Source organism: Streptomyces sp. NPDC002680, from assembly GCF_042889145.1.
Classification (GTDB): domain Bacteria; phylum Actinomycetota; class Actinomycetes; order Streptomycetales; family Streptomycetaceae; genus Streptomyces; species Streptomyces adonidis.
Window position 1 is genome coordinate 170,429 of record NZ_JBIAQP010000005.1, and the last position, 56,993, is coordinate 227,421.

Annotated in this window: 53 protein-coding genes (1 of these 53 cut by a window edge); 16 read left to right on the plus strand and 37 right to left on the minus strand. The window is 70.9% G+C overall.

From position 1 onward, the window contains the following. The 6 genes from ACFYXF_RS15515 to ACFYXF_RS15540 all read right to left on the minus strand — a co-directional run. Window positions 1-803, minus strand: partial view of a lysine N(6)-hydroxylase/L-ornithine N(5)-oxygenase family protein gene (locus ACFYXF_RS15515; RefSeq protein WP_389350078.1) — the 5' portion only. Its footprint begins 679 nt before the window's first position; only the first 803 of its 1,482 coding nucleotides appear in the window; the start codon lies at window positions 801-803; the stop codon falls past the left edge of the window. Then, window positions 800-2,299, minus strand: a complete 1,500-nt coding sequence (locus ACFYXF_RS15520) for a pyridoxal phosphate-dependent decarboxylase family protein (protein WP_389350079.1) — start codon at window positions 2,297-2,299, stop codon at window positions 800-802. Before ACFYXF_RS15520 ends, ACFYXF_RS15515 begins: the two co-directional genes overlap by 4 nt. A gap of 168 nt (window positions 2,300-2,467) precedes the next feature. Beyond that, a complete protein-coding gene (pepN, locus tag ACFYXF_RS15525) occupies window positions 2,468-4,996 on the minus strand; it encodes an aminopeptidase N (RefSeq protein ID WP_389350080.1) in 2,529 nt (842 codons plus the stop codon). Window positions 4,997-5,112: 116 nt separating this feature from the next. Beyond that, complete coding sequence (locus ACFYXF_RS15530; protein WP_389350081.1) at window positions 5,113-5,592, minus strand: two-component system response regulator; 480 nt, start codon at window positions 5,590-5,592, stop codon at window positions 5,113-5,115. A 139-nt stretch (window positions 5,593-5,731) separates the two neighbouring features. Next, window positions 5,732-6,076 (minus strand): chorismate mutase, encoded by a 345-nt coding sequence (locus tag ACFYXF_RS15535; protein WP_389350082.1) that lies wholly within the window; start codon window positions 6,074-6,076, stop codon window positions 5,732-5,734. 78 nt (window positions 6,077-6,154) lie between these two features. Further along, window positions 6,155-7,045: an AraC family transcriptional regulator gene (locus ACFYXF_RS15540; protein ID WP_389350083.1), complete on the minus strand. Its 891-nt coding sequence runs from the start codon at window positions 7,043-7,045 to the stop codon at window positions 6,155-6,157. Window positions 7,046-7,167: 122 nt separating this feature from the next. Between ACFYXF_RS15540 and ACFYXF_RS15545 the strand changes: the two genes are divergently transcribed. Further along, window positions 7,168-8,952, plus strand: coding sequence for a beta-galactosidase family protein (locus ACFYXF_RS15545; RefSeq protein WP_389350084.1), 1,785 nt, complete (start codon window positions 7,168-7,170; stop codon window positions 8,950-8,952). Window positions 8,953-9,702: 750 nt separating this feature from the next. Here the strand turns inward: ACFYXF_RS15545 and ACFYXF_RS15550 are convergent. Next, window positions 9,703-10,497, minus strand: a complete 795-nt coding sequence (locus ACFYXF_RS15550; RefSeq protein ID WP_389350085.1) for a S1 family peptidase — start codon at window positions 10,495-10,497, stop codon at window positions 9,703-9,705. A 192-nt stretch (window positions 10,498-10,689) separates the two neighbouring features. Between ACFYXF_RS15550 and ACFYXF_RS15555 the strand changes: the two genes are divergently transcribed. Next, the gene (locus tag ACFYXF_RS15555; protein WP_389350086.1) at window positions 10,690-11,619 is read left to right on the plus strand and encodes a hypothetical protein; all 930 of its coding nucleotides are present in this window, start codon (window positions 10,690-10,692) and stop codon (window positions 11,617-11,619) included. 75 nt (window positions 11,620-11,694) lie between these two features. Then, a complete protein-coding gene (locus ACFYXF_RS15560) occupies window positions 11,695-12,432 on the plus strand; it encodes an ankyrin repeat domain-containing protein (protein ID WP_389350087.1) in 738 nt (245 codons plus the stop codon). A gap of 294 nt (window positions 12,433-12,726) precedes the next feature. Here the strand turns inward: ACFYXF_RS15560 and ACFYXF_RS15565 are convergent, their stop codons facing one another. From ACFYXF_RS15565 to ACFYXF_RS15590, 6 genes are all read right to left on the minus strand, one after another. After that, complete coding sequence (locus ACFYXF_RS15565) at window positions 12,727-13,527, minus strand: SDR family oxidoreductase (protein WP_389350088.1); 801 nt, start codon at window positions 13,525-13,527, stop codon at window positions 12,727-12,729. Continuing rightward, window positions 13,524-14,681: an acetyl-CoA C-acetyltransferase gene (locus ACFYXF_RS15570; RefSeq protein ID WP_389350090.1), complete on the minus strand. Its 1,158-nt coding sequence runs from the start codon at window positions 14,679-14,681 to the stop codon at window positions 13,524-13,526. Before ACFYXF_RS15570 ends, ACFYXF_RS15565 begins: the two co-directional genes overlap by 4 nt. A 27-nt stretch (window positions 14,682-14,708) precedes the next feature. Continuing rightward, a complete protein-coding gene (locus ACFYXF_RS15575; protein ID WP_389350091.1) occupies window positions 14,709-15,368 on the minus strand; it encodes a TetR/AcrR family transcriptional regulator in 660 nt (219 codons plus the stop codon). A gap of 31 nt (window positions 15,369-15,399) precedes the next feature. Further along, a complete protein-coding gene (locus ACFYXF_RS15580; RefSeq protein WP_389350092.1) occupies window positions 15,400-16,188 on the minus strand; it encodes an SDR family oxidoreductase in 789 nt (262 codons plus the stop codon). 54 nt (window positions 16,189-16,242) lie between these two features. Next, the gene (locus ACFYXF_RS15585; RefSeq protein ID WP_389350093.1) at window positions 16,243-17,883 is read right to left on the minus strand and encodes a cytochrome bc complex cytochrome b subunit; all 1,641 of its coding nucleotides are present in this window, start codon (window positions 17,881-17,883) and stop codon (window positions 16,243-16,245) included. 75 nt (window positions 17,884-17,958) lie between these two features. Further along, window positions 17,959-18,678, minus strand: coding sequence for a VWA domain-containing protein (locus ACFYXF_RS15590; protein WP_389350094.1), 720 nt, complete (start codon window positions 18,676-18,678; stop codon window positions 17,959-17,961). Between the two features lie 90 nt (window positions 18,679-18,768). Between ACFYXF_RS15590 and ACFYXF_RS15595 the strand changes: the two genes are divergently transcribed. Next, window positions 18,769-19,608: a chitosanase gene (locus ACFYXF_RS15595; protein WP_389350095.1), complete on the plus strand. Its 840-nt coding sequence runs from the start codon at window positions 18,769-18,771 to the stop codon at window positions 19,606-19,608. Window positions 19,609-19,720: 112 nt separating this feature from the next. Here ACFYXF_RS15595 and ACFYXF_RS15600 read toward each other — a convergent pair whose 3' ends face one another. The 3 genes from ACFYXF_RS15600 to ACFYXF_RS15610 form a co-directional block, all read right to left on the minus strand. After that, window positions 19,721-21,181 carry a glutamate synthase subunit beta gene (locus tag ACFYXF_RS15600; RefSeq protein WP_389350096.1) on the minus strand — a complete coding sequence of 487 codons (1,461 nt, stop codon included), beginning with the start codon at window positions 21,179-21,181 and terminating at the stop codon, window positions 19,721-19,723. Beyond that, on the minus strand, window positions 21,174-25,814 hold the full coding sequence (gene gltB / locus ACFYXF_RS15605; RefSeq protein WP_389350097.1) for a glutamate synthase large subunit: 4,641 nt from the start codon (window positions 25,812-25,814) through the stop codon (window positions 21,174-21,176). The genes ACFYXF_RS15600 and gltB overlap by 8 nt, the downstream gene beginning before the upstream one ends. Before the next feature lie 363 nt (window positions 25,815-26,177). Continuing rightward, on the minus strand, window positions 26,178-26,909 hold the full coding sequence (locus ACFYXF_RS15610; RefSeq protein WP_389350358.1) for a VIT1/CCC1 transporter family protein: 732 nt from the start codon (window positions 26,907-26,909) through the stop codon (window positions 26,178-26,180). Between the two features lie 286 nt (window positions 26,910-27,195). On the opposite strand from ACFYXF_RS15610, the gene ACFYXF_RS15615 reads away from it, so the two are divergent. From ACFYXF_RS15615 to ACFYXF_RS15645, 7 genes are all read left to right on the plus strand, one after another. Continuing rightward, window positions 27,196-28,308 carry an ADP-ribosylglycohydrolase family protein gene (locus ACFYXF_RS15615; protein WP_389350098.1) on the plus strand — a complete coding sequence of 371 codons (1,113 nt, stop codon included), beginning with the start codon at window positions 27,196-27,198 and terminating at the stop codon, window positions 28,306-28,308. 115 nt (window positions 28,309-28,423) lie between these two features. After that, window positions 28,424-29,629, plus strand: coding sequence for an ADP-ribosylglycohydrolase family protein (locus ACFYXF_RS15620; RefSeq protein ID WP_389350359.1), 1,206 nt, complete (start codon window positions 28,424-28,426; stop codon window positions 29,627-29,629). A gap of 8 nt (window positions 29,630-29,637) precedes the next feature. Further along, window positions 29,638-30,825 (plus strand): ADP-ribosylglycohydrolase family protein, encoded by a 1,188-nt coding sequence (locus ACFYXF_RS15625; protein ID WP_389350099.1) that lies wholly within the window; start codon window positions 29,638-29,640, stop codon window positions 30,823-30,825. Further along, window positions 30,813-32,267: an ADP-ribosylglycohydrolase family protein gene (locus ACFYXF_RS15630; protein ID WP_389350100.1), complete on the plus strand. Its 1,455-nt coding sequence runs from the start codon at window positions 30,813-30,815 to the stop codon at window positions 32,265-32,267. The genes ACFYXF_RS15625 and ACFYXF_RS15630 overlap by 13 nt, the downstream gene beginning before the upstream one ends. Next, window positions 32,264-33,106: a ribokinase gene (locus tag ACFYXF_RS15635; RefSeq protein ID WP_389350101.1), complete on the plus strand. Its 843-nt coding sequence runs from the start codon at window positions 32,264-32,266 to the stop codon at window positions 33,104-33,106. Before ACFYXF_RS15630 ends, ACFYXF_RS15635 begins: the two co-directional genes overlap by 4 nt. Beyond that, window positions 33,103-34,341 (plus strand): CaiB/BaiF CoA transferase family protein, encoded by a 1,239-nt coding sequence (locus tag ACFYXF_RS15640; protein ID WP_389350102.1) that lies wholly within the window; start codon window positions 33,103-33,105, stop codon window positions 34,339-34,341. Before ACFYXF_RS15635 ends, ACFYXF_RS15640 begins: the two co-directional genes overlap by 4 nt. Next, window positions 34,338-35,165 (plus strand): HpcH/HpaI aldolase/citrate lyase family protein, encoded by an 828-nt coding sequence (locus ACFYXF_RS15645; protein WP_389350103.1) that lies wholly within the window; start codon window positions 34,338-34,340, stop codon window positions 35,163-35,165. Before ACFYXF_RS15640 ends, ACFYXF_RS15645 begins: the two co-directional genes overlap by 4 nt. Before the next feature lie 64 nt (window positions 35,166-35,229). Here ACFYXF_RS15645 and lgt read toward each other — a convergent pair whose 3' ends face one another. The 11 genes from lgt to hisI all read right to left on the minus strand — a co-directional run bounded on the left by lgt (window position 35,230) and on the right by hisI (window position 44,247). Beyond that, window positions 35,230-36,261 carry a prolipoprotein diacylglyceryl transferase gene (gene lgt, locus ACFYXF_RS15650; RefSeq protein ID WP_389350104.1) on the minus strand — a complete coding sequence of 344 codons (1,032 nt, stop codon included), beginning with the start codon at window positions 36,259-36,261 and terminating at the stop codon, window positions 35,230-35,232. Between the two features lie 136 nt (window positions 36,262-36,397). Continuing rightward, window positions 36,398-37,174 carry a DsbA family protein gene (locus ACFYXF_RS15655; RefSeq protein WP_389350105.1) on the minus strand — a complete coding sequence of 259 codons (777 nt, stop codon included), beginning with the start codon at window positions 37,172-37,174 and terminating at the stop codon, window positions 36,398-36,400. Window positions 37,175-37,263: 89 nt separating this feature from the next. Next, window positions 37,264-38,082 carry a tryptophan synthase subunit alpha gene (trpA, locus tag ACFYXF_RS15660; RefSeq protein WP_389350106.1) on the minus strand — a complete coding sequence of 273 codons (819 nt, stop codon included), beginning with the start codon at window positions 38,080-38,082 and terminating at the stop codon, window positions 37,264-37,266. Further along, window positions 38,079-39,362 (minus strand): tryptophan synthase subunit beta, encoded by a 1,284-nt coding sequence (gene trpB / locus ACFYXF_RS15665; RefSeq protein WP_389350107.1) that lies wholly within the window; start codon window positions 39,360-39,362, stop codon window positions 38,079-38,081. Before trpB ends, trpA begins: the two co-directional genes overlap by 4 nt. Window positions 39,363-39,419: 57 nt before the next feature. Further along, entirely contained in the window at window positions 39,420-39,635 is a 216-nt protein-coding gene (gene trpM / locus ACFYXF_RS15670) for a tryptophan biosynthesis modulator TrpM (RefSeq protein WP_389350108.1), read from the minus strand. Window positions 39,636-39,657: 22 nt separating this feature from the next. After that, on the minus strand, window positions 39,658-40,467 hold the full coding sequence (gene trpC, locus ACFYXF_RS15675; protein WP_369035105.1) for an indole-3-glycerol phosphate synthase TrpC: 810 nt from the start codon (window positions 40,465-40,467) through the stop codon (window positions 39,658-39,660). Between the two features lie 165 nt (window positions 40,468-40,632). Continuing rightward, a complete protein-coding gene (locus ACFYXF_RS15680; RefSeq protein WP_389350109.1) occupies window positions 40,633-41,082 on the minus strand; it encodes a DUF2752 domain-containing protein in 450 nt (149 codons plus the stop codon). A gap of 84 nt (window positions 41,083-41,166) precedes the next feature. Further along, window positions 41,167-41,409 carry an HGxxPAAW family protein gene (locus ACFYXF_RS15685; protein ID WP_389350110.1) on the minus strand — a complete coding sequence of 81 codons (243 nt, stop codon included), beginning with the start codon at window positions 41,407-41,409 and terminating at the stop codon, window positions 41,167-41,169. A 212-nt stretch (window positions 41,410-41,621) separates the two neighbouring features. Beyond that, window positions 41,622-42,269, minus strand: coding sequence for a TIGR02234 family membrane protein (locus ACFYXF_RS15690; RefSeq protein ID WP_389350111.1), 648 nt, complete (start codon window positions 42,267-42,269; stop codon window positions 41,622-41,624). An 83-nt stretch (window positions 42,270-42,352) separates the two neighbouring features. Next, on the minus strand, window positions 42,353-43,831 hold the full coding sequence (locus ACFYXF_RS15695; RefSeq protein ID WP_389350112.1) for an anthranilate synthase component I: 1,479 nt from the start codon (window positions 43,829-43,831) through the stop codon (window positions 42,353-42,355). 11 nt (window positions 43,832-43,842) lie between these two features. Next, on the minus strand, window positions 43,843-44,247 hold the full coding sequence (gene hisI / locus ACFYXF_RS15700) for a phosphoribosyl-AMP cyclohydrolase (RefSeq protein ID WP_389350113.1): 405 nt from the start codon (window positions 44,245-44,247) through the stop codon (window positions 43,843-43,845). Window positions 44,248-44,330: 83 nt separating this feature from the next. Between hisI and ACFYXF_RS15705 the strand changes: the two genes are divergently transcribed. After that, on the plus strand, window positions 44,331-44,966 hold the full coding sequence (locus tag ACFYXF_RS15705; protein WP_389350114.1) for a TIGR03085 family metal-binding protein: 636 nt from the start codon (window positions 44,331-44,333) through the stop codon (window positions 44,964-44,966). A gap of 75 nt (window positions 44,967-45,041) precedes the next feature. Here the strand turns inward: ACFYXF_RS15705 and hisF are convergent, their stop codons facing one another. From hisF to hisD, 8 genes are read right to left on the minus strand one after another with little or no spacing between them, the layout of a single operon-like run. Next, complete coding sequence (hisF, locus tag ACFYXF_RS15710) at window positions 45,042-45,797, minus strand: imidazole glycerol phosphate synthase subunit HisF (protein WP_369035098.1); 756 nt, start codon at window positions 45,795-45,797, stop codon at window positions 45,042-45,044. Beyond that, window positions 45,794-46,192 carry a RidA family protein gene (locus ACFYXF_RS15715; RefSeq protein ID WP_389350115.1) on the minus strand — a complete coding sequence of 133 codons (399 nt, stop codon included), beginning with the start codon at window positions 46,190-46,192 and terminating at the stop codon, window positions 45,794-45,796. The genes hisF and ACFYXF_RS15715 overlap by 4 nt, the downstream gene beginning before the upstream one ends. Then, entirely contained in the window at window positions 46,189-46,917 is a 729-nt protein-coding gene (priA, locus tag ACFYXF_RS15720; protein ID WP_389350116.1) for a bifunctional 1-(5-phosphoribosyl)-5-((5-phosphoribosylamino)methylideneamino)imidazole-4-carboxamide isomerase/phosphoribosylanthranilate isomerase PriA, read from the minus strand. The genes ACFYXF_RS15715 and priA overlap by 4 nt, the downstream gene beginning before the upstream one ends. Beyond that, window positions 46,917-47,576, minus strand: coding sequence for an imidazole glycerol phosphate synthase subunit HisH (gene hisH, locus ACFYXF_RS15725; RefSeq protein ID WP_389350360.1), 660 nt, complete (start codon window positions 47,574-47,576; stop codon window positions 46,917-46,919). The genes priA and hisH overlap by 1 nt, the downstream gene beginning before the upstream one ends. Continuing rightward, window positions 47,567-47,731, minus strand: coding sequence for a hypothetical protein (locus ACFYXF_RS15730; RefSeq protein WP_198655592.1), 165 nt, complete (start codon window positions 47,729-47,731; stop codon window positions 47,567-47,569). The genes hisH and ACFYXF_RS15730 overlap by 10 nt, the downstream gene beginning before the upstream one ends. A gap of 3 nt (window positions 47,732-47,734) precedes the next feature. Beyond that, complete coding sequence (hisB, locus tag ACFYXF_RS15735) at window positions 47,735-48,328, minus strand: imidazoleglycerol-phosphate dehydratase HisB (protein ID WP_105975738.1); 594 nt, start codon at window positions 48,326-48,328, stop codon at window positions 47,735-47,737. After that, entirely contained in the window at window positions 48,325-49,434 is a 1,110-nt protein-coding gene (locus ACFYXF_RS15740; protein ID WP_389350117.1) for a histidinol-phosphate transaminase, read from the minus strand. Before ACFYXF_RS15740 ends, hisB begins: the two co-directional genes overlap by 4 nt. Continuing rightward, entirely contained in the window at window positions 49,431-50,756 is a 1,326-nt protein-coding gene (gene hisD, locus ACFYXF_RS15745; protein ID WP_389350118.1) for a histidinol dehydrogenase, read from the minus strand. Before hisD ends, ACFYXF_RS15740 begins: the two co-directional genes overlap by 4 nt. Window positions 50,757-50,974: 218 nt before the next feature. On the opposite strand from hisD, the gene ACFYXF_RS15750 reads away from it, so the two are divergent. The 4 genes from ACFYXF_RS15750 to ybaK all read left to right on the plus strand — a co-directional run bounded on the left by ACFYXF_RS15750 (window position 50,975) and on the right by ybaK (window position 55,063). Continuing rightward, complete coding sequence (locus tag ACFYXF_RS15750) at window positions 50,975-52,573, plus strand: oxidoreductase (RefSeq protein WP_389350119.1); 1,599 nt, start codon at window positions 50,975-50,977, stop codon at window positions 52,571-52,573. 144 nt (window positions 52,574-52,717) lie between these two features. Beyond that, window positions 52,718-53,794, plus strand: a complete 1,077-nt coding sequence (locus ACFYXF_RS15755; protein WP_389350120.1) for a hypothetical protein — start codon at window positions 52,718-52,720, stop codon at window positions 53,792-53,794. Between the two features lie 11 nt (window positions 53,795-53,805). After that, window positions 53,806-54,546 carry an LON peptidase substrate-binding domain-containing protein gene (locus ACFYXF_RS15760; RefSeq protein WP_389350121.1) on the plus strand — a complete coding sequence of 247 codons (741 nt, stop codon included), beginning with the start codon at window positions 53,806-53,808 and terminating at the stop codon, window positions 54,544-54,546. Between the two features lie 19 nt (window positions 54,547-54,565). After that, window positions 54,566-55,063: a Cys-tRNA(Pro) deacylase gene (gene ybaK / locus ACFYXF_RS15765; RefSeq protein ID WP_389350122.1), complete on the plus strand. Its 498-nt coding sequence runs from the start codon at window positions 54,566-54,568 to the stop codon at window positions 55,061-55,063. A 321-nt stretch (window positions 55,064-55,384) separates the two neighbouring features. On the opposite strand, the gene ACFYXF_RS15770 is transcribed toward ybaK, so the two are convergent. Both ACFYXF_RS15770 and ACFYXF_RS15775 read right to left on the minus strand, forming a co-directional pair. Further along, a complete protein-coding gene (locus ACFYXF_RS15770) occupies window positions 55,385-56,116 on the minus strand; it encodes a hypothetical protein (protein ID WP_389350123.1) in 732 nt (243 codons plus the stop codon). Between the two features lie 34 nt (window positions 56,117-56,150). Next, window positions 56,151-56,978, minus strand: coding sequence for an ABC transporter permease (locus ACFYXF_RS15775; protein WP_389350124.1), 828 nt, complete (start codon window positions 56,976-56,978; stop codon window positions 56,151-56,153). Window positions 56,979-56,993: the final 15 nt, after the last annotated feature.

The following is a 56,993-nucleotide window of genomic DNA, read 5'->3' on the forward strand; positions in this document are numbered from 1 at the left end:
AAGTGTTCGAGGCCGAGCTTCGAGTACTCCATGGGGGCGAAGGCCTCGGTGCGGCCGAGCCAGTGGATCTTTTCGCGTCCTGGGGGGCGGTGGCGGAGGAGGTCGAGGAAGATCTCGGCGCCGGTCTGTCCCGATCCGATGACGGTGACGTGTTCGGCGGTGAGGAGCCGGTCGCGGTGGGCGAGGTAGTCGGCCGCGTGGAGGACGGGCACGGTGGGGGCTTCGACGAGGGGTTTGAGGGGTTCGGGGATGTGGGGTTCGCTGCCGATGCCGAGGACGACGTTCTTGGTGTAGGTGCGGCCGAGGGCTTCGGCTTCGCCTTCGGCGTCGACCTGGGTGTAGTCGACTTCGAAGACGTCTCGTTCGGGGTTCCAGCGGACGGCGTCGACCTGGTGGCCGAAGTGGAGCCGGGGGAGGTTCTGGCTGACCCAGCGGCAGTAGGCGTCGTATTCGGCGCGTTGGATGTGGAAGCGCTCGGCGAAGTAGAACGGGAAGAGCCGTTCGCGGGTCTTGAGGTAGCTGAGGAAGGACCAGGGGCTCGCGGGGTCGGCGAGGGTGACGAGGTCGGCGAGGAAGGGGACTTGGACGGTGGAGCCGTCGATGAGGAGTCCGGGGTGCCAGTCGAAGCGGGGGTGTTGTTCGTAGAAGACGGCGTCGAGTTCGGGGAGGGGGTGGGCGAGGGCGGCGAGGGAGAGGTTGCAGGGGCCGATGCCGATGCCGACGAGGTCGTGGGGCGTTTCGGGATCGGGGGCGGGGGCGGACGCCGGGTTGTCGGCGGGCGTGGGGGGTGGCAGTGGCGTCATCGGGAGGTGTTTCCTTCCACCAGCTTCAGGAGTGCGGCCAGGTCGTCCGGCCGGGTGTGGGGGTTGAGGAGGGTGACCTTGAGCCAGAGGCGGCCGTCGAGGTGGGCGCGGCCGAGGACGGCGCGTCCTTCGTGGAGGAGTTTTCGGCGTACGGCGGCGACGGCGTCGTCGGTGGCTTCGGCGGGCCGGAAGAGGACGGTGCTGATGGTGGGCGGGTCGTGGAGTTCGAAGCCGGGGTGGGCCCGGACCTGGCGGGCGAACTCGTGGGCGTGGGCGCAGACCTGGTCGACGAGGGTGCCGAGTCCTTCGCGGCCGAGGGTTTTGAGGGTGACGGCGATCTTGAGGATGTCGGGGCGTCGGGTGGTGCGCAGGGAGCGGCCGAGGAGGTCGGGCAGGCCGGCTTCGGTGTCGTCGTCGGCGTTGAGGTAGTCGGCCTGGTGGGCGAGTGCGGTGAGGTCGTCCGGGTTCTTGACGGCGAGGAGGCCTGCGGCGACGGGTTGCCAGCCGAGTTTGTGCAGGTCGAGGGTGACGGTGTCGGCGTGTTCGAGGCCGGCGAGTTGGGGGCGGTGGCGTTCGCTGAAGAGGAGTCCGCCGCCGTATGCGGCGTCGATGTGGAGGCGGGCGCCGTGGGCCGCGCAGAGGGCGGCGATCTGGGGCAGTGGGTCGATGAGTCCGGCGTCGGTGGTGCCGGCGGTGGCGGCGACGAGGAGTGAGCCTCGGGGGCCGGGCAGTTCGGTCAGGGCCTCGTCGAGGGCGGCGGGGTCGAGGGTGCCGGCGGGGGCGGGCACCACGACCGGTTCGGGGAGTCCGAGGAGCCAGGCGGCGCGGGGCAGGGAGTGGTGGGCGTTGGCGCCGCAGACGAGGCGGACGCCCGGGTGTGCCTCGCGGGCGAGGAGCAGGGCGAGTTGGTTGGACTCGGTGCCGCCGGTGGTGACGAGGGCGTCACCTTTCTTCGGAGGCTCGGTTCGCCTCCGGGGCGCTCCAGCCTGTGTCGAGACCGCGACCGTGCTCGACCCTTCGGGCCTCCGCGCGCTCACGCCCTCGACACAGGCGCGCCCCTTCGGCTCACTCGCCTCTGCGCCCCCGTAGATCTCGGCGGCGAGGGTCCTTGTGACCAGCGCTTCGAGTGCGGAGGCGGCCGGGGCCTGGTCCCAGGAGTCGAGGGACGGGTTGAGGGCGCTGGCGGCGAGGTCGGCGGCGGTGGCGACGGCGAGGGGTGGGCTGTGCAGGTGGGCGGCGCAGTGGGGGTGGGCGGGGTCGGCGGCGCCTTCGGCGAGGGCGCGTACGAGGTCGTGGAGGGCGTTGGGGTCGCCCTTGTCGGGCAGTACGTCTCCGGTGGCGTCGCGGACCCGCTGGGCGACGGTTTCGGGGCCGCCGGCCGGGAGGGGGCCGCCGCGCGCGTGTGCGCCGTCCGTGAGGGCTTCGAGGACCGTGTCGAGCAACGGCCGCAGGGCGTCGGGGCCTTCGGCGCCTGAGGCGAGGGGCGGTGTGCTCATGGTGGTCCTCCCGGGGCGCGTGGCTGGGGAGTTCCAGCTTGTACGGGGCGGGGGCGACGCGCCCGGGAAGACCAACGATCGGAACCCGAAAGGGGGTACGGGGGTTGCCGTGGGGAGGTGTGTGGGGCATGGGGTGGCCCCATGCCCCACAGCGTGCCCGTGTTCGCCTTACGCCTGTTCCCGCGCCCCTTCCGTGCCCCCTTCGCGTACGCGCAGTGCGCGTGCCAGGTCGTCGAGTTGGTCGACGAGTTTGCGGCGCAGGGACGGTATCGGGTCGGCGTCGCGCAGGCATTTCTCGCCGAGGCGGAGGGTTTCGGGGGCGGCGGTGTGGGCGGGGAAGGCCCAGCGGCCGGCGGCGTCGGCGATGGCGGGGCCCCGGCGGGCGGCGACGGCGACGGCGTCGGTCCAGTAGCGCTTGACGTACTCGTCGGTGAGGTCGGCCTGTTCGGGCTGCCAGAAGCCCTGGGCGGTGGCGACGAAGAGGTAGTTGGAGAGGTCGTCGGAGGTGAACATCTGTTCCCAGGCCCGGAGTTTGGACTCGGGGTCGGGCAGGGCGGCGCGGCAGCGGGCGGCGCCTTCCTGGCCGGAGGCGCTGGGGTCGCGGGCGAGTTCGGCGTCGATCTCGGTCTCGTCGGTGGCGCCGAGGACGGCGAGCCGGGCCAGGACGCGCCAGCGCAGTTCGGGGTCGAGTTCGGGGCCGCCGGGGACGGTGCCTTCGGCGAGCCAGGCGGCGATGGTGTCGGGGTGGGCGGCGGCGTCGATGAAGTGGCGTACGGCGATGAGGCGCAGGCCGGGGTGGTCGCCGTCCTCGGTGCGGCGGATGAGGTCGCGGCACAGGGAGGCGAGGGTGGCGAGGGCGGCGGGGCGTTCCTGCGGGGGCAGGTAGCGGTCGGCGACGACGGTGGAGGCGAAGGTGAGGACGCCCTGGACGAGGGCGAGGTCCGTTTCGCGCGGGAGGTGGGCGCGGACGGTCTCCAGGTAGTCGGCGGGCGACAGCTGGCCGTCGCGCAGGGCGTCTCGCAGGGCGTTCCAGACGACCGCGCGGGTGAGCGGGTCGGGGAGGCCGGAGAGGGCGCTGCGGACGGTCTTGAAGGACTCCGGGTCGAAGCGGACCTTGGCGTAGGTGAGGTCGCCGTCGTTGACGAGGAGGAGGGCGGGGCGCTTGCCGATGGGCTGGGGGGCGTCCTGGGGGATGTCGAGGTCGACGCGCTCGCGGAGGGCGAGGGTGCCGTCTCCGGCGCTGTCGTGGTCGTACAGGCCTATGGCGACCCGGTGGGGGCGGCTGCCGTCGTGGCGGACGGTGAGGGTGCAGGAGCCGTTGTCGCCGTTGGTGACGCGGGGGGTGAGGGTGTCGACGCCGGTGGTGCGCAGCCAGGTGTCGGCCCAGGCGTGGACGTCGCGTTCGGTGGCGGCGGCGAGGGAGTCGATGAAGTCGGCGAGGGTGGCGTTGCCGAACCTGTGCCGGGCGAAGTGGGTGTTGATGCCGGTGAGGAAGTCCTTCTCGCCGAGCCAGGCGACGAGTTGGCGCAGGGCGGAGGCGCCCTTGGCGTAGGAGATGCCGTCGAAGTTGACGAGGGCGGCGGCGGTGTCGTCGACGGCTTCGGGGGCGACGGGGTGGGTGGAGGGGCGCTGGTCGGCGTCGTAGCCCCAGGCCTTGCGGGAGACCCCGAAGTCGGTCCAGGTGTCGGTGAAGCGGGTGGCTTCGGTGAGGGTCTGGTAGCCCATGTACTCGGCGAAGGACTCGTTGAGCCAGATGTCGTCCCACCATTGGAGGGTGACGAGGTCGCCGAACCACATGTGGGCCATTTCGTGGGCGATGACCATGGCGCGGGTCTGGCGTTCGGTGTCGGTGACGGCGGAGCGGTAGACGAACTCGTCGCGGAAGGTGACGAGTCCGGGGTTCTCCATGGCGCCGAAGTTGAACTCGGGGACGAACGCCTGGTCGTAGGAGTCGAAGGGGTAGGGCTCCTCGAACTTCTCGTGGTAGCGGTCGTAGCACGCGCGCGTGATGTCGAGGAGTTCGTCGGCGTCGGTGTCGAGGTGGGGGGCGAGGGAGCGGCGGCAGTGGAGGCCGAAGGGGAGGCCGCGGTGTTCGCTGCGGACGGAGTGCCAGGGGCCCGCGGCGACGGCGACGAGGTAGGTGGAGATGCGGGGGGTGGGGGCGGCCTGCCAGAGGCCGTCCGCGGTTTCGGTGGTGATGCCGTTGGCGAGGACGGTCCAGCCCTCGGGGGCGCGCACGGTGAACTCGAAGACGGCCTTGAGGTCGGGCTGGTTGAAGTTGGCGAAGACGGCTGCCGCGTCCTCCAGGGACATCTGGGTGTAGAGGTAGGTCTCGTCGTCGGCGGGGTCGGTGAAGCGGTGCATGCCCTCGCCGGTGCGGGAGTAGCGCATCGCGGCGTCCACGCGCAGTTCGTGCTCGCCCTCGGCGAGGTTCCTGAGGGGCAGCCGGCCGTCGGTGAGGGTCGCGGTGTCCAGGGGGTGGCCGTCGAGGGTGGCGGAGCGCAGCTCGGCGGGCCTGACCTCGACGAACGTGTCCGCGCCGGTGTGGCCCGCCGTCACCGCGAAGCGGATCACGGTACGGGAGTCGAAGGTGTCGTCCCCGGTGGTGAGGTCGAGTTCGACCGTGTACCGGTGGACGTCCAGGAGGCTGGCACGGGCTTGCGCTTCGTCGCGCGTCAGTACGGACATGGAGGACATGCTGCCTGATGCCGCTGACAGGGCACAGGGGCGGATCGGTACACGGCCTTTGTCCGGACGCGCGCCCCCGCCCCCGACGCGGGCTCCGGGGCGCCTCCGGGATCACCCTGAGGGGCTCAGGTGCGGTCGTCCTCCAGAGCGCGTCCGGCGAGGACGTCGTGATCCTTCACCCGGGCGCGGAGTTCCCGCACCTCCTGTTCGAGGGCGAGATGGCGGCGGTGGGCGTCGTACAGGTAGCGGACCTTGGTGCGCAGGGTCCAGGGGTCGATGGGTTTCATGACGAGGTCGGCGACGCCGAGGCCGAAGGCGGTGGAGGTGAGTTCGGCGTCGGGGCCGAAGCCGGTGAGCAGGACGACGGGGATGTGCTGGGTCTGTTCGAGGCGGCGCATGTAGCGCACCACGTCGAGGCCGCTGACGCCGGGCATGCGGACGTCGAGCAGGAGGAGGCCGACCTGGCCGCGCAGTACCTGTTTGAGGGCCTCGTCGCCGCTGGTGGCGCGGGCGAGCCGGTAGCCGAGCGGGGCGAGGGCGCTCTCCAGGGCGTACAGGGTGTCCTCGTGGTCGTCGACGATGAGGATCTTGGCATCCGACGGCATGGCCCGACGTCCCTCCCGCGTGGACAACCCGACGGCACCCGTGGTGCTGACGCGCAGTGCTCGTCGGCTGACTACGAGTGCGCGGTGAGTGCACAGGGCAGCATGCGCCCGCGGGTGCCCGGCTGTCACTCCCCGGGGGTCAACTCACCGGTGGTTTCCCGCCGTTCACGGCGTCGTCGGCGATGCGCTCGTGGTGTCTGATCACTTCGGCGATGATGAACGTGAGGAGTTTCTCGGCGAACGCGGGGTCGAGGTTGGCGCTTTCGGCGAGTCGGCGCAGGCGGGCGATCTGCTGGGCCTCGCGGCCGGGGTCGGCGGGCGGCAGTTGGTGTGCGGCCTTGAGGAGGCCGACCTGCTGGGTGCACTTGAAGCGCTCGGCGAGCATGTGGACGACGGCGGCGTCGATGTTGTCGATGCTCTCGCGCAGCCGGCCGAGTTCCGCGCGGATCTCGGGCTCGACCTCACGGTTGTTGCTGGTGGTCATGGGCGTCCACCCTACGTGGCACGAGGTGGGCGGGCTCTTGGGGTGCCGGGGAGGCGTGAGGTGGGCGGGAAATGAGCGCTACGTGGCGTGCGGGTGTTCGATCATCGGTGGGTCGGCGGGGTCGGGGACCCGGTCGCTCCAGCCACCGGGAACCGTGCGTCCCTGTTGTGCCCGGAAATGGACGGGGGCCATGCCGACGCGGCGGGTGAAGAGGCGGGAGAAGTAGGCGGGGTCGTCGTAGCCGACGCGGCGGGCGACGGCGGCGACGGGCAGTTCGGTGGCGGCGAGGAGTTCCTTGGCGCGGCTCAGCCGGATGCCGAGGAGGTAGTCCTTGGGGCTGCAGCCGGCGCCGCGTCGTACCGCGGTGCGCAGTTCGGCGGGGGTCATGCCGTGCCGGGCCGCGTGTTCGGCGACGGTCAGGGGCCGGCAGGCGTCGCGGGCGAGGGCGGCGAGGACCTGGTCGCCGTCGGGTGCCAGATCGGCGCGGGTGCGGCGCAGGGCGACGAGGAGTTCGTGGACGGCTGCGGCCGTCTCGACCTCCAGGACGGGGTTGTCGCGGCGTGCGGCGCGGGCCATGCGTCCGATCACGGCCCGGGCGGGGCCCGCGTCGGTGAGGGGTACGAGGGGCCGCTCGGGTTCGATGTAGCCGAGTTCGGCGTACGTGGCGGTGGCGGGCCCGGTGAAGTCGACGAACGCCTCGTCCCAGCCGGTGTCGGGGTCGGGCCCGTAGTGGTGGGCGGTGCCGGGGGTGAGCCAGATCAGGGTGGGCGCGGTGACGGTCCTGCGGTGGCCGTCGGTGCCCTGGAACCAGCCCCGGCCGCCGCTGACGACGACGGCCACGTGGTGGTCGAGGACGCGCGGGCCGACGGTGGGCAGGGCGCCGTGCTGGAGGCCGACGCCGAGGCAGACGAGGCCGAGGCGGTGGTGGGCGGGCGCGGGGCTGAAGAAGCGCATCCAGGTGCGGTACATCCGCGGTCCTCCCGCCTGTGTGGTGCTCGTCTCCGCCCATTGGAGGGGCGGAGACCTCGGTCCAACTGGCGCTGATCTTTGTCCATGGACGCTGTCGGCCGCCAGAGGTGAGGGTGGGGCACATGAGCGAGTTCACGGTGGGCGACACGGACTTCCTGCTGGACGGCCGTCCGGTGCGGCTGCTGTCGGGGGCGCTGCACTACTTCCGGGTGCACGAGGAGCAGTGGGCGCACCGACTGGCGATGCTGCGGGCGATGGGCCTCAACTGCGTGGAGACGTACGTCCCGTGGAACCTGCACGAGCCGCGTCCCGGTGACTTCAGGGACGTCGGACAGCTGGGCCGGTTCCTGGACGCGGCCCTGGAGGCGGGGCTGTGGGCGATTGTGCGCCCTGGCCCGTACATCTGCGCGGAATGGGAGAACGGCGGCCTCCCCCATTGGCTGACGGGACACGCACGCACGCGTGACGCCCGTTTTCTGGGTCCGGTGGAGCGCTGGTTCGGGCGTCTCCTCCCGGAGATCGTGGAGCGGCAGATCGACCGGGGCGGCCCGGTGCTGATGGTGCAGGTGGAGAACGAGTACGGCAGCTACGGCTCCGACGGGGACTACCTGGGCCGGCTGACGGCCCTGCTGCGTGCCGGGGGCGTGAGTGTCCCGCTGTTCACGTCGGACGGTCCGGAGGACCACATGCTGACGGGCGGTTCGGTGCCGGGCGTCCTGGCGACGGTGAATTTCGGGTCCCACGCGCGCGGGGCCTTCGAAACGCTGCGCAGGCACCGCCCGACGGGCCCCCTGATGTGCATGGAGTTCTGGTGCGGCTGGTTCGACCACTGGGGCGCCGAACACGTCGTACGGGATCCCGAGGACGCCGCGCAGGCCCTGCGCGAGATCCTGGAGTGCGGGGCGTCGGTCAACGTCTATGTGGCGCACGGCGGTACGAGCTTCGCGGGCTGGTCGGGCGCGAACCGGGCGGCCGGTAACGGAGCCCTCGGGGAGGCCCACGAGGGCGCTCTGGAGCCGGACGTGACGTCGTACGACTACGACGCGCCGATCGACGAACACGGGCGCCCCACGGAGAAGTTCTGGCGCTTCAGGGAGGTGCTGACCGAGTACGCGGACACCCCACCACCGGAACCACCGCCCGCCCCGGCTCCGTTGGGCGCCCAGGCCGCCGTGCACCTCACCGGATGGACCCCCCTGGCCACCGTGCTCGACACGCTCGGCGGCCCCGAGACGGAGCACGCCGTACCGCCCACGTTCGAGGAACTGAACGTGGACCGCGGTCTCGTGCGCTACGCGGTGACCGTTCCGGGTCCGCGGCGGCCGTATCCGCTGTCCGCGCGCGGGCTGCGGGATCTCGCGGTGGTGTACGTCGACGGGGTGCGGGCCGGGGTGCTCGGCGAGGGGGATGTACGGCTCGCGGAGCCGGTCGCGGGGCACGCGCGCGTGGAGCTGTGGGTGGAGTCCCTGGGGAGGGTCAACTACGGGCCGCGCATCGGCGAGCCGAAGGGCATCACCGGGGGCGTGCTGCACGAACGGCAGTTCCTGCACGGGGTGCGGGCGCGCGGGCTGCGGCTGGACGCGTTCGAGGAGGGCGCGGTGAGAAGGCTGCCCTTCGGGTCGCTGCCGTCACCGTCGCCGGACCAGGACTCCCGGGGGCTGTACCGGGGGACGGTGACGGTACACGGGGCCGGGGACGCGCTGCTGGAACTGCCGGGGTGGACACGGGGGTTCGCGTGGGTCAACGGCTTCGGCCTGGGCCGGTACTGGTCCGTGGGCCCGCAACGCTCGCTGTACGTGCCTGGGCCGACGCTGCGGGAGGGCGTGAACGAGGTGTGGGTGCTGGAGCTGGAGGGGGCGGGGCGGGCGGGGCCGGTGCTGGTTCCGGTGGGCCTGGGCGGGGGCTGAGACGACGTACCCGTCTTCCGGGGCCCGCCTCTCGGGTCGGGGCTCCCGGGGCCTGTCCCCGGATCCCACCTCCCCGGTCCCGCGCTCGCTCGCTGTACGTGCCGGGGCCGCTGCTGCTCCGGCGGGCCCGGGCAGGGCCCGAGACGACGTACCCGTCTTCCCGGGGCCCGCCTCCCGGGTCGCAGCTCCCGGGACCTCTCCCCGGATCCCCCTCCCCAGTCCCGCGACGCTCGCCGTACGTGCCGGGGCCAGTGGGCCCGGGCAGGGACTGAGACGACGTACCCGTCTTCCCGGGTCGCAGCTCCCGGGACCTGTCCCGCATCCCACCTCCCCGGTCCCGCGCTCGCTCGCCGTACGTGCCAGAGCCGGTGGGCCCGGGCAGGAACCGAGACGACGTACCCGTCTTCCCGGGCCCGCCTCCCGGGTCGCAGCTCCCGGGACCTCTCCCCGGATCCCGCTTCCCCGGATCCGCAACACTCGCCGTACGTGCCGGAGCCCCTCCTGCCCCGGTGGGCCCGGGCAGGGACCGAGGCTGCCTACCCGTCTCCCCGGGCCTGCCTCCCTGGTCGGGACTTCCGAGGCGGCTCCCAGGGCTCGGTCCCGGATCCCGCCTTCCGGGGCTCGCCTCTCGGGGCCAGGCTCCCCGATCTCGACCCGCGGGGCCCACCTTCGGTCCCCCTCGGATCCGGCTTCCCGGAGCTCGTCCCCCGGGGCCGGCGGAGCCACGTGCCCCGCCGGACCCGGGTCGTCCTACAGCGTGGACGCCGCCCGGGCTATGGCCTTCGCGAAGGTGGACACCTGGGAGTAGACGCCGGGTACGCCCGGGCGGGCGCAGCCGTCGCCCCAGCTGACGATGCCTACCTGGATCCAGGCGCCGGAGTCGTCCTTGCGGAACATGGGGCCGCCGGAGTCGCCCTGGCAGGTGTCGACGCCGCCCGCGAGGTAGCCGGCGCACAGTTCGTCGCCGGGGACGAGCCGCTTGCCGTAGTGCAGCTTGCAGCCCGCGTCACTGACGTAGGGGACGGTGGCCTTCTGGAGCTTGGTCGTGCCGGTGCCGCCGTTCTCCTTGGTGTCGCCCCAGCCCGCGATGGTGAACGTCCCGCGGTTGTACTGGGTCGTCGTGGCGATCTTCAGCGTGGGCTTGTTGATCGGCCGGGCGAGCTTCACGAGCGCCCAGTCCTTGCCGGCGCCGTTGTAGCCCGGGGCCTGCAGCACCTTGGTCGACTTGACCTTGATCGCCCCCGAGGCGTTCAGGTCGGCGACGCCGGCGGTGACGGTGATGCCCGTGGTGGGCCCGGAGCCGTCCACACAGTGGGCGGCGGTGAGGACGACGTCCTTCTTGTAGAGCGCGCCGCCGCAGCCCATCGAGAGGTGCACCAGCCACGGGAACTCGTTCTGCGCGGCGGGCGTTCCTCCTACGACGGGCGCGGGCGCGGCCTGTGCGGCGAGCGGCTGGAGGCTCGCGATCGCGAGGGCCGCGGCACCGACCGCCGCGGCCCGCTTGACCAGGGAGAGACCTCTTCCGACCGACGAGGTGTGGGTCAACGTACGTCCTTTCGTGGGGGGGTGGTGGTGACGTGGTGACAAAGAACGCAAGTATGAAGATCGAGGCGGGTGCGGAACAAGGGCGGATATCACGTGCCCGCGGCGGAACCCGACGGTAGGAAATCCGCTCTTACCGACAACTCCCCTGCACGTAGAGTGGAGGAGAGTTCAGGGCGTCTTGGGGGTACGGACGTGGCGAACGACGGACCGGTCGAGCACGGCTACCCACACCTGGAGACGGTGCGGGCCGCGATCAACGCGCTCTACAAAAGGCTGTCGTACGACACCGTCCAGACCTTCGCGACAAGTGTGGCCCCGGTCGACGTGGCGTTCTGCGACACCGACGACCTGCATCTGGGCGCACAGCGCGTGGCCCGCGAGATGGTGCGGCACTACAGGCTCCCGGACGCGCGCATGATCGTCGGCTTCCGCGAGATGACCCACGCGGCGAATGTCGAACTGGCGGCGGGGCCCGAGTACTTCATCGAGCTGAACGACCGTTTCCGCACCCACCGCAGGGACATCGGCGCGGCCCTCGCGCACGAGGTGATGCATGTCTATCTGCACCGCCTGGATCTGTCCTTCCCGGGAACACGCGACAACGAGATCCTCACGGACACGGCGGCGGCGTATCTGGGCGCGGGCTGGCTGCTCCTGGACGCCTACCGCGAGGACGCGGACTCCTCGCAGAAGCTCGGCTATCTGACGCCGGAGGAGTTCGGGTACGTCCTGGCCAAGCGGGCCCTGCTCTTCGACGAGGACCCCGGGATCTGGTTCACCAGCCCGCAGGCGTACACGGCGTACGCGGCGGGCATGGAGCTGGCCCGCCGCGACTCGCGTCAGCCCCCGCTGACGGCGGCGGGCTGGGCGGGCCGCCGCCGGTACGCACGCGACCGCCGTCATGCCCAGGACCACCACGGGCCGGGTGCGCCGCAGCCGGGCGTCGTCCCGTACAGCTTCACCCCCGATGGGTCCGATGCCTCCGGTGGCTCTGACGGTCATGGTCCGCTGCGGGTCTCGTTTCCCTGTCCGACGTGTCATCAGCGCATCCGGGTACCCGTGCGGGGTCGGGTGCGGGCGCGGTGCGGGGTCTGCCGGACGGTGCTGGAGTGCGACACGTGATGTAGGGGAAGCGTGGGGCACTTCACCCCGAAAGCCTTTGCCTCACCGGCCCTTCGCGAGCGAAGGTCGGAAGGTATGAACGGGCAAGAACCGCCACAAGGCAGTGATCGCGATCTTTTCACCGCGGTGTACGAGGGTGACGAGGACGCGGTCGTACGGCTGCTGCGGCTCGGTGTGAGCCCGGAGGCACTCGACGAGGACGGCCAGACCGCCCTGTACGTGGCGGCGGTGAGCGACGCGCCCGGCATCGTACGGCTGCTGCTGTCCGCCGGTGCCGCGCCCGATCGGCTGAGCGCGGGCTCGGACCTCCCCCTGTGCGGGGCGGCCTGCGGCGGTCACACGGACGTCGTCCGCGCGCTGCTGGCCTCGGGGGCCGTTCCCGACGCGGTCGAGGCGTTCGGGTTCACGGCTCTGGCGTGGGCGTTGCGCTGCGGGCACGTGGCGGTTGCGGAGGCCCTGCTGGCAGCGGGCGCGGACCCGAACCGTCCCGGCCCGACCGGCGAGCCCCCGTTGGTCACGGCCGCCCGCCGGGGCTCTGCCGCCTGCGTACGGGCCCTGCTGGCGCGGGGTGCGCGGGCGAGGGGGGAGGCGTTGGTGGAGGCGCGGCGGTGGGCGGGGGTGGATGTGGCGACGGAGTTGCGGGCGGGGTTGGCGCGGGCGCATGGGTTCGGTGGGGAGTATGTGACTCGGCGGTGGGCGGAGGGGGTTGCTGTGGAGCTGGTGCGGGACGGGGTGGTGGTGGCGGGGGTTGACCAGGGGACGGGGCATGCGGAGATCGTGGCGGTGCTGGAGGAGGTGCTGGGGGTGGGGTGAGCTTTTTCCTCGCCCCCGCCGCCCCTACCCGTCCCATCCTTCTGGGGGCTGCGCCCCCAGACCCCCCTTTGTCCTCAAACGCCGGACAGGCTGAAATGCCCAGGCCGGTGCTGAAGTGCGGCGGGGGCGGGGAAAAGGGGTGGGCTGAGCACGGTCGCCCTCGAACGCCGGCGGCACCCCCAGCCCGTCCGGCGTTTGAGGACAAGGCCCGTTCAGGGCCGGAGCGGGGGTCTGGGGGCGCAGCCCCCAGGGATGGGAACGGGTAGGGGCGGCGGGGGCGAGAAACTCCCCGCCTCAGCAGCCCCCCTTGTTGGCCGTCGCCGCGTCCAGAAACGCAGGCCTCTCTCCCCCGCCATGCACCAGCAAGCTCGCCCCACTGATGTACCCCGCCGCGTCGGACGCGAGGAACACCACCGCCCCGCCGATGTCCAACGGATCGGCCAAGCGGCCCGCCGGCACCGTGCGGGCGACCGCGTCGAGGCCGTCAGCCCCGCCGTAGTGCAGGTGGGACAGCTCGGTGCGGACCATGCCGACGACGAGGGTGTTGACCCGTACGTCCGGGGCCCATTCCACGGCCATGGACCGGGCCAGGTGTTCCAGCCCGGCCTTCGCCGCACCGTACGCGGCAGTCCCCGGCGACGGCCGGCTCCCGCTGACACTGCCGATCATCACCACAGAACCCCGGGCCCGTTTCAGGTGCCCGTACGCGGCGAGGGACACGGTGAGCGGCGTGATCAGGTTCAGCTCGATGACACGGACATGCCGCTCCACATCGCCATCACCACCGCCGCTTCCACCCCCGTCCCCGCCCATCGGCCGATAAGGACTGCCCCCCACGTTGTTCACCAGCACATCGAGACGCGGCAGCCCCCCGACGAAGTCATGCACCGCGGTCCGGTCCCGCAGATCGACCGCCGTGAACTCCACCCCGGGCAACGGGACTTCGGGGGGTCGCCGAGCGCAGACCACGACCTCCGCGCCCGCCTCGACGAGAGCCCGCGCGATACCCGCCCCGACTCCACGCGTACCGCCGGTGACAAGAGCGACACGCCCCTTCAGACCGGCCGAGCCGTTCAAGGCGTCCAAGGCGTTCAAAGCCGCTCGATGATCGTCACGTTCGCCTGTCCCCCGCCCTCGCACATCGTCTGCAATCCGAACCGGCCCCCCGTGCGCTCCAGTTCATGCAGGAGTGTGGTCATCAGCTTGACCCCGGTCGCGCCCAGCGGGTGACCGAGCGCTATCGCGCCGCCGTTGACGTTCACCCTCGCCGGATCCGCGCCCGTCTCCTTCAGCCACGCCAGGACGACCGGCGCGAACGCCTCGTTGATCTCGACCAGGTCGATGTCGTCGATGGACAGGCCGGTCTTCTTGAGGGCGTGGGCCGTGGCCGGGATCGGCGCCGACAGCATCCGGATCGGGTCCTCGCCCCGTACCGAGAGGTGGTGGATCCGGGCCCGCGGGCGCAGCCCGTGTTCGCGCACCGCCCGCTCCGAGGCGATCAGCATCGCGGCCGCGCCGTCGGACACCTGGGAGGAACAGGCAGCCGTGATGGTGCCGCCGTCGATCACCGGCTTCAGGCCCGCCATCTTCTCCAGGGAGGTGTCCCGGCGCGGCCCCTCGTCCACGGTCACCGCCTCGTAGGCCACGGTCTCGCGCGCGAAACGGCCCTCGTCGATGGCCCGCACCGCCCGTTCGTGCGACAGCAGCGCGAACTCCTCCTGGTCCAGCCTGCTGATGCCCCACTTGGCGGCGATCATCTCGGCGCCGGCGAACTGGTTCACCGGCCGGTCCCCGTACCGCGCCCGCCACCCCGCGCTGCCCGCGAACGGACCCTCCGTCAGCCCCAGGGGCAGGGCCGCCTGCCGGGAGGCGAAGGCGATCGGGATCATCGACATGTTCTGGACGCCGCCCGCGACGACCAGGTCCTGGGTGCCGGACAGCACGGCCTGCGCCGCGAAGTGCACGGCCTGCTGCGAGGACCCGCACTGCCGGTCGACCGTCACCCCTGGCACCTCCTCGGGCAGCCCGGCGGCCAGCCAGCAGGTGCGGGCGATGTCACCGGCCTGGGGCCCCACCGTGTCCAGGCACCCGAAGACGACGTCCTCCACGGCGGCCGGGTCCACCCCGGCCCGCGACATCAGCGCCGTCAGCGCGTGCGCGCCCAGGTCGGCGGGATGCACCCCGCTCAGACCACCTCCGCGCCGCCCGACGGGCGTACGGACCGCTTCGACGACATAGGCCTCGGCCATGGCAACTCCCTCACAGAAAAGGGCTGTTCACATAGGGCTGTTCACGTCTACGTCTCTCTGAATCACATGTGGTTCTTCACGTACTGCGATCCCGTCCAGCACCATCGACAGGTACTGCCGGGCGATCTCCTCCGGGCTGTGCTGTCCGCCGGGCCGGTACCAGGACGCGGCGACCCACACGGTGTCGCGCACGAAGCGGTAGGTGAGGCGGATGTCGAGGTCGGCGCGGAAGACCTCGGCGGCGACCCCGCGTTCCAGCGTGGACAGCCACGCCTTCTCGAACTTGCGCTGCGACTCGGCGAGGAACGCGAACCGCTCCTGCACGACCAGTTGCCTGCTCTCCTTCTGGTAGATCGCGACGGCGGCGCGGTGCCGGTCGATCTCCCGGAACGACTCGGTGACCAGCGCCTCCAGCGTCTCGCGCGGCCCGGACTCGGCGTCCAGGACGGCGTCGTAGCCGTGCCACAGCTCGTCGAGGAACGTGCGGAGGATCTCCTCCAGCATCGATTCCTTGGAGTCGAAGTGGTAGTAGAGGCTGCCCGCGAGCATGCCGGCGTGGTCCGCGATCTTGCGTACGGTGGTGGCGTTGTAGCCCTGTTCGGCGAAGACCTCGGCGGCGGTTTCGAGGAGTTCGTGGCGGCGGGCGGGCGCGGCGGTCACCTGGGGCTTCTTCTTCGTAGGAGGCACGCGTCCATTGTGGTCCCAGACATGAGTCGTCCTAGGGGTGCTGGTTGCTGACGGAGACGACTTCCCCCGTCATGTACGAGGAGTAGCCGGACGCCAGGAACACGATCACGTTGGCCACCTCCCAGGGCTCGGCGTACCGCCCGAAGGCCTCGCGGGCCGTCAGGTCGGCGAGGAGTTCGGGGGTCGTCACCTTCACGAGGTGGGGATGCATGGCGAGGCTCGGTGACACCGCGTTGACCCGGACGCCGTACTCCGCCGCCTCGATCGCCGCACTCCGGGTCAGCGCCATCACGCCCGCCTTGGCGGCGGCGTAGTGCGCTTGTCCTGCCTGTGCCCGCCAGCCGACGACGGACGCGTTGTTGACGACCACGCCTCCCGAGCCGCTTTCGCGGAAAACTCGCAACGCCGCCCGCACGCACCGGAACGTGCCGCCCAGCGTCACGTCCAGCACCCTCGACCACTGCTCGTCCGTCATGTCGACGAGAGCGGAAGTGCCGCCGAGACCGGCGTTGTTGACGACTATGTCGAGCCGCCCGTGCGCCGCCACGGCCGCGTCGAACAGCGCCCGCACCTGACCCTCGTCGGTGACGTCGCACGGGAGTGAGTCGACGGCGCCCGCGAACTCGGCGGCCAGCTCACCCTCGTACTCCTTGAGCCGGCGCGCGTGCGCGTCGCTGATCAGCACGCGTGCGCCCTCCTCCAGGAACCGGCGGGCGGTGGCCCCGCCGATCCCCGCGCCCGCCGCGGCCGTGATCACAGCGGTGCGCCCCTTCAGCAGCCCATGTCCGGGTACGTACGCCGGACTGTCGACGTCTCCCATGGAGCCACCGTAACCTACCAAACACTTGTTAGGGAAGGTTTGCCGCCCATGGACTCAGTGGTGGTGATCACCGCTGCTGATCTCCCGGTACTCCTCCACCGTCGGCTTCGGGATCCGCGTGTCGGGGCCGAACATCGACCGCGCCAGCCGGGCCCGCAGCCGCTGCCCCGGCGTGACCCGGCGGCGGACGCCGTTGGCGTCGACGAGCGCGCCGATCTCGTACGGCGGGGCCTGTTCGTGCTGGGTGAGGGTGAACAGCGCGTCCTGCGGGAGGGGTTCGTGGACCTCGACGTACTCGCCGTGCGGGAGGCGTTTGACCGTGCCCGTCTCTCTGCCGTGCAGGACCTTGTCGCGGTCGCCGCGCTGGAGCCCCAGGCAGATCCGTTTCGTCACGACGAAGGCGAGCACGGGCACGACGAAGAACCCGATCCGTACGAACCAGGTGATCGCGTTGATCGACAGATGCAGATGCGTGGCCACGATGTCGTTGCCGCCGCCGATCAGCAGCACGCCGTACAGACTCAGCCAGGCGACCCCGAGTCCCGTACGGACTGGGACGTTCCGTGGCCGGTCGAGGATGTGGTGCTCGCGTTTGTCGCCGGTGATCCAGGCCTCGATGAACGGGTACACGCCGATGGCCAGCATGATCAGCGGGAAGAGGGAGAAGGGGATGAAGACGCCCAGCGCGAGGGTGTGGCCCCAGGCGTTGATCTCCCATCCCGGCATCACCCGGATCAGCCCCTCGGAGAAGCCGAGGTACCAGTCGGGCTGGGCGCCGGTGGTGACCAGGTCGGCGCGGTAGGGGCCGAACGCCCATACGGGGTTGATGCTCGCGATGCCGCCAAGCACCGCCAGCACACCGAAGGTGAGGAAGAAGAAGCCGCCCGCCTTGGCCATGTAGACCGGCAGGAAGGGCATGCCGACGACCGATTTCTGGTCGCGGCCGGGCCCCGGATACTGCGTGTGCTTGTGGTAGAAGACCAGGATCAGATGGGCGACGACCAGCCCCAGCATGATCCCCGGCAGCAGCAGCACATGGATCGGGAAGAGCCGCGAGATGATGTCGTGGCCCGGGAACTCCCCGCCGAACAGGAACATCGAGAGGTACGTCCCCACGACCGGGACGGACAGGATCGCGCCGTCGGCAAAGCGGAGGCCGGTGCCGGAGAGCAGGTCGTCGGGGAGCGAGTAGCCGGTCAGACCGGTGATGATGCCGAGGAACAACAGGGTCCAGCCGAACGCCCAGTTGAGCTCGCGCGGCTTGCGGAACGCCCCGGTGAAGAAGACGCGCATCATGTGGATGAGCATCCCGGCGACGAAGACGAGCGCCGCCCAGTGGTGGATCTGCCGGATCAGCAGTCCGCCGCGTACGTCGAAGCTGATGTCGAGCGTGGACTCGTACGCCCTGGTCATGATGACGCCGTTGAGCGGGGTGTACGAGCCGTCGTAGACGACCTCGACGCCGCTCGGCTCGAAGAAGAGGGTCAGGTAGACGCCGGTGAGGATCAGGATGAGGAAGCTGTAGAGGCAGATCTCGCCGAGCATGAAGGACCAGTGGTCCGGGAAGACCTTGCGCATGTTGGCCTTGGCGAGGGCGTAGAGGCCCAGCCGTCCGTCGGCCCAGTCGGCTAACTTCTCACCTTTGGGGACCTCACCCCTGCGTGCCGAACTCCCTTTGCCCACAGCCGTGTTCATCCGTACTGCCTCCCCCTCGGATCATCCTCAGGGTGGCACGGCGGCGCACCTGTGCCAACGGGTCGTACGCCGGTGTCAGCCGACGATCCCCTCCGCCCGCGCCGCGACCAGCCACTTCGGGAACTCGCCCACCAGCCGGTCGTACAACTCGTCGTCGGACACCGCGCGCGGATCCGAACCGGCGTGGAAGAAGCCGGCGTTGTCGACGACCCGCCGCTCCGGCACCGCCAACTCGTCCAGTTTCCGCAGGAAGTCGAACTGCTTGCTCGACGCGTCCCCGAACCCGATGAACTGCCAGAACAGCGGCAGCCGGGCCGACTTGCAGACGTACCGTTCGGCGGCGAGCTTGTTGATGGGGCCACCGTCGGTCTGGAAGACGACGAGCGCGGGAGCCGTCGACCCGCTGTCGAGGTAGTGCTCGATGACGGCGTCCATCGCGAGGTGATAGCTGGTCTTGCCCATGTGCCCGAGCCCGGCCACGATCCGGTCGACGCTCCCCGCGTGGTCGTCGAGCGCGATACCGGTCACGGCGTCGATGTCGGTGGAGAAGAAGACGACGGGAACCGTTCCGTCGTCGTCGAAGTGGGCCGCCAGCCCCAACACCCGGTCGGCGAGCGCCTGCACGCTGCCGTCCTTGTAGTACGGCTTCATCGAACCGGAGTAGTCGACCACCAGATAGACGGCGGCCGGTTGCCCGTCGAGACCGTGCCGGTCCACGGCCGCCCCAGCGCTCTTGTAGAGGCTGACCAGCGCGGGCGCGCTCTCCTGCACCTTGGTGAGACTGATCGCGGCCACGCGTTGGCTCCTTACCGGAATGCGCCGGACTGACGCAAGTGCTGAGGGTACGTCACCCGGACGAGCGAGGGCCCCACGTACCCTTTGCCCATGAAACGTACCGGCGTTCTCCTCCTCGCCGTGGTGCCGTTACTGGCAACGACCGCCTGTCTGTCCGTCACGTCGGACGACTCGCGCGGTCCCGACGCCAAGCGGATGGAGACCGGCCCGCTCGACGCGGAGGCCACACTCGCGGACCCGGCGAAGAAGGAACTGGCCCAGCAGATCGTGGCGAGCGCCGAGAACAGCACGCTCGACTGGCGCAGCGCGTACGGCTATGTCGAGGACATCGGCGACGGGCAGGGCTACACCGCCGGAATCATCGGCTTCTGCACGGGCACCCATGACCTCCTCACCCTCGTCGAGGCCTACACGAAGGAGCACCCGGACAACGCCCTCGCCCCTTACCTCCCGGCGCTGCGCGCGGTCGACGGCACGGACTCGCACGAGGGGCTCGATCCCGGTTTCCCCGGGGCCTGGAAGCAGGAGTCGACGGTCGCCGCGTTCCGCGAGGCCCAGGACGTGAAGCGGGACAAGGGCTACTTCGAACCGGCGCTGCGGCTCGCCGTCGACGACGGGCTGGGGCTGCTGGGCCAGTTCGTCTACTACGACGCGATGGTCTACCACGGCCCGGGCAGCGACTGGTTCAGCATGGGCGGCATCCGCGCCGCCGCCCTGGCGGAGGCCGACAGCCCGGCGGAGGGCGGCGACGAGAAGACGTACCTGGGCGCGTTCCTCGACGCCCGCCGCCAGGCGATGCTGGACAAGAGGCCGGGCGTGAACACCAGCCGCGTCGACACCGCCCAACGGCGCTTCCTCGACGCAGGGAACCTGGACCTCCGTACACCGCTGGAGTGGAAGGTGTACGGGGACACGTACAAGATCCCCTGAGACGGGTCCGGCACCGAACGCGCCGCGGCGCCCGCCACGTCCGGTCGGGGACTGTGGCGAGCGCCGTGGTTGTTCGTTCCGTACGCCTTTGTACGGGACGTCTTTGGGGCCCTCAGACCATCAGGGAACGGTCCGTCGGGCGGATCGGGGCGGGCAGTTCGCTCACGCCCGTCAGGAAGCGGTCGACTCCGCGAGCCGCCGAACGGCCCTCGGCGATGGCCCACACGATGAGCGACTGGCCGCGGCCGGCGTCACCGGCGACGTACACGCCCGGGACGTTGGTCGCGAAGTCGGCGTCGCGGGCGATGTTGCCGCGCTCGTCGAGGTCCAGGCCGAACTGGTCGACCAGGCCGTTCTCGCGGTCGGTGCCCGTGAAGCCCATGGCGAGGGTGACCAGCTGAGCGGGGATCTTCCGCTCCGTGCCCGGCTTCTGCGTCAGCTTGCCGTCGATGAACTCGACCTCGGTGAGGTGCAGCCACTGCACGTTGCCGTGCTCGTCGCCCTCGAAGTGGGTCGTCGAGACGGAGTAGACGCGCTCGCCACCCTCCTCGTGCGCCGAGGTGACCTTGTAGAGCATGGGGAAGGTCGGCCAGGGCTGGTTCGGGTTCCGCTCCTCGCCGGGCTGCGGCATGATCTCCAGCTGCGTGACGGAAGCAGCGCCCTGACGGTGGGCGGTGCCCACGCAGTCCGCGCCCGTGTCGCCGCCGCCGATCACGACCACGTGCTTGCCCTCGGCCGAGACCGGCGGGGCCACGAAGTCGCCCTCCTGGACCTTGTTGGCCAGGGGCAGGTACTCCATCGCCTGGTAGACGCCCTTCAACTCCCGCCCGGGGACGGGGAGGTCACGAGCCGTCGTCGCACCCGCCGCGATCACGACCGCGTCGTACCGCTTGCGCAGGTCCGTCGCCTTGAGGTCGCGGCCGATCTCGATGCCCGTACGGAAGCGGGTGCCCTCCGCGCGCATCTGCTCGATACGGCGGTTGATGTGCCGCTTCTCCATCTTGAACTCGGGGATGCCGTAGCGCAGGAGGCCGCCGATGCGGTCGGCGCGCTCGTACACCGCGACCGTGTGACCGGCCCGGGTCAGCTGCTGGGCAGCGGCGAGACCGGCGGGACCGGACCCGATGACCGCGACCGTCTTGCCGGAGAGGCGCTCCGGGGCCTGGGGGGCGACATCGCCGGTCTCCCAGGCCTTGTCGATGATCGAGACCTCGACGTTCTTGATGGTGACCGCGGGCTGGTTGATGCCCAGCACACACGCCGACTCGCACGGAGCCGGGCACAGACGGCCGGTGAACTCCGGGAAGTTGTTGGTGGCGTGGAGACGCTCGGACGCCGACGTCCAGTCCTCGCGGTAGGCGTAGTCGTTCCACTCGGGGATCAGGTTCCCCAGCGGACAGCCGTTGTGACAGAACGGGATACCGCAGTCCATGCAGCGGGACGCCTGCTTGCTGATGATCGGCAGCAGGGACCCCGGAACGTAGACCTCGTTCCAGTCCTTGAGACGGACGTCCACCGGGCGGGACTTGGCGACCTCGCGGCCGTGGTTCAGAAAGCCCTTGGGATCAGCCATTGGTCGCCGCCTCCATCATCTTCTCGGTGATCTCGGTCTCGGTGAGACCGGCCTGCTCGGCGGCGGCCTTGGCGGCGAGCACTGCCTTGTACGTGCTGGGGATGATCTTGCTGAAGCGCTCGACGGCGACGTCCCACTCGGCCAGGAGCTTCTCGGCGACCGTCGAGCCGCTCTCCTCCTGGTGCCGGCGCACGACATCGTGCAGCCAGAGCTTGTCGGAGTCGTCGAGGGCCTCGACGGCGTCCACGTTGCCGACGTTGACGTTGTCGCGGTCCAGGTCGATGACGTACGCGATACCGCCCGACATACCGGCCGCGAAGTTACGGCCCGTCGTGCCGAGGACGACCGCGTGACCGCCGGTCATGTACTCGCAGCCGTGGTCGCCCACGCCTTCCGAGACGACCGTGGCACCGGAGTTGCGGACACAGAACCGCTCGCCCGTCCGGCCGCGCAGGAACAGCTCGCCGCCGGTCGCGCCGTACGCGATGGTGTTGCCCGCGATGGTGGAGAACTCGGCGAGATGGTCGGCGCCCCGGTCGGGACGGACGATCACCCGGCCGCCCGAAAGGCCCTTGCCGACGTAGTCGTTGGCGTCGCCCTCCAGGCGCAGCGTGACACCGCGCGGGAGGAAGGCGCCGAAGGACTGACCGGCGGAGCCCGTGAAGGTGATGTCGATCGTGTCGTCGGGCAGACCGGCCCCGCCGAACTTCTTCGTCACCTCGTGGCCGAGCATCGTGCCGACCGTGCGGTTGATGTTGCGGATGGCGACCTGGGCGCGGACCGGCTGGGCGTCGGTCGCGCTGGACGCGGCGAGGGCGTCGGCGGCGAGCTTGATCAGCTCGTTGTCGAGCGCCTTCTCCAGGCCGTGGTCCTGCTTGATGACCTGGTGGAGCGGGGTGCCCTCGGGCAGCTCCGGCACGTAGAAGAGCGGGGCCAGGTCCAGACCCTGCGCCTTCCAGTGGTTGACGGCCCGCTCGACGTCGAGGGTCTCGGCGTGGCCGACAGCCTCCTCGATCGTACGGAACCCCAGCTCGGCGAGGATCTCGCGGACCTCTTCGGCGATGAACTGGAAGAAGTTCACGACGTACTCGGCCTTGCCCGCGAACCGGTCGCGGAGCACCGGGTTCTGGGTGGCGATGCCGACCGGGCAGGTGTCGAGGTGGCAGACGCGCATCATGACGCAGCCGGAGACGACGAGCGGCGCGGTCGCGAAACCGAACTCCTCGGCGCCGAGCAGCGCGGCGATGACGACATCGCGGCCGGTCTTCAGCTGACCGTCGGTCTGGACGACGATCCGGTCGCGCAGGCCGTTGAGCAGCAGCGTCTGCTGGGTCTCGGCGAGGCCCAGCTCCCAGGGACCACCCGCGTGCTTGAGGGAGGTGAGCGGCGAGGCGCCCGTTCCGCCGTCGTGGCCGGAGATGAGGACGACGTCCGCGTGCGCCTTCGACACACCGGCGGCGACCGTGCCGACGCCGACCTCCGAGACCAGCTTCACGTGGATCCGCGCCTGCGGGTTCGCGTTCTTCAGGTCGTGGATGAGCTGGGCGAGGTCCTCGATGGAGTAGATGTCGTGGTGCGGCGGCGGCGAGATCAGACCGACACCGGGGGTGCTGTGCCGGGTCTTGGCGACCCACGGGTACACCTTGTGGCCGGGCAGCTGGCCACCCTCGCCGGGCTTGGCGCCCTGGGCCATCTTGATCTGGATGTCGTCCGCGTTGACCAGGTACTCGCTGGTCACACCGAAGCGGCCGGACGCGACCTGCTTGATGCTGGAGCGGCGCGCGGGGTCGTACAGACGGTCCGGGTCCTCGCCGCCCTCACCGGTGTTGGACTTGGCGCCCAGCTGGTTCATGGCGATGGCGAGCGTCTCGTGCGCCTCCAGGGAGATGGAGCCGTACGACATGGCGCCGGTGGAGAACCGCTTGACGATCTCGCTGACCGGCTCGACCTCGTCGATGGAGATCGAGGGCCGGTCCGACTTGAAGCCGAAGAGCCCACGGAGGGTCATGAGCCGCTCGGACTGCTCGTTCACGCGGTCCGTGTACTTCTTGAAGATGTCGTAGCGGCGGGTGCGCGTGGAGTGCTGGAGGCGGAAGACCGTCTCCGGGTCGAACAGGTGCGGCTCGCCCTCGCGGCGCCACTGGTACTCGCCGCCGATGTCGAGGGCGCGGTGGGCGGGCGCGATGCCGGAGGCGGGGTACGCCTTGGCGTGCCGGGCGGCGACCTCCTTGGCGATGACGTCGATGCCGACGCCGCCGATCTTGGTGGCGGTGCCGAGGAAGTACTTCTCGACGAAGGCCGTGTCGAGACCGACGGCCTCGAAGACCTGGGCGCCCCGGTAGGAGGCGACGGTCGAGATGCCCATCTTGGACATGACCTTGAGGACGCCCTTGCCGAGCGCGTAGATCAGGTTGCGGATGGCCTGCTCGGGCTCGATGCCGGGCAGGAACGTACCGGCGCGGACCAGGTCCTCGACGGACTCCATCGCCAGGTACGGGTTCACGGCGGCGGCGCCGAAGCCTATGAGCAGGGCGACGTGGTGGACCTCGCGGACGTCACCGGCCTCGACCAGCAGGCCCACCTGGGTGCGCTGCTTGGTACGGATGAGGTGGTGGTGGACGGCGGCAGTGAGCAGCAGCGAGGGGATGGGCGCGTGCTCGGCGTCCGAGTGCCGGTCCGACAGGACGATGAGACGGGCGCCGTTGTCTATCGCGGCGTCGGCCTCGGCGCAGATCTCGTCAATGCGGGCGGCGAGGGAGTCGCCGCCGCCGCTGACCCGGTAGAGGCCGGAGAGCGTCGCGGCCTTCATGCCGGGCATGTCGCCGTCGGCGTTGATGTGGATGAGCTTGGCCAGCTCGTCGTTGTCGATCACCGGGAAGGGCAGGGTGACGCTACGACAGGAGGCCGCGCTCGGCTCCAGCAGGTTGCTGGCGGGGCCGAGGGAGGAGCGCAGGCTGGTGACCAGTTCCTCGCGGATGGCGTCCAGCGGAGGGTTGGTGACCTGCGCGAACAGCTGGGTGAAGTAGTCGAAGAGCAGTCGCGGACGCTCGCTCAGCGCGGCGATCGGCGAGTCGGTGCCCATGGAGCCGAGCGGCTCGCCGCCGGTCTTGGCCATCGGCGCGATGATGACGCGCAGCTCCTCCTCGGTGTAACCGAAGGTCTGCTGGCGGCGGGTGACCGAGGCGTGGGTGTGCACGATGTGCTCGCGCTCGGGCAGGTCGGACAGCTCGATCTCGCCGGCTTCGAGCCACTCCGCGTAGGGCTGCTCGGCGGCGAGGCCGGCCTTGATCTCGTCGTCCTCGATGATGCGGTGCTCGGCGGTGTCGACGAGGAACATCTTGCCTGGCTGGAGGCGGCCCTTGCGGACGACCTTCGCGGGGTCGATGTCGAGGACGCCGACCTCGGAGCCGAGGACGACGAGGCCGTCGTCGGTGACCCAGTAGCGGCCGGGGCGCAGACCGTTGCGGTCGAGGACCGCGCCGACCTGGACGCCGTCGGTGAAGGTGACACAGGCCGGGCCGTCCCAGGGCTCCATCATCGTGGAGTGGAACTGGTAGAAGGCGCGCTGCGCGGGATCCATCGTGCCGTGGTTCTCCCAGGCCTCCGGGATCATCATCAGCACGGAGTGCGGCAGCGAACGCCCACCGAGGTGGAGCAGTTCGAGCACCTCGTCGAAGGACGCCGAGTCGGAGGCGTCCGGCGTGCAGATCGGGAAGACCCGCTCCAGGCCCTTGTCCCCGAACAGGTCGCTGACCAGCTGCGACTCACGGGCGGCCATCCAGTTGCGGTTGCCCTTGACCGTGTTGATCTCGCCGTTGTGTGCGACGAAGCGGTACGGGTGGGCGAGCGGCCACGACGGGAAGGTGTTCGTGGAGAAGCGCGAGTGGACGAGCGCGACGGCCGACGCGAAGCGGCGGTCGGACAGGTCGGGGAAGAAGGGCTCCAGCTGACCGGTGGTCAGCATGCCCTTGTAGACGATGGTCCGCGCGGAGAGCGAGGGGAAGTAGACGCCGACCTCGCGCTCGGCGCGCTTGCGCAGCGCGAAGGCCTTGCGGTCGAGGTCGATGCCCTTGGCGGGCACCGCGGCGCTGTCCGCGACGAAGATCTGCCGGAAGGCGGGCATCGTCGAGCGGGCGGTGGCGCCGAGCAGCCCGGGGGCGACGGGCACGTCGCGCCAGCCGAGGACGGTCAGGCCCTCGTCGGCGGCGATCGCCTCGATACGGGCGATCGTCTCGGTACGTGAGACGGCCCCGTCGAGGATCGGGTCCGCGTCGGTCGCCGTCTCCTCCGGGAGGAAGGCGATACCGACCGCGTAGGAGCCGGCCTCGGGCAGCTGGAATCCGGCCACCTCGCGGAAGAACGCGTCCGGGACCCGAGAGAGAATGCCGGCGCCGTCACCGGAGTCGGGCTCGGAGCCGGTGGCACCGCGGTGCTCCAGGTTGCGAAGAACCGTGAGCGCCTGCTCGACCAGCGCGTGGCTCGCCTCGCCGGTGAGGGTGGCCACGAAGCCGACGCCACAGGCGTCGTGCTCGTTGCGGGGGTCGTACATACCCTGCGCAGCAGGGCGAGCATCCATGAAGGACCACTTCTGGCCATTCTCGGAATGCTGGGACGGCTGGCGCGGCGTACGCATCGGCTCTCCCGTCGTCGTCGTGTGGCATATGCATTAAGCCGAGGGACGACGTTGGCCCTCTTGGAGTGCAAAATTTCGTGCAGGTTACATGATGGGACGGTTCTCGGGAACCGGATACTACGTACCAGCATGCGGACACCGTCGTGCGCGGCGTGATGACCGCGCTGCGGTGGAAGTAATGGGGGCCGAAGCGGACAGATCGATGTCCTCCGACCCATGGCGAGGGGAGCGTCGTCGCTCACCTCGCGGGTGCGCCGCAGGCTTCGTTGCCCACAGCGCTTACGGCTCATGCCCAGTGGTTAAGCGTTCGAAACCAGCGAGTAACGGCTACTTATGCGGCCCAACGCATAAGTGCGCGATTTCCTATCCTACGGCCGCCCCGAACAGGTTGCCCAGGGCGTACGTCACACCAGCCGCCGCACCACCCAGCGCGAGCTGCCTGAGCCCGCTGAACCACCAGGTACGCGCGGTCACCCGGGCCACGACAGCCCCACACCCGAAGAGCCCGACGAGCGCGACCAGCACGGCGGGCCACAGCGCGGTCGCCCCGAGCAGATAAGGGAGTACGGGCAGCAGCGCACCGAGCGCGAACGCCCCGAAGGACGAAACAGCGGCGACGGCGGGCGAGGGCAGATCACCGGGATCGACGCCCAGTTCCTCACGGGCGTGTATCTCGAGTGCCTGCTCGGGATCGCGCGAGAGCTGCCGAGCGACTTCACGGGCGAGCTTGGCGTCGACCCCCCGGGATTCGTAGAGCGCGGCCAACTCCCGCTCCTCGTCCTTGGGATGCTTCCTCAACTCCCGCCGCTCGACGTCGAGTTCGGCCTCCACCAGCTCACGCTGGGAGGCGACGGAGGTGTACTCGCCGGCGGCCATGGAGAAGGCGCCGGCGGCAAGACCGGCGAGCCCGGTGATGACGACGGTCTGATGCGAAACGGCCCCGCCGGCCACACCGGTCATCAGGGCGAGGTTCGAGACAAGCCCGTCCATGGCCCCGAAAACGGCGGGCCGCAACCACCCACCACTCACATCCCGGTGGGTGTGATTGTCCCGGTGCGCCTCATGCAGCGCAGCCCCGCTCTCGATGATGACCACACCATCCCCCATCCCACTCCGGACATTGCCGAAGCAAACCTAGACTGATTCCAACTATCGACAACACCAAAAATACGCCGCGAATTCCACCCCTGCCAGCAAGGAAAGGCTGCCCTCACCTGCGCGTTCATCGTGATCGCTCATCCGTAGGAGTGCTCGCACAGATGTCGACCGGGTGACGCTGGGGCGCCAGAGGCTCGTGCGAACGCCTCCGGTGGGACAGTTCCGCAAAGGGTTCCGCTCCCCGCGTGGGAGCCCCCGGAACCCTCCGGAGGAGAGGCCGCGTATGGCATCGATCGCCTGCATTCCCTCGGTCCCGGCGCCCGGAGACGCCGCCGTCCTGCGCGACAGAGCACGCGGCGCCCTGCTGGGTCTGGCCGTGGGGGACGCGCTCGGCGCCCCCGCCGAGAACATGAAGCCCTCGGAGATCCGCGCCCGCTGGGGCCGCATCACCGGCTACGTGGCCGAAAACCCCTCCGGCACGGACGACACGGAGTACGCGATCTTCTCGGGCCTCCTCCTGGCCCGGCACGGCTCGGCCCTCACCCCCGCCCATGTGGAGGCGGCCTGGCACCAGTGGATCGCCGACCTCGACGAGGGCCCGTTCCGGGGCGCGGGCTTCAGCGAACGAGGGACGCTGGAGAACCTGCGCAGAGGCCTGGCAGCCCCGATCTCAGCTCAACACCGCCACGCGTGGAGCGACGGCCTCGCCATGCGGGCAGCCCCCTTCGGCGTCTTCGCGGCGGGCCGCCCGGCCGAGGCCGCGCGTCTGGTGGCGATCGACGGTTCGGTGAGCCACGACGGCGAGGGCATCTACGGCGGCCAGGCGGTGGCGGCGGGCGTGGCGGCGGCGATGGCGGGCGCGCCGACGATCGCGGTGGTGGCATCGGCCCTGGCGGTAGTCCCCGACGACAGCTGGACGGCACGCTCCCTCCGCCGGGCGGTGGCGGTGGCCCACCGAGGCGAACGGGCGGTCCGCTCCGCGGTGGTGATCGGCGGCTACCCCTGGACGGACCTGGCCCCGGAAGCCGTGGCCCTGGCCTTCGGCGCGTACGCGGCGGCCGACGGCGACTTCGAGGAATCGGTCCTGACAGCCGTCAACATGGGCCGCGACGCGGACACGACAGCAGCGGTGGCAGGCGCCCTGGCAGGCGCGACACACGGCGCCTCGGCGATCCCGCCGGCCTGGGCGGAGGCAATCGGCCCGGCCCGAGGCACCTGCCTCCCCTCCATGGCAGGCCACCACGTCCTGGACGTGGCGGAGTTGCTGACCCCGGGCGAGGGCGGCAAGTGGGGAGCGAAGCCGGTGGTACGGGATCCCGCCCCGACGCCGGACCAGGCGGCGTACGTCCTGGCCGCGGACGAAGACGCGACGACGGAAACGGAGGTGCTGCCGTGAACCCACCTCTCCGACGTTCGAGGACAAGACACGTCCACCGCACCTTCAACCCAACCCCAGCCAATTCAGCCCGTCCGGCGTTTGAGGACGAGGCCGTTCAGGCCGAAGCGGGGGTCTGGGGGCGGCAGCCCCCAGGGATGGGACGGGTAGGGGCGGCGGGGGCGAAAAACCCCACCCGAGCCGAAGCCGAGGTCCACCCATGAGCACGCCCCGCCGCATCGAAGGCCTACTCCTAGGCCTAGCCGCAGGCGACGCCGCCGGCTGGCCCGCCGCCCGCCACAGAGCCGCCCGCATGCCCGACTGGACCCGCCGCCTGACCCGCGAACTCGACACCTTCGCCGAACAGAACGCGACAACCACCCTCCCCGTCCCGATCGCCCTCAACCAACCCCCGGAACCCCTCCGCCTGGGCCCCTCAGACGACGCCGAATGGGCGGCGTTCGCCGCAGAGGCCCTGCTGCGCGCCGGCGACGACACCGTACTCGGCGACCTCAGCCGCGAACGCCGCGCCCGAGCCGCCATCGACCTGTCCTGGAACGCGGTCGCCAGCGAGGTAGCCGCCGCAGCCGAACGCGCCCCCGAGGTCGAATCGGCGGTACTCCCCCTACGCGCCCGAATCTCCGTACGCGCAGGCCTCGGCAACCTCGCCGCAGGCCTCCGCCCACCCGCCACCGGCCACGACAACCCCCACTACTTCGACGACGCGGCCTGCGTACGGGCCTGCGTACTGGCCGTGGCCCACCCCGGCGACCCCCGACTCGCCGCCGAACTGGCCGAGTTCGACGCCCGCTACACCCAGGACGGCGACGGCGTGCACGGCGCCCGCGCGATGGCGGCGGCCCTCGCACTGGCGCTGGCCGGCGAGAAGGTCGAGGCGTGCGTGAACGCGGCCCTCGCCGAACTGCCCGAGGGCACGGAGATCGGCCGCAACACCCGCCACGCGCTGAAGCTCGCCCAGGACACGGACGGCGCGTTCGCCCTGGTCCCGCTCCTGGAACACCAGATCGTGGACCACGTCTACAGCTACGGCATCGCCGCCGCCGAGACGGTCCCGGTAGCCCTGGCACTGGCCACCGCCGCGCAGGGCCGGATCGCGGAAGCGGTCCCGGCGGCGGCCTGCCTCTCCCGGGTCGCGGACTCGGCCCCGGCCCTCGCGGGCGCCCTCACCGGCGCGTTGGGCGGCGGCGCCGCGATTCCGACGGCGTGGCGCGACGCCTGCCGCACCCTTTCCGGCTGCGCCCTCCCCCGCCTGACCGGCACGGACCTCGTGGAACTCGCCGAACTCCTGGAAGCCACACAACGAACCACTCCAGGTGGATGATTCGCAACATGAAGCCCAAAACACCAGAAACCCTCGAAGCGGGCCAAGCACTGGCCCTGGACGAACGGATCACCGCAGCCCTGGTGGGCGCGGCCGTCGGCGACGCCCTCGGCGGCCCCGTCGAGGGCTACACCCCCGAGCAGATCCTCGAACGCCACGCGGGCCGCGTCCACGGCATCGTCGGCCCCTGGAACGGGGACGCCTGGCGCACGGCCCGCCCGATCGCCCCGTACCACAAGGGCGACGGCCACGTCACCGACGACACCTTGATGACGCACGCGCTGATCCGCGTCTACGCGAAGGTCCGCGACCACCTGGACGCGTACGCGGTCGCCGACCACCTGGTCCCGGACCTGATGACGAACCCCCGCTGGATCCCGGAGCTGGAGGCCGAGGCGCTCCCCCTCCAACGCATCTTCCTGGCGGAGAAATGGCTGGTGGCCCGGATCCACTACGGCCACATCGACCCCCGCGAGGCAGGCGTGGGGAACATCGTCAACTGCGGTGCGGCGATGTACATGGCCCCGGTCGGCCTGGTCAACGCGGCCAACCCGGCGGGCGCGTACACCGAGGCCCTCGACATCGCGGGCGCCCACCAGTCTTCGTACGGCAGGGAGGCGGCGGCGGTCTTCGCGGCGGGGGTGGCGGCGGCGTGCACCCCGAACGCCACCCCCGACTCCGTGATCGGCACGTGCCTCTCCCTGGCGAAGGACGGCACCAGAGCAGCCATCGAGACGGTGTGCGAAGTGGCCTCCCGCTACTCGGACTTCGAGTCGGCACTGCGGCCACTGCGGGAGGCGGTGACGCCGTACGACACGGTGGGCTCGGACTACCGCAACCCGTCGCTGGGCGCCCGTCGCCCGTCCCGGCTGCACACGATCGAGGAACTCCCGGTGGCGTTGGGCATGTTGGCGGTGGCGCGCGGCGACTTCCGTCACTCAGTGCTGGGTTCGGTGAACTACGGCCGCGACTGCGACTCGATCGCGACGATGGCCGGGGCCCTGGCGGGCGCCCTGGGCTCCGAGATCCCGTCCGACTGGTCGAAGACGGTCGCGGAGGCAAGCCGCCTGGACCTGTGGGAACCGGCCCGCACGCTGGCCGAGGTAACAGGGGAGATCTTCGAACGGGACGTCCACCGACGCCGTTCCCACGAGGGGGCGTTCGCCCAGCTCAGGAGCCCGGGATGCTCCGACTGACCTGGGTCCAACCGGAGGACCTGCTCGGCCACGAACTGCGCCAGGCAACCCAGGACGGCCGAGAACCCAGCAGAATCGCCGCGCGCTGGAGAGCGGCGGGCGGCCAGGAGGCCCCGCAACGAGCAGGCGCGTCACCCAACCCGGTATCCCGCTACCTGCGCCAACTGGCAGAAGACCTACTGGACGAACTGGCAGACCTACCCAGCAGGTTGACAGACGAAGAGCCGACGGACCTGGCGAGAATCAAGGCCAGCTGCGCGACGTGGCCTACCCCCGCCCCCACTGCGGGCATGCGTGCCGCTAAGGGCGGCACCCGTCCCACAGAAAGCGGCACCCCGCAAACGCCGGGCCGCGTGACCCACCCCCCAGCAACCACCCCCCTCAACTTGGAAGCAGCCTGGCTGGGCAGAGCCGCAGGCTGCCTCCTAGGCAAACCGGTAGAGAAACTCCCCCTCACCGCGATCCGCCACCTCGCCCAGGCAACCGGCAACTGGCCCCTGAACACCTGGTTCACAGCCAAAGGAGTCCCGGAGGAACTCCTGACAGCACACCCCTGGAACCGCCGCTCAGCCCCAACCTCCCTCGCCGAGAACATCAACGGCATGCCCGAGGACGACGACCTCAACTACCCCCTCCTCAACCTCCTCCTGCTCCAACGCCACGGCCCCCACTTCACCACCACGGACGTCGCGAAACTCTGGCTCGACGAACTCCCCGCAGGCCGCACCTTCACCGCCGAACGCATCGCCTACCGCAACCTCCTCTCCGGCCTCGAACCCCCACTCACCGCCCGCCACCGCAACCCGTTCCGAGAATGGATCGGCGCCCTGATCCGCGCAGACGTCCACGGCTGGACCAACCCAGGCGACCCGGCCACCGCAGCCGAACAGGCGTACCGCGACGCGACCCTCACCCACACCGCCAACGGCGTCTACGCGGCGATGTTCACGGCGGCCACCATCGCCCAGGCAGCCACCGCCACCCACGACATCCACGCCTGCCTGCGCACGGGCCTGACAGTGATCCCCCCACGCTCCCGCCTAGCCGCAGCCATCCACCACGGAATCCAACTGGCCCGAACCCACCCCGACTTCACCACCGTCGTGGACGAACTCCACGCGACCCACTCCCCCACCTACCACTGGGTCCACGCCATCCCCAACACCGCCCTGATCGCCGCCGCCCTCACCCACGCCGACGGCGACTTCACCGGCTCCATCTGCCGCGCCGTGTCCGGCGGTTGGGACACCGACTCCAACGGCGCGACGGCCGGCAGCATCGCCGCCCTCCTCGCAGGCTCCCCCGATGCCCTCCCCGACCGCTGGACCACCCCCCTCAAGAACCAACTCGCCACCTCAGTCGCGGACTTCAACGGCACCGGCTTCGACGACCTCGCCCGACTGACGTACTCCCTCACCCACTTGGAGGCAGCCCACCCATGACCCATATCGCCGTGCTGGGCAGCACGAACATGGACCTCGTCGCGTACGTCGGCAAGGCTCCACAGCGCGGGGAGACGGTGACGGGACGTGAGTTCCGTACGATCCCCGGCGGCAAGGGCGCCAACCAGGCCGTGGCGGCGGCCCGTTCGGGAGCCGACGTCTCGATGATCGGCGCGGTGGGCAACGACCCGTACGGCACCCAACTCCGCTCCACCCTGGAGCACTCCGGCGTCGACACCGACCATCTCCGCACCGTCGAGGGCCCCTCCGGCACCGCGCACATCGTCGTGGACGACGAGGGCGGCAACGCGATCGTCGTCATCCCCGCCGACGCACTGCTGCTCCAGCTGGAGATCCCGCTCACAGCGGTGATCGAGGGCGCCCAGGCCGCTCACCGCCACGACGTCCGTACGATCCTCACCCCGGCCCCCGCCCAACCGCTGCCACCCGAACTCCTCGCCGTCACCGACCTGTTGGTGCCGAACCAGCACGAGGCCACAGCCCTCACCGGCCTGACCGACCCGCACCAGGCAGCCATCGCACTCCTCGACCAGGTACCAGAGGTCGTGGTCACCCTGGGCCCGGCCGGCAGCCTCTACGCAACCCGGGGCGCCGAACCCGTCACCCTCACCGTCCCCGCGCCGCCCGTCACCGCCGTGGACTCGACCGGCGCCGGCGACACCTTCGTAGGCGCCCTCGCGGTGGCCCTGGCCGAAGGGCGCCCGATGCCGGACGCCCTGGCGTGGGCCGCGGCGGCGGGCGCACTCTCCGTACAACGGCCGGGCGCGTCGGCATCGATGCCGTACCGCTCGGAGATCGAGGCCAGGTACACATCATGAACGCACCCAAGCCCCCCACCCTCGGCACGACCACGGAAACCACGCCCCCCGCGGCCCCCCTGACAGGCCTCCGCGTCCTCGATCTGGCCACCCTCTTCGCGGGCCCCCTCGCCGCCACCATGCTCGGCGACTTCGGCGCCGAGGTGATCAAGATCGAGCACCCGGTGAAGCCCGACCCCTCCCGTGGCCACGGCCCGTCCAAGGACGGCATCGGCCTCTGGTGGAAGCTGTTGGGCCGCAACAAGCGCACGATGACCCTGGACCTGTCGAAGCCCGGAGGCCGCGCCACCCTCCTCCACCTCGCCACGACAGCCGACGTGATCATCGAGAACTTCCGCCCGGGCACCCTGGAGAAATGGGACCTGGGCTGGCCGGAGCTGTCCGCCGCCAACCCGCGCCTGGTCCTGGCCCGGGTCACCGGCTTCGGTCAGTTCGGCCCGTACGCCCACCGCCCCGGCTTCGGCACCCTCGCCGAGGCGATGAGCGGCTTCGCCGCGATCACCGGCGAACCGGACGCACCCCCGACGCTCCCGCCCTTCGGCCTCGCCGACTCGATCGCGGGCCTGGCGACCGCGTACGCCGTGATGACGGCCCTCGCCGCCCGCGACCGCACCGGCGAGGGCCAGGTCGTCGACATGGCGATCATCGAACCGATCCTCACGGTCCTCGGCCCGCAGCCGCTCTGGTACGACCAGTTGGGCCACGTCCAGCCGCGCACCGGCAACCGCTCGCAGAACAACGCGCCCCGCAACACCTACCGCACGGCCGACGGCACCTGGGTCGCCGTGTCGACCTCGGCCCAGTCGATCGCCGAGCGCGTGATGCGCCTGGTCGGCCGCCCGGAACTGATCGACGAACCCTGGTTCACCACGGGCGCCGACCGGGCCAGGCACTCGGACGTCCTCGACGAGGCGGTCGGTTCGTGGATCGCCCGCCACTCCCACACAGAGGTCATGGCGGCCTTCGAGAAGGCGGAGGCGGCGGTCGCCCCGATCCAGGACGTACGGGAGGTGATGACCGACCCGCAGTACCAGGCCCTCGACACCATCACCACCGTCGACGACCCCGAACTCGGCCCGATCCGTATGCAGAACGTCCTCTTCCGGCTCTCCGCGACCCCCGGCGCGATCCGCTGGGCGGGCCGCCCGCACGGTGCGGACACCACGGCCGTCCTCACCGAACTGGGCCTGGCCGAACACGAGATCGACACCCTGCGCACCGAGGGCGCCCTATGACAGCCACTCCCCTGACCTGGCTGTACGTCCCCGGCGACCGCCCCGAGGTGGTCACCAAGGCCCTCGCCTCCGGCGCCGACGTGGTCGTCGTCGACCTGGAGGACGCGGTCGCCCCCGACCGCAAGGAGTACGCCCGCACAGCCACCGCCGAACGCCTCACCGACCCCCAGCCGGTCCCGGTCCACGTCCGCATCAACGCCCTGGACGGCCCCTTGGCCACCCCCGACCTCCGGTCCCTCGAAGGCCTCCCGGGTGTCTCGGGCCTACGGCTCCCGAAGGTGACGGCACCACAGGACGTCGTACGAGTGGCCACCCGGAACCCCGCAGCCGATCTCCCGCTGCACGCCCTGCTCGAAACCGCCCTCGGCATCGAACACGCCTTCGCCATCGCGACCGCCCACCCCGCCCTGCACGGCATCGCTCTGGGCGAGGCGGACCTCCGGGCCGATCTGGGGGTACGAGGAGACGCGGGTCTCGACTGGTGCCGCTCCCGGGTCGTCGTGGCCGCACGGGCGGCCGGACTCGCCCCGCCGCCCCAGTCGGTCCACCCGGACATCCGCGACCTGGACACCCTGGCCGCGTCCTGCGCCCACGGCCGCGACCTGGGCTTCCTGGGCCGAGCGGCGATCCACCCCCGCCAGCTCCCGGTCATCGAGCGCGCCTACCTCCCCACCCCGGAGGAGATCGAGGAGGCCGAGCAGATCGTCAAGGCGGCGGCGACGGACGAGGGCGCCCAGGCCCTGCCGGACGGCCGCTTCATCGACGCGGCAGTGGTCGCATCGGCCCGCAGAACCCTGTCCCTGGCCGACCGCGACCGCCCCTGACCCGAACAACGAACGAGGGCGCCCCGGTCCGACCGGGGCGCCCTCGTCCTCGTACCGTCAACGGTTAGATCTTCTTGCTCGGCTCCGCCTCGGCCTTGTCCTCGGCCTTCTCCGCAGACTCGGAGTCGGACTCGGCCTTGCTCTCGCCCTCGCCCTCGCCGTCGTCCTCGGTCCTGGCCGTGCCGTCCGCATCAGCCTCGGCCTCGACCGCGTCCTTCACCTCCGCCGATTCCGCATCGCCCTCGTCACCCTCGGCGGCATCCTTCGCCGAACCGTCGGAGACATCCGGCTCCACGACTTCCTCCCGGCCGGGGCGCTTCTTCGCCGAGAGCACGAAGTAGACCACCGCGAGGATGAAGACGACGATCGCGGTCCAGTTGTTGAGCCGCATGCCGAGGACGTGGTGGGCCTCGTCGACGCGCAGGTACTCGATCCAGAAGCGGCCTACGCAGTAGGACGCGACGTACAGCGCGAACGCCCGTCCGTGCCCGAGCGTGAAGCGGCGGTCGGCCCAGATGACCAGCAGCGCGACGCCGACACACCACAACGACTCGTACAGGAAGGTCGGGTGGTAGTAGCCCGGGACCCGGCCGTCGGTCGAGGAGGTGATGTGCAGGGCCCAGGGGACGGTGGTCTCGCGGCCGTACAGCTCCTGGTTGAACCAGTTGCCCCACCGCCCGATCGCCTGTGCGAGGGCGATACCGGGCGCGAGGGCGTCGGCCCACGCGGGCAGCGGGATACCGCGTCGGCGGCAGCCGATCCACGCACCCAGCGCGCCGAGGGCGATCGCGCCCCAGATACCGAGGCCGCCCTCCCAGATCTTGAAGGCGTCCACCCAGTCGCGGCCCTCGCTGAAGTACAGCTCGTAGTCCGTGATCACGTGATAGAGGCGACCACCGACCAGGCCGAATGGCACGGCCCAGACCGCGATGTCGGCCACCGTGCCGGGTCGGCCACCGCGGGCGAGCCAGCGCTTGTTGCCGAGCCAGACCGCGACGAAGACACCGATGATGATGCAGAACGCGTAGCCGCGCAGCGGAATGGGTCCAAGGTGCAGCACCCCGCGCGCCGGACTGGGAATGTAGGCGATATTCATGGCAGTCCCGACGCTACCTTGACGGACGCGGCGGATGTGAGCCGCCCCGGGCAACGGCTCCATAACGGGCGGTGCCTCCGGTTCCGCTCACGACGCCGAACCGGAGGCCCTCGGGGAACCCGAAAAGCGCCCAGGCCTACGCCTTGTCGGCGGCCTCCACCATCTGCTTCAGCTTCGCCGGGGTCATCGTCTGGTCCTGGTAGATGTTCTTCCCGTCGAGCAGGACGGTCGGCGTGCCGCCGAAGCCGCCGCTCTGGAAGGCCTCGTTCGACTTCACGACCCAGCTGTTGTGCGTGCCGTCCTCGACACACGTCCGGAACGTGGGTGTGTCGAGTCCGTCGACCTTCTCCGCCAGCTCGATGAGTCTGCTGTTCTTCGCGAAGGCGTCGTCGGTCTCCTGCGGCTGGTTCTCGTACAGCACGTCGTGGTACGCGGTGAACTTGCCGGCGTCCTGGGCGCAGGCGGCGGCGTTGGCCGCGTGCCGGGAGCCGCTGCCGCCCATGTTGCCGTCGATGATCGTCGCCAGGTGGTAGTTCACCTTCAGCTTGCCCGCGGCCGTCAGCTCATGGATGGTCGAGCGGTAGTTGGTCTCGAAGGACTGGCAGGCCGGACAGCGGAAGTCCTCCCACACCGTGAGCGTCGACTTGGCGCTCTCCTCGCCCACCGGGATCGCGAGGCTGTCCTTGCCCTGCGCGCCCGAGGGCGCCACGACCGGACCGGCGCTCTCGCTCTTGCTGTCCTTGCCGGAGTTCGCGGCGACGACGCCGATCACCGCCGCGAGGCCCAGCACGCAGACGACACTGGCGCCCACGATCAACACCCGCCGCCGCTTCTCCGCGGACTTCTGCTTCTCACGCTCGACCGCCAGCCGCTCGCGGGCGGTGCGCTTTCCGTCACGATTCTTCTCGCTCACACCCGCAGAACGAACCGGGGAGACGCATTGCGCCTCCCCGGCCCCAGGTCCACCCGTTCGGGCGACCTGTGCGAAATGTCCCACCCGGCCTACGAGCGGCTCCGCACGCCCTTCGCGAGGTCGGCGGCGAGTTCCCGCACGGCCTCGACACCGGCCGCGTCGTCCGGGGCGTCGAGCATCCGCTTGACGAAGGCCGAGCCGACGATCACACCGTCGGCGAAGCCGGCGACCTCGGCGGCCTGGGCCGCGTCGGAGACCCCGAGCCCGACGCAGACCGGCAGGTCGGTGCCGGTGCCCCGGGTGCGTTCGACCAGCTTCTCGGCCTGGGCGCCGACCGACGCCCGGGTCCCCGTGACGCCCATGAGGGAAGCGGCGTACACGAACCCGCTGCCCGCCGCGGTGATCTCGGCGAGCCGTCCGTCCTTGCTGCTGGGCGCGACGACGAACACGGTCGCGAGGCCGTGCTTCTCCGCGTGCTCCCTCCACAGCGCCGACTCCTGCACGGGCAGGTCGGGCAGGATGCACCCGGCGCCGCCCGCCTCCGCCAGCTCGGCGGTGAACCGCTCGACGCCGTAGCGGTCGATCGGGTTCCAGTACGTCATGACGAGCACCGGCTTCCCGCTGGCCTCGTAGGCCTCCCGGACCGTGCGCATGACGTCCGCGATCTTGACGCCGCCGCGCAGGGCGATGTCGTCGGCGGTCTGGATGACGGGCCCGTCGAGCACCGGGTCGCTGTGCGGCAGCCCGACCTCGACGATGTCGGCGCCGCCCTCGAACACGGCCTTGACGGCGTCGATCCCGCCGTCGACGGTCGGGAACCCGGCGGGGAGATACGCGATGAGAGCGGCCCGCCCCTCGGTCTTGGCACCGGCGAGGGTGTCGCTCAACAGCTGGATGTTGCCGCTCACTTGGCGTCCCCCTCGATCTCTGCGGTGTCGGCCGTGTTGGCGGCGACCTCGGCGTCGGTGTCGTACAGGCCGAAGTACCGGGCGGCGGTGTCCATGTCCTTGTCGCCGCGCCCGGAGAGGTTGACGACGATGAGCCCGTCCTTGCCCAGCTCCTTGCCGACCTCCAGCGCACCGGCCAGCGCGTGCGCGCTCTCGATGGCCGGGATGATGCCCTCGGTACGCGACAGCAGGCGCAGGGCCTGCATGGCGGCGTCGTCGGTGACCGCGCGGTACTCGGCGCGGCCGGTGTCCTTGAGGTAGGAGTGCTCGGGGCCGATGCCCGGGTAGTCCAGTCCGGCGGAGATGGAGTAGGGCTCGGTGATCTGCCCCTCCTCGTCCTGCAGGACGTACGACCGCGACCCGTGCAGGACGCCGGGCTCACCGGCGGTGAGGGTGGCGGCGTGCTCGCCGGTCTCGACACCGTGGCCGCCGGGCTCGCACCCGATGAGGCGGACGTCGGCGTCGGGGATGAAGGCGTGGAAGAGCCCGATGGCGTTGGATCCGCCGCCCACACAGGCGACGGCGGCGTCGGGCAGCCGCCCGGCCTGCTCCAGGAGCTGCCTGCGGGCCTCCACACCGATCACCCGGTGGAAGTCGCGCACCATGGCCGGGAAGGGATGCGGCCCGGCGACGGTCCCGAACAGGTAGTGCGTGTGGTCGACGTTGGCGACCCAGTCGCGGAACGCCTCGTTGATGGCGTCCTTGAGGGTCCGCGACCCGGACTTCACGGCGATGACCTCGGCGCCGAGCATGCGCATCCGGGCGACGTTGAGGGCCTGGCGCTGGGTGTCGATCTCGCCCATGTAGATGGTGCATTCGAGCCCGAACAGCGCACAGGCGGTCGCGGTGGCGACCCCGTGCTGGCCGGCACCGGTCTCGGCGATGACACGGGTCTTGCCCATCCTCTTGGTGAGGAGGGCCTGCCCGAGCACGTTGTTGATCTTGTGGGACCCGGTGTGGTTCAGGTCCTCCCGCTTGAGGAAGATCCGGGCGCCTCCGGCGTGCTCGGCGAACCGGGGGACCTCGGTGAGGGAGCTGGGGCGGCCGGTGTAGTGGACGAGCAGGTCGTCGAGTTCGCGGGCGAACTCGGGGTCCGACTTCGCCTTGTCGTACTCGACGGCGACCTCGTCGACGGCGGCGACGAGGGCCTCCGGGATGAACTTGCCGCCGAACGCGCCGAAGTAGCCTTCGGGGCTGGGGATTTGACCTTCGGGGTCAGGGATGAAGAACTCGCTGGGCATGACAGAACCTCACGGTGAGTTTGTGTTGGGCACTATTCGCCGTGGGGGCAGGGATGGTCAGTTGGCTGCGGGACCATCGTGGCTGGTCGCGCAGTTCCCCGCGCCCCTGACGGGGCGCTGCCATCGCATGCCGTTCACCTGTCCAGGTTCGTCCCCGATGACGTATCGCACCCTGCGACCGTGCACGCGGCGTGCCGGTGCGCGGCAGCCACGGGGGCGGCAGCCGCGCGCGAGGCGGGCGTACCTGTCCGTGGGCGTCATGGTGATAGTCATCGGGGCAAACTCTAGCCGGTGATCAGCCGCGGCCGTGCCGCAATGCGGGATGCTCGCCCGCTGCCACCAGATCGGAGACCGCTGTCTTCGGGTCCTTGCCCGTCACCAGGGACTCGCCGACCAGGACCGCGTCGGCGCCCGCGTTGGCGTACGCGATGAGGTCGTGCGGGCCTCGGACACCCGACTCGGCGATCTTGACGATGCTGTCGGGGATCTCGGGGGCGACCCGCTCGAAGGTGGAGCGGTCGACCTCCAGGGTCTTCAGGTTGCGCGCGTTGACGCCGATGACCCGGGCCCCCGCCTCGACCGCCCGCTCGACCTCGTCCTCGTCGTGCACCTCGACGAGCGGGGTGAGTCCGATGGACTCGGCGCGCTCGATGAGGGACTCCAGGGCGGGCTGGTCGAGGGCCGCGACGATCAGCAGGGCCAGGTCGGCGCCGTACGCCCGGGCCTCCCACAGCTGGTACGACGTGACGATGAAGTCCTTGCGCAGCACCGGGATGTCCACCCGCGCACGGACGGCCTCCAGGTCGGCCAGGGAGCCGCCGAAGCGGCGCTGTTCGGTGAGGACGGAGATGACGGCCGCGCCGCCCGCCTCGTAGTCCGCCGCGAGGCCGGCCGGGTCGGCGATGGCCGCGAGCGCGCCCTTGGAGGGGCTGGACCGCTTGACCTCGCAGATGACCTTGACGCCGTCGCCGCGCAGTGCGGCGACCCCGTCCTTGGCGGCGGGAGCCTTCGCCGCGCGCTCCTTGAGCTCGTCGAGGCTGACGCGCGCCTGCCGCTCCGCGAGGTCGGCACGGACTCCGTCGATGATCTCGTCGAGCACACTCACGCGAGCGGCCCCCTTCCAGACGGTAGGCGATTGACTGTTCCAGCCATTCACAGCATCGAAGCTGCACAAACTGTCAAAGCTGGTCACTCCGATGGTATCCGCAGGAGGGCACGCCCCTCACATCCGGTTGACACCGGTCCCACTACCTGGACATTCATCATTTGATCAAGGGTGGAGCCAGCCACCGAACGGCAGGTTCCGGACAACCGTGAAGACCAGCAACAATGTCCCCAGGCTCCACAGGTGCACCGGCCCGAGATCGATCCGCATCGGCCGTACGCGCACCGCACGGACCACCCAGACGGTCCACAGGACGGCGAAGGCCAGGTATCCCGCCACGGCGAGCGCGTTGGCCCCGAGGGCCGTCACCCAGTCCCCGTGCACGAAGGCGTAGGCGCTGCGCAGACCGCCGCAGCCGGGGCAGTACACGCCGGTCAGGCGCAGAAGCGGGCAGACGGGGTAGTGCCCGGGTTCGTTGGGGTCGACCGTCCCGACGTACGCGAAGGCCCCGGCGACGGCCGCCAGCACCCCGGCGGGCACCACCACCCGTCCCAGGACGGCACCGGCGCCCGAGGGCACGCCTTGCTGAGCCCGCTCGGTGTTCACCCCACGCATTCTGCCCCCTGCGGGGTGTACACGCGCCAGGGGCGGCCCCGGCGTCGTCGCCGTGCCGCCCCCGCCAGTCCTCGAATACGGGATTCAGCTCTCGGCGCCCGCCGGTTCACGCGTCGACGCGACCTGTCGGGCCGGCTTCTGCTTGCCGAGGCCCATCGCGGCCATGATCCAGCCGACGACCCCGCCGAGGACCGCGAGCACCATGCCGGCCCAGAAGCCCAGCGGCTCGGCCATCACCATGAAGGCGCCCGCTACGCAGAAGCCGATGATGGAGATGGTGACGCCGGTCCAGGCGGCCAAAGTGTGACCGTGGCTGCTGCCCGCCATGACTTGCTCCTCGTTGCTGAGTTGCTGGTTGTTGAATACAGGACGTGGTGAGCCGGAAGCTCGTCGCCCATTGTCCCGCACGCGCACGGGTGCAGAACCCCGGGGGTCACCCCAGCGAGTCGCCCCCGCCGGGGCGCCCCAAAGGGGCGCGGGGAACTGCGCGACCAGCCACAACGCACCCGCAGACAACACACGACCCCAGAGCGGAGCCCTTAAGCGCCGGTGGGATCCTCACCCCGGTCCAGCGCCTTCCAGATCTCCTCGGGACGGTCGGGATCTGCGGCCGTCGCCCGACGGCGAGGCCTCGGCGCACCACCCCGCTCGTACCGCCCTGACATCGCCGGCCACAGACGCCCGTACCGCAGGGCCAGCAGCCCCGCGAGCAGGATCAGCGCGCCGCCGACGGCCGCCGCGTACGGCCAGGCCGTATGGCTGAGGGTGTTCACGGTGGCCGCCGTGTCACCGCTGGCCTGGGCGGCCTTCTCGTCGAGCGCGGAGCTGTCGGAGGCGCCGAGGACGGCCGCGGCGACCGTACCGGCGCCGGACAGCGCGAGCAGCGCGGCGACCAGGAGGCGGCCGGAGCGGCGGACGGCGAAGACGGCGACGAGCGCGGCGAGGCCCACTATCGCGAGGGCCGCGGGCACGCCCGTGACGTCGCTGCCGCTGGCGGTCAGCGGGAAGGCGCCGCCGGCGACCGTCGCGGTGCCCTCCGACCAGCGCTGGCGGGTGGCGAGCAGGGCGACGGCCGCGCCCAGCGCACCGGCCGACAGGGCGACGGCGAGGCTGAGCCGGCCGGCCCGGCCGGGAAGGGGGGCTTCGGAACGTGGGGAAGGTACGGGTACGGCTGTCACGTACCCCACTATCGCCCCAACCCCGGGTGAACCGGCACCCGGGGTTGGCGTGAGAAGCGCCCCATTGGTGGGACCTTGTCAGCGGAAGGGCCCTACTGTCCGAGCCGGTTCGCCGTGTGGACGGCGCGCAGGACCGCCGCCGCCTTGTTGCGGCACTCGTTGTCCTCGGCGACCGGGTCGGAGTCGGCGACGACACCGGCGCCCGCCTGGACGTACGCCGTGCCGTCGCGCAGGAGGGCCGTGCGGATGGCGATGGCGGTGTCGGAGTCGCCCGCGAAGTCGAGATAGCCGACGGCGCCGCCGTACAACCCCCGCCTGGACGGCTCCAGTTCGTCGATGATCTGCATCGCGCGCGGCTTGGGCGCCCCGGAGAGCGTGCCGGCCGGGAAGCAGGCCGTCAGGACGTCGAAGGCGGTACGGCCCGCCGCCACCCGGCCGGTGACGGTCGAGACGATGTGCATGACGTGCGAGTACCGCTCGACGGACATGAAGTCGACGACCTCGACGGAACCGGGCTCGCAGACCCGGCCGAGGTCGTTGCGCCCGAGGTCGACGAGCATGAGGTGCTCGGCGCGCTCCTTGGGGTCGGCGAGCAGTTCCTCGGCGAGGGCCTGGTCCTCCTGCGGGGTCGCCCCGCGGTGCCGGGTGCCGGCGATGGGGTGGACCATCGCGCTGCCGTCCTCGACCTTGACGAGGGCCTCGGGGGACGAGCCGACGACATCGAACCCGTCGAAGCGGAACAGGTACATGTACGGGGACGGGTTGGTGGCCCGCAGGACGCGGTAGACGTCCAGCGCGCTCGCCGTGCACGGCGTTTCGAAGCGCTGCGAGGGGACGACCTGGAAGGCCTCCCCCGCGCGGATGCGCTCCTTGATGTCCTCGACGGCGACCTGGTAGTCGGGGCCGCCCCACAGCGCCGTGTACTCGGGGAGTTCTGAGGGCGGGAGCACGGCGGGCGGCTGGGAGACCGCGCGCGAGAGGTCGGCCTGCATGGCGTCGAGGCGGGCCACGGCGTCCGCGTAGGCCTCGTCGACGCCCGTGTCGAGGTCGTTGTGGTTGATCGCGTTGGCGATCAGCAGGACCGAGCCCTCCCAGTGGTCCATGACGGCCAGATCGCTGGTGAGCAGCATGGTCAGCTCGGGCAGCTGGAGGTCGTCCCGCTCGCCGGGGCCGATCTTCTCCAGGCGGCGCACGATGTCGTACCCGAGGTAGCCGACCATGCCGCCGGTGAAGGGCGGCAGGCCCTCCTGGTGGGGCGTGTGGAGGGCCTCGATGGTGGCGCGCAGGGCGGCGAGCGGGTCGCCGTCGACGGGCACGCCCACGGGCGGGGTGCCGAGCCAGTGGGCCTCGCCGTCGCGCGCGGTGAGGGTGGCGCTGGAGCGGACGCCGACGAAGGAGTAGCGGGACCAGGAGAGACCGTTCTCGGCGGACTCCAGCAGGAACGTGCCGGGGCGTTCGGCGGCGAGCTTGCGGTAGAGCGCGACCGGGGTGTCGCCGTCGGCGAGGAGCTTGCGGGTGACGGGGATGACGCGCCGGTCGGTGGCCAGCTTGCGGAAGGTCTCGAGGTCCATGGCGGCTGACCTTACTGACCCTGCGGGAGTACGCCGGAATCGGCGTCCTCGAACGACACGTCGAGCAGGACGTCGGCGTCGAAGCAGGTCCGCGCGCCGGTGTGGCAGGCGGCGCCCACCTGGTCGACCTTGACGAGCACGGTGTCGGCGTCGCAGTCGAGGGCGACGGACTTCACGTGCTGGAAGTGTCCTGAGGTGTCGCCCTTGACCCAGTACTCCTGGCGGCTGCGCGACCAGTAGGTGCAGCGGCCGGTGGTCAGGGTGCGATGCAGCGCCTCGTCGTCCATCCAGCCGAGCATGAGCACCTCACCGGTGTCGTACTGCTGGGCGATCGCGGGGACGAGCCCGTCGGCGCCGCGCTTGAGGCGCGCGGCGATCTCCGGGGCGAGGGGGCTGGGGGGCGTGCTGCTGGTCATGGGCCCATTGTGCCGCGCCCCACTGACAGTCCCGGCGGGGTGTCCACTGGGCGGACCTCGTGGACGGTCGTAGGCTTGCTGACATGTCGACCCATGCGAAGCGTGAACGACTTCTCCTCGCCGACCTGTTGGAAACCGCGGGCCCGGACGCCCCCACCCTGTGCGAGGGCTGGAACACCCGTGACCTCGCCGCGCACGTGGTGGTGCGCGAGCGCCGCGCGGACGCCGCCGGAGGGACCTGGATCAAGCAGCTCGCGCCCCGTCTGGAGCGGGTGATGACCGAGTTCGCCGAGAAGCCCTACGAAGAGCTGATCCAGCTGATCCGTACGGGCCCACCGCGTTTCTCGCCGTTCTCCCTGAAGCAGATCGACGAGGCGGCGAACACCATAGAGTTCTACGTCCACACCGAGGACGTACGCCGCGCACAGCCCGACTGGACACCCCGCGAGCTGGACCCGGTCTTCCAGGACGCCCTCTGGTCCCGCCTGGAACGCACCGCCCGACTGACGGGCCGCAGCGCCCCCACAGGCCTGGTCCTACGCCGCCCCGACGGCCGCACAGCGGTGGCCCACCGAGGCGTCCCGGTGGTCACGGTGACAGGCGAACCGTCGGAGCTGCTCCTGTTCGCGTACGGCCGCCAGAACGCAGCAGACGTGGACCTGGAGGGCGACAAGGAAGCGATCACCAAGCTCCACGAATCAAAGCAGCTGGGCATCTAAGACGAGCCGCGCCCCAAAGGGGCGCGGGGAACTGCGCGACAAGCCCCCACCGCCCCGCGGCCAAAGAACTACCCGTCAACGAACAGGATGCCCAGCGCCACGCAACACATCCTTCACCTGCCCGATCCGCAAATCCCCAAAGTGGAAAACAGAGGCAGCCAGAACAGCATCCGCCCCGGCCGCCACGGCAGGCGGAAAGTCGGCCAACCGCCCCGCTCCCCCACTGGCAATCAGCGGGACGCGCACATGCTTCCGCACAGCCTCGATCATCTCGATGTCGTACCCGTCCTTCGTCCCGTCCGCGTCCATCGAGTTGAGCAGAATCTCCCCGGCGCCCAGCTCGGCGGCCTGGTGCGCCCACTCGACCGCGTCGATACCGGTACCGCGCCGCCCCCCATGGGTGGTGACCTCGAAGGACCCGGACTCGGTCCGTCGCGCGTCCACGGACAGCACCAGCACCTGCCGCCCGAACCGCTCCGCGATCTCCCGGATCAGCTCCGGACGCGCGATGGCGGCCGTGTTGACGCCCACCTTGTCCGCCCCGGCCCGCAGCAGCTTGTCGACGTCCTCGGCCGCGCGCACCCCGCCGCCCACGGTGAGCGGGATGAACACCTGCTCGGCGGTGCGGCGCACCACGTCGTACGTCGTCTCGCGGTTGCCGGACGACGCGGTGATGTCCAGGAACGTCAGTTCGTCGGCACCCTCGGCGTCGTACACCTTGGCCATCTCGACGGGGTCGCCCGCGTCGCGCAGGTTCTGGAAGTTGACGCCCTTGACGACCCGGCCGTTGTCCACGTCCAGGCAGGGGATGACTCGTACGGCAAGGGTCATGCTGCGGCTTCTCCTCGGTACGCCTCCACCTCGACCTCGACGACCAGGCTGGGGTCCACGAGGCCGGAGACGATGATCATGGATGCGGCGGGCCGGACGGCGTCGAACAGCTCCTTGTGAGCGCGCCCGACGTCGTCCACGTCCCGCGCGTGGGTGATGTACATGCGCGTACGCACGACGTCGTCACGGCCGAGCCCGAGCTGCTCCAGCGCCGCGAACGCGACGTTGAAGGAGTTGATCGTCTGCTCGTAGGGGCCGCCTCCGGCGATCTCGCCGTCCACGATGGACGTGCAGCCTGAGACCAGCACCAGGCCATTGGGCAGCTCCACCGCGCGGGAGTAGCCGAAGGCATCCTCCCAGGGGGCACCGGTCGTGACACGCCGTACGTCGCTCACTGGTCCACCGCCTCCAGGGCCTCTTCCAGGGTGAACGCCTTCGCGTAGAGGGCCTTCCCGACGATGGAGCCCTCGACACCGAGCGGGACCAGCTCGGCGATGGCACGGAGGTCGTCCAGGGAGGACACGCCGCCGGAGGCCACGACCGGGCGGTCGGTCGCCGCGCAGACGTTGCGCAGCAGCTCCAGATTGGGGCCCTGGAGCGTGCCGTCCTTGGCGATGTCGGTCACGACATAGCGCGCGCAGCCCTCGCCGTTGAGCCGCTCCAGCGTCTCGTAGAGGTCGCCGCCGTCGCGGGTCCAGCCGCGTCCGCGGAGCGTGGTTCCGCGTACGTCCAGGCCGACCGCGATCTTGTCGCCGTGCGCGGCGATGACCTTGGCGACCCACTCGGGGGTCTCCAGGGCGGCCGTACCGAGGTTCACGCGCGTGCAGCCCGTCGCCAGGGCGGCGGCCAGCGTGTCGTCGTCGCGGATGCCGCCGGACAGCTCCACCTTGATGTCCATCGCGCCGGCGACCTCGGCGATCAGCTTGCGGTTGTCGCCGGTGCCGAAGGCCGCGTCCAGGTCGACCAGGTGCAGCCACTCGGCGCCCGAGCGCTGCCAGGCGAGGGCGGCCTCCAGGGGGGAGCCGTACGAGGTCTCCGTGCCGGACTCGCCGTGCACCAGGCGCACTGCCTGGCCGTCGCGGACGTCGACGGCGGGGAGGAGTTCGAGCTTCGAGGGCATCAGAGGGTTCCGATCCAGTTGTTCAGCAGCTGCGCTCCGGCGTCGCCGGACTTCTCGGGGTGGAACTGGGTGGCCCACAGGGCGCCGTTCTCGACGGCCGCCACGAAGGGCTTGCCGTGTGTCGACCAGGTGACCCCGGGGGCGCGCATCAGCGGGTTCGTGATCTCCAGGGACCAGTCGTGGACGGCGTACGAGTGGACGAAGTAGTAGCGCGCGTCGGCGTCCAGGCCCGCGAAGAGCTGGGAGTCCGCCGGGGCCTCGACGGTGTTCCAGCCCATGTGGGGCACGATGTCGGCCTGCAGCGGCTCGACGGAGCCGGGCCACTCGTCGAGGCCCTCGGTCTCGACGCCGTGCTCGATCCCGCGCGCGAAGAGGATCTGCATGCCCACGCAGATGCCCATCACGGGACGGCCGCCGGCCAGTCGGCGTCCGACGATCCAGTCGCCGCGCGCCTCCTTGAGGCCGCGCATACAGGCGGCGAAGGCGCCGACGCCCGGCACCAGCAGCCCGTCCGCGTTCATGGCCTTGTCGAAGTCACGCGTTATCTCGACGTCGGCACCCGCGCGCGCGAGAGCGCGTTCGGCGGACCGGACATTGCCGAAGCCGTAGTCAAAGACGACTACTCGTTGCCGTTTCTTGCCGGAGCTACTCAATTCCAGACCTCCAGCCTCAGCACGCCGGCGACGAGACACATCCCGGCGCCTATCGACAGCAACACGATGAGGCTCGTGGGCATCTTCTGCTTGGCGAAGGAGTAGACCCCGCCGGCCAGGAAGAGCCCGACGACGATCAGTACGGTGGAGAGGCCGCTCATGGCTTACAGGGCGCCCTTCGTGGAGGGGAGGATGCCCACCGCGCGCGGGTCGCGCTCGGAGGCGTACCGCAGCGCCCGCGCGAGGGCCTTGAACTGGCACTCCACGATGTGGTGGGCGTTGCGCCCGTAGGGCACGTGCACGTGCAGCGCGATCTGGGCCTGGGCGACGAAGGACTCCAGGATGTGCCGGGTCATCGTGGTGTCGTACTCGCCGATCATGGGCGCCATCTTCTCGGGCTCGGTGTGCACGAGGTACGGGCGGCCACTCAGGTCCACCGTCACCTGGGCGAGGGACTCGTCCAGGGGGACCGTGCAGTTGCCGAAGCGGTAGATGCCCACCTTGTCGCCGAGGGCCTGCTTGAAGGCGGCGCCGAGGGCGAGGGCGGTGTCCTCGATGGTGTGGTGCGAGTCGATGTGCAGGTCGCCCTCGGTCTTCACGGTGAGGTCGAACAGACCGTGCCGGCCGAGCTGGTCGAGCATGTGGTCGTAGAAGCCGACGCCCGTCGACACCTCGACCTTGCCGGTGCCGTCGAGATCGATCTCGACGAGGACCGACGTCTCCTTGGTGGTGCGCTCCACGCGTCCGACGCGGCTCATGACTCGTCCTGCTCCTTCTTGAGATCTCGTACCGCGTCGAGGAACGCGTCGTTTTCGGCGGGGGTTCCGGCGGTCACGCGCAGCCATCCCGGTACGCCGTTGTCCCGGACCAGGACGCCCCGGTCGAGGATGTGCTGCCAGGCGGTGTGCGAGTCGGCGAAGGTGCCGAACTGCACGAAGTTTGCGTCGGACTCGGTGACGTCGAAGCCGATGGCCCGCAGTTCGGCGACCAGCCGGTCCCGCTCGGTCTTGAGCTGCTCGACGTACTTCAGCAGCGTCTCGGTGTGCTCCAGGGCGGCCAGGGCGGTCGCCTGGGCCACGGCCGACAGGTGGTAGGGCAGCCGTACGAGCTGTACGGCGTCGACGACGGCCGGGTGCGCGGCGAGATAGCCCAGGCGCAGACCGGCCGCCCCGAAGGCCTTCGACATCGTCCGCGAGACGACGAGATTCGGCCGACCTTCGATGAGGGGCAGCAGCGAGTCGCCGTGGCTGAACTCGATGTACGCCTCGTCGACCACGACCATGGACGGCTTGGCGGTCTGCGCGGCCTCGTACAGGGCGAGGACGGTCTCGCGCGGGACCGCGTTTCCGGTGGGGTTGTTGGGCGTGGTGATGAAGACGACGTCCGGGCGGTGCTCGGCGATGGCCTCCTCGGCCGCCGCGAGATCGATCGTGAAGTCGTCGTTCCGGGGACCGGAGATCCAGCCGGTGCCCGTCCCGCGCGCGATGAGGCCGTGCATCGAGTACGAGGGCTCGAAGCCGATCGCGGTACGGCCGGGCCCGCCGAAGGTCTGGAGCAGCTGCTGGATGACCTCGTTGGACCCGTTGGCGGCCCACACGTTGGCGAGGCCGACCTCGTGCCCCGAGGTGTCCGTCAGGTACTTGGCGAGCTGCGTACGCAGCTCCACGGCGTCCCGGTCGGGGTAGCGGTTGAGGTTCCGGGCCGCCTCGCGCACCCGCTCGGCGATCCGCTCGACGAGCGGTTCGGGCAGCGGGTAGGGGTTCTCGTTGGTGTTCAGCCGCACGGGGACGTCGAGCTGGGGCGCGCCGTACGGGGACTTGCCGCGCAGCTCGTCGCGTACGGGGAGATCGTCAATGCCGGTCACTTGCTCTGGGGAACCTTCCATCCGAACCTTGCCTTGATCGCCGCCCCGTGGGCCGGCAGATCCTCCGCCTCCGCCAGCGTCACCACGTGATGCGCCACGTCGGCCAGCGCGTCCCGCGTGTAGTCGACGATGTGGATGCCGCGCAGGAAGGACTGGACGGAGAGACCGGAGGAGTGGCAGGCGCAGCCGCCGGTCGGCAGGACGTGGTTGGACCCGGCCGCGTAGTCGCCGAGGGAGACCGGCGCCCAGGGGCCGACGAAGATCGCGCCGGCGTTGCGCACCCGGTCGGCCACGGCCGCCGCGTTCGCGGTCTGGATCTCCAGGTGCTCGGCGCCGTACGCGTCGACGACCCGCAGCCCCTCCTCCACGCCGTCGACGACGACGATCGCGGACTGCTTGCCGGCCAGCGCCGGGGCGACCCGGTCCTCGATGTGCCTGGTGGCCGCGACCTGCGGCTCCAGTTCCTTCTCGACCGCGTCCGCGAGCGCCACGGAGTCCGTGACGAGGACGGCGGCGGCGAGCGGGTCGTGCTCGGCCTGGCTGATCAGGTCGGCGGCGACGTGCACCGGGTCGGCGGTGTCGTCGGCGAGGATCGCGATCTCGGTCGGCCCTGCCTCGGTGTCGATGCCGATCTTCCCGGCGAAGTACCGCTTGGCGGCGGCGACCCAGATGTTGCCGGGGCCGGTCACCATGTTGGCGGGCGCGCAGGACTCGGTGCCGTACGCGAACATCGCGACGGCGGTCGCACCACCGGCCGCGTACACCTCGTCGACGCCGAGCAGGGCGCAGGCGGCGAGGATCGTGGGGTGCGGGAGTCCGTCGAACTCGGACTGGGCGGGTGAGGCGAGGGCGATCGACTCGACGCCCGCCTCCTGCGCGGGCACGACGTTCATGATCACGGAGGACGGGTACACGGACCGGCCGCCGGGCGCGTACAGCCCGACGCGGTCCACGGGGACCCACTTCTCGGTGACCGAGCCGCCGGGCACGACCTGGGTCGTGTGCGTCGTACGGCGCTGCTCGCGGTGGACGAGACGGGCTCGGCGGATGGACTCCTCCAGGGCCGCGCGGACGGCCGGGTCGAGCGTCTCCAGCGCGTCGGCGATCGCGCGCGCGGGGACCCGTACGGATTCCAGCCGCACCCCGTCGAACTTCTCGGCGAAGTCGATCAGCGCCGCGTCGCCCCGATGATGCACGGCCTCGCAGATCGGACGCACCTTCTCCAGGGCGGCCGAGACGTCGAAGTCGGCTCGGGGCAGCAGGTCGCGCAGGGCGGGTCCCTCGGGGAGGGCGTCGCCGCGCAGATCGATTCGGGAGATCACGCGGCCAATTCTCTCAGACGGGGATCGGGCGTCGTCCGCGCGTATCAGTGGCTGATACAGAGCGTTGCGGTTCGCCAGGGAGGAACCCCACACGAAATCCTCGGGAACTTGGAAGATCACCTTCACGTTTTGAGTTCAGAGAGTTACTGAGCGGGCAGAACGGCTGTACGAAACTCGCAGGTAACACTTGGTGGCACGGGGAGGAGTGGGAAAACGTCGTGACCGAGGGTGACGGCATCCGCGCGGGGGGCACGGGGAACGCGGGGGATCCGCCGGACGATCTGAGCGCCGCCGAGGTCGGCATGTGGCAGGCCTTCCGCAACGGCAGCGTGTACGACCTGAGCAGTGGCGACACCGTCGTCGACGATCCGCACGGCGGCCATCCCTGGGGCGCCGACCGGACGGTGCGGGCCCGCATCGTGTGCTGGCTGCTCCTCGACGGCCCGCCCGCGCTCGCGGGGCGCGTGTCGTCCCTGAAGCTCACCGGTGTGCAGATCAGCGGCACCCTGGACCTGGCGGGCGGCACGGTCGTGCCGTACATCGAGCTGAAGGGCTGCCGCTTCGAGAAGGAGGTCCTCGTACCGGAGGCCCGCTTCACGACCGTACGGCTGGTGAACTGCTCGGTGCCCCGGCTGGAGGCGGCCCGGGTGCACACCGAGGGCGATCTGCATCTCCCCCGCTGCCGCTTCCACAACGGCGCGCGGCTCACCGACGCGCACATCGGTACGGATCTGCTGCTCAACCAGGCCGTCGTCTACCGGGACCGGCGCGGGCGCTCGATCGCCGGGGACGGCATGAGCGTCGGCCAGGACCTCCAGGCCGAGATGCTGGAGTCGCACGGCGAGCTGAGTCTGCGCGGGGCGACGATCGGCGTCTCGCTGAGCCTGCGCGGCAGCCGGCTCACCAACCCGTACGGGCGGCTCGCGCTCAACGCCCCCCAGCTGACCGTGGGCCGCACGCTGTACCTGACCCCCGCGGGCGTCTGGAACCCGATGGTGACCAGCGGCACGACCCCTGCGCGCGGGACACGCATCCAGCGCTTCGAGTGCCAGGGCGGGATCCGGCTTGACGACGGCCGGTTCGGCGACTCCGTCGACCTGGAGCGGGCCCGTCTGACCTTCACCGACGAGCAGGAGCTGTCGCTGCGCCGGGTGCAGACGCCCGAGCTGCGCTTCCTCGGGGAGCGGCCGGAGCGCGGCAAGGTGGTGCTGTCGGGCGCCAGGGTCGTCAACCTCGTCGACCGGGCGGGCAGTTGGCCGGGCCCTGGCAACCTGCACATGGGCGGCTTCGGGTACGAGAACCTCGTACCGCAGGGGCCGTTCCCGCCGGCGGAGCGACTGGCGTGGGTGGCGGCGGCGACCGCCGAGTACAGCCCGGAGCCGTACGAGCGGCTGGCCACCGTGCTGCGCAACGGCGGCGAGGACGAGGACGCGCGCGAGGTGCTGCTCGCCAAGCAGCGCCGACGCCGCGAGACCCTGCCGCCGGCGGCGAAGCTGTGGGGGTACGTCCAGGACTGGACGGTCGCCTACGGGTACCGGCCCGGCCGGGCCGCCGTATGGATGGCGGTGCTGTGGGCGGCGAGTTCGGTGGCGTTCGCGCACGCGAGCCATCCGCCGCTGAACAGCGGGCAGCACCCGCCGTGGAACCCCTCCCTGTTCGCCCTCGACCTGCTGCTCCCGGTGATCGATCTGGGCCAGGTCGGCTTCTGGCAGCTGCGCGGCGGCTGGCAGTGGCTGGCCGCCGCGATCATCATGCTGGGCTGGGTCCTGGCGACGACGGTGGCGGCGGGGGCTACCCGGCTGCTGCGCAGGAACTGAGCGGGAACTGGACGGGTATCGGGTGGGTACTGGGTGGGAACAGAAAATGAGCCCGGTTCATCTTTTGCCATTCCTTGACCCTCGGCCGTACAACTAAAAACAGTTGCGCATTTGGGCTGGCGCGGCCCCGACCTGCGCCTTTCAATGGGCGACACCATGGCTTCGCTGCGTGCGTTCCTCCGTGCCACCAGGACGGAACGGAACACTCCGCCGTCTCCACGCCTCGCCACCGCCGGACTGCCCGCCGACGACGAGGCACTGCTCGACGCGCCCGACGCCCGGCTCGGCCCCGCGCTGGTCGCGGCGGGCCGGGGCGAGTACGGCCCGGCGGCCGAGCTGCTGGCCGCCACCCGCGCCACGGCCGACTGGGAGAACCGCGACCGGTACGTGGTCCGGCTGGCAGCGTTCGCGCACTTCCGCGCCGAGTGGTTCACGTCCTGGCGCGCCGCCGCCCCCGACGACCCGGACGCGCTGCTGGTCGCGGCCGAACTGGCGGTGGGCCACGCCTGGGAGTCCCCGGCCCGGGCCGAACTCCTCCACCAGACCGGCCCGTTGGTCGCCGCGGCCACGGCGGGCGACCCGCGCGACCCGGTGCCCTGGCGCATCGCGCTGGACCGGGCCCGGGGCAGCGACGCGGGCCACGACGAGTTCGAACGGCTCTGGGGCGAGGCCGTACGCCGCTCCCCGCACCACTACGGCTGCCATGTGGCGGCGCTCCAGTACCTGTCCACGGGCCCCTTCCGGTCCCCGGGCGGGCGCGGCTCGCACCGCGAGTGCCTCGACTTCGCCGAGTGGGCCGCGCAGGACGCCCCGCCCGGCGCGCTCGTCCGGGCCCTGCCCCTGCGCGCGGCCTTCGCATATCTGACCGAAAGCGACGGCAGGACGGTGGTGGACCGGGCCCGCCTGGACGCGGCGGCGGACACGGCGATCGCTCTGTCGGCGACGCTCCCGGCGGCCGACCCCCGCCCGGCCGAACTCCGCAACCTGCTGACATACGTCCTGATCGGCCTCGACCGCTGGCAGGAAGCGCTGCTCCAACTGCGTCTGACCGGCCCGTACGCCACCTCGTTCCCCTGGGACCGGTTCTCGGACGACCCCCTCGGCAGGTTCCTCGAAGCACGCGACGAGATCCGCCGGAACGCGCCCGCCGCCCGCTGTGCGGCCTGTGCCGGTCATCCACGGAGTGAGCACGGCGGACGCGCACACTCCGGCGACCATTAGGCTTTCCCGTCGTGACCACCGTCCGGCTGCCACTCTTCCCGCTCAACTCGGTACTGTTCCCGGGACTCGTCCTCCCGCTGAACATCTTCGAGGAGCGTTATCGCGCCATGATGCGCGAACTCCTGAAGACCCCCGAGGACGAACCGCGCCGGTTCGCCGTCGTGACGATCCGGGACGGCCACGAGGTGGCACCGAGCGCGCAGGGCATGCCCGACCGGACGGCGGTGCCCGACCGAGGGCCCGCGGCGGGCTTCGGCGACGACCCGCTCAAGGCGTTCCACTCCGTGGGCTGCGTGGCCGACGCGGCGACGATCAGGGAACGCCCGGACGGCACCTTCGAGGTCCTGGCCACCGGCACGACCCGGGTCCGGCTGGTGTCGGTGGACGCGTCGGGCGCGTTCCTGACGGCGGAACTGGAGGAGCTGGAGGAATCCCCCGGCGACGAGGCGGGCGCGCTGGCAGAGGGCGTCCTGAGGGCCTTCCGCCAGTACCAGAAGCGCCTGGCGGGCGCGCGGGAACGCTCCCTGTCGACGGGCGCCGAACTCCCCGACGAACCGGCGGTGGTGTCGTACCTGGTGGCGGCGGCGATGATGCTGGACACCCCGTCCAAGCAGCGCCTGCTCCAGGCTCCGGACACGGCGTCCCGCCTCCGCGAGGAACTGACGCTCCTGCGCACGGAGACGGCGATCATCCGCAACCTCCCGTCACTCCCGGCGTCGGAACTGACACGCGGCCCGACGAGCCTCAACTGAGGGAGAGCAGGACCCAGCGATGGCGAAGAAGCCGAAACAGCAGTCGGGCGGCACACCGGCGACGGTGGCGCTGACAGCGGCGGGCGTCCCGTACAAGGTGCACGCGTACGAGCACGACCCCGCGCATCCCTCGTACGGCGAGGAGGCCGCCGAGGCGATGGGGGTGTCGCCTGAGCGCGTCTTCAAGACGCTGGTGGCGGACGTGGACGGGGTACTGACGGTCGCGGTGGTCCCGGTGGCCGGCCAGCTGGACCTGAAAGCACTGGCAACGGCGGTGTCGGGCAAACGAGCATCAATGGCCGACCCCACCCTGGCGGAACGCACGACGGGCTACGTCCGGGGCGGCATCTCCCCCCTGGGCCAGCGCAAAAAACTCCGGACGGTCCTGGACATCTCGGCCGACGCCCACGACACGATCTGCGTCTCGGCGGGCCGCCGTGGCCTGGAGGTAGAACTCTCCCCCAACGACCTCACCACCCTCACCCAGGCGGTACGAGCCCCGATCGCCCGCGCGTAACCCCTCGACGAAGGCCCCCTGCCGGACTAAGCAGGATGGACATGTCGAAGAAAACACGCAAACGCAAGTGGCGCACAAAGAAGGGCCGCTCAAACCACGGCCACCGCCCGGCATAGGCACGGGCCTTTTCCTCGCCCCCGCCGCCCCTACCCGTCCCATCCTCGGGGGCGCTGCCCCCGAACCCCCGCTCCTCAAACGCCGGAGGGGCTGACTACCCAGCCCGTCCGGCGTTTGAGGACGAGCGCGTTCAGCGCGACAAGGGGGGTCTGGGGGCGCAGCCCCCAGGGATGGGACGGGTAGGGGCGGCGGGGGCGAGGAAACTCACCCCTGAACCGGCGGCGCCACGCCCTCCTCCGCATCCCGGGGCCCGAACAACGCCGTCAACCCCAGATGCACCACCAGCGCCGCCACGGACCACGCCAGCAACGCCCCCTTCGCCCCCAACTTCAACGGCGCCGAGAACGTAACCCCCTTGCCCGCGGACTTCGCCGCGGCGATCACATCCTGGGCGGGCCCGAGCCACACCCCCAGCCGCCAAGCCAGCACCGACCCGAGCAACCCCCCGACGGTCAGCCCGACCACCAGCGGCACACCCCCACGCCGCCGAAAGAGAAACACCCCCAGCGCACTCACCGCCCCGAGCGCCAACGCCAGCAGAGTGAACGTTCCGTCGACCCCGATCGCCTGTTCGCCCTCGCTGTCCTTGACGTACACGACCCAGCGGTTCTCGACGATGTCCCCGACCAGCGGCACACTCGGCGCCAGCCACCACCACAGCAGCCCGAGCAGCACCCCACCGAGCGCCACCACGACCGTGACGACAGCGGCTTCCCGCAGTTCCGTCTTCATCCCGGGGCCGTCCTGTCCGTACGCCGCTCCGAACCCGCCCCCCGAGGACCCGGCCGGCGCAGGCCAGTCCTGCCAGGACCGGCCGTCCGGGGCCTGCTGGAGCGAGGGCTGCTGCTGCAAGGGCTGCTGGGGCCGTGAGGCCTCTTCACGTTCACGCGAGGGCTCTTGGTGCGGCGGCGGAGGCGGAGTCAGCGGTGCGGTCACCCTGACATCGTGCCAGGCCCGTCTGTGCGGCGCGTCACCGGACGGCCGCCCGGCGGTACGCCCAGGTCGCGACGGCCAGCGAGACCACCCCGACCCCCGCGCACACGGCCAGGTCACCGAAGACGAAGGCCCAGTCGGGGTCGGGCCCGAAGGTCCGGGCGAAGGCCTCCACGCCGTACGTCGAGGGCAGCAGATCCCGCGCGAACCGCACCACCCCGGGCATCCGCTCCGCCGGCAGCACCCCCAGCAGCAGCGCCGCCGACATACCCAACTGCCCGAGCAGCGTGGCCAGTTCCGGCCGCGGCGCGAGCAGCCCGAAGGCGGCACCGAGCCCGGCGAGCGCGGCCCCCGCGAGCGGGATCACCAGGGCGAGCACCCACAGATGCGCCAGCGGCAGCCCGTACAGCAGACACCCGAACACCGCCGTCACGACGGTCCCCGGGACGGTGAAGGAGGCGTACGCCCCCGCAGCGCCCAACACCACGGCGGCGGGCGGTACGGGCAGTGTGGCGTAGTGGTCGAGCCCACCGCTGGCCCGCAGCTGCCCGAAGTACTGGGCGAGCAGATTCAGCGCGACAAAGGCGACCACCAGCACGGACGCCCCGGCCACCACGGCCCGGGCCTCCCCGCCCCCCTCGACGACCCCGCGCATCAGGATCATGATCCCGATGGACTGGAAGGTCGCCACGAAGAGCAGCGGAATCCGCGCGACCCGGGCCCGGGACAGCTGTGCCCGGTACACCGCGACCAGCGCGGGCCACAGCCGGGCACGTGGCCCCAGCTCGGCCGTCGCACGGCGCGCGGGCGCCTCGTTCACGGCCAGGGCTGTGCCCGGCAGCGCTTCCGCGGGTACGACACTCACGTCGAGCTGCTCCTC

Bases quoted from the DNA above. Each gene is read 5' to 3' on its own strand.
- ACFYXF_RS15630 (WP_389350100.1), top strand. From the start codon at position 30,813: ATGCTCCGACTGACCTGGGTCCAACCGGAGGACCTGCTCGGCCACGAA.
- trpM (WP_389350108.1), bottom strand. From the start codon at position 39,635: ATGACTATCACCATGACGCCCACGGACAGGTACGCCCGCCTCGCGCGC.
- ACFYXF_RS15600 (WP_389350096.1), bottom strand. From the start codon at position 21,181: ATGGCTGATCCCAAGGGCTTTCTGAACCACGGCCGCGAGGTCGCCAAG.
- hisF (WP_369035098.1), bottom strand. From the start codon at position 45,797: ATGACCCTTGCCGTACGAGTCATCCCCTGCCTGGACGTGGACAACGGC.
- ACFYXF_RS15520 (WP_389350079.1), bottom strand. From the start codon at position 2,299: ATGAGCACACCGCCCCTCGCCTCAGGCGCCGAAGGCCCCGACGCCCTG.
- ACFYXF_RS15755 (WP_389350120.1), top strand. From the start codon at position 52,718: ATGGGCGACACCATGGCTTCGCTGCGTGCGTTCCTCCGTGCCACCAGG.
- trpB (WP_389350107.1), bottom strand. From the start codon at position 39,362: ATGCCCAGCGAGTTCTTCATCCCTGACCCCGAAGGTCAAATCCCCAGC.
- priA (WP_389350116.1), bottom strand. From the start codon at position 46,917: ATGCCCTCGAAGCTCGAACTCCTCCCCGCCGTCGACGTCCGCGACGGC.
- ACFYXF_RS15615 (WP_389350098.1), top strand. From the start codon at position 27,196: ATGGCATCGATCGCCTGCATTCCCTCGGTCCCGGCGCCCGGAGACGCC.
- ACFYXF_RS15585 (WP_389350093.1), bottom strand. From the start codon at position 17,883: ATGAACACGGCTGTGGGCAAAGGGAGTTCGGCACGCAGGGGTGAGGTC.
- ACFYXF_RS15695 (WP_389350112.1), bottom strand. From the start codon at position 43,831: ATGGACCTCGAGACCTTCCGCAAGCTGGCCACCGACCGGCGCGTCATC.
- ACFYXF_RS15545 (WP_389350084.1), top strand. From the start codon at position 7,168: ATGAGCGAGTTCACGGTGGGCGACACGGACTTCCTGCTGGACGGCCGT.
- ACFYXF_RS15685 (WP_389350110.1), bottom strand. From the start codon at position 41,409: ATGGCGGGCAGCAGCCACGGTCACACTTTGGCCGCCTGGACCGGCGTC.
- ACFYXF_RS15570 (WP_389350090.1), bottom strand. From the start codon at position 14,681: ATGGCCGAGGCCTATGTCGTCGAAGCGGTCCGTACGCCCGTCGGGCGG.
- hisB (WP_105975738.1), bottom strand. From the start codon at position 48,328: ATGAGCCGCGTCGGACGCGTGGAGCGCACCACCAAGGAGACGTCGGTC.
- ACFYXF_RS15730 (WP_198655592.1), bottom strand. From the start codon at position 47,731: ATGAGCGGCCTCTCCACCGTACTGATCGTCGTCGGGCTCTTCCTGGCC.
- ACFYXF_RS15640 (WP_389350102.1), top strand. From the start codon at position 33,103: ATGAACGCACCCAAGCCCCCCACCCTCGGCACGACCACGGAAACCACG.
- ACFYXF_RS15680 (WP_389350109.1), bottom strand. From the start codon at position 41,082: ATGCGTGGGGTGAACACCGAGCGGGCTCAGCAAGGCGTGCCCTCGGGC.
- ybaK (WP_389350122.1), top strand. From the start codon at position 54,566: ATGGCGAAGAAGCCGAAACAGCAGTCGGGCGGCACACCGGCGACGGTG.
- ACFYXF_RS15625 (WP_389350099.1), top strand. From the start codon at position 29,638: ATGAAGCCCAAAACACCAGAAACCCTCGAAGCGGGCCAAGCACTGGCC.
- hisI (WP_389350113.1), bottom strand. From the start codon at position 44,247: ATGACCAGCAGCACGCCCCCCAGCCCCCTCGCCCCGGAGATCGCCGCG.
- ACFYXF_RS15635 (WP_389350101.1), top strand. From the start codon at position 32,264: ATGACCCATATCGCCGTGCTGGGCAGCACGAACATGGACCTCGTCGCG.
- ACFYXF_RS15580 (WP_389350092.1), bottom strand. From the start codon at position 16,188: ATGGGAGACGTCGACAGTCCGGCGTACGTACCCGGACATGGGCTGCTG.
- ACFYXF_RS15705 (WP_389350114.1), top strand. From the start codon at position 44,331: ATGTCGACCCATGCGAAGCGTGAACGACTTCTCCTCGCCGACCTGTTG.
- ACFYXF_RS15645 (WP_389350103.1), top strand. From the start codon at position 34,338: ATGACAGCCACTCCCCTGACCTGGCTGTACGTCCCCGGCGACCGCCCC.
- ACFYXF_RS15560 (WP_389350087.1), top strand. From the start codon at position 11,695: ATGAACGGGCAAGAACCGCCACAAGGCAGTGATCGCGATCTTTTCACC.
- ACFYXF_RS15595 (WP_389350095.1), top strand. From the start codon at position 18,769: ATGAAACGTACCGGCGTTCTCCTCCTCGCCGTGGTGCCGTTACTGGCA.
- ACFYXF_RS15530 (WP_389350081.1), bottom strand. From the start codon at position 5,592: ATGCCGTCGGATGCCAAGATCCTCATCGTCGACGACCACGAGGACACC.
- ACFYXF_RS15535 (WP_389350082.1), bottom strand. From the start codon at position 6,076: ATGACCACCAGCAACAACCGTGAGGTCGAGCCCGAGATCCGCGCGGAA.
- pepN (WP_389350080.1), bottom strand. From the start codon at position 4,996: ATGTCCTCCATGTCCGTACTGACGCGCGACGAAGCGCAAGCCCGTGCC.
- ACFYXF_RS15540 (WP_389350083.1), bottom strand. From the start codon at position 7,045: ATGTACCGCACCTGGATGCGCTTCTTCAGCCCCGCGCCCGCCCACCAC.
- lgt (WP_389350104.1), bottom strand. From the start codon at position 36,261: ATGAATATCGCCTACATTCCCAGTCCGGCGCGCGGGGTGCTGCACCTT.
- gltB (WP_389350097.1), bottom strand. From the start codon at position 25,814: ATGCGTACGCCGCGCCAGCCGTCCCAGCATTCCGAGAATGGCCAGAAG.